This is a genomic window from Vibrio sp. 2CM40D (assembly GCF_023161825.1).
Taxonomy (GTDB): Bacteria; Pseudomonadota; Gammaproteobacteria; order Enterobacterales; family Vibrionaceae; genus Vibrio; species Vibrio alginolyticus.
The window spans coordinates 171,900-229,570 of record NZ_JALNTL010000007.1 but is presented as its reverse complement, the minus strand read 5'-3'; the positions used below and the strand labels follow the sequence as shown (position 1 = coordinate 229,570).

51 protein-coding genes (2 of these 51 cut by a window edge) are annotated in these 57,671 nt (G+C 44.5%); 17 read left to right on the top strand and 34 right to left on the bottom strand.

The annotated features are described in order from the left end of the window. From MTF70_RS17545 to MTF70_RS17525, 5 genes are all read right to left on the bottom strand, one after another. Positions 1 to 304, bottom strand: partial view of an ABC transporter transmembrane domain-containing protein gene (locus MTF70_RS17545; protein ID WP_025766695.1) — the beginning only. 1,472 nt of this gene lie to the left of the window's left edge; 304 of the gene's 1,776 nt are visible here — the first part of the coding sequence; it begins with the start codon at positions 302 to 304; its stop codon lies off the left edge, out of view. A 3-nt stretch (positions 305 to 307) separates the two neighbouring features. Next, entirely contained in the window at positions 308 to 2,047 is a 1,740-nt protein-coding gene (locus MTF70_RS17540) for an ABC transporter transmembrane domain-containing protein (RefSeq protein ID WP_205460940.1), read from the bottom strand. Between the two features lie 271 nt (positions 2,048 to 2,318). Beyond that, the gene (locus tag MTF70_RS17535) at positions 2,319 to 2,810 is read right to left on the bottom strand and encodes a type II secretion system protein (RefSeq protein ID WP_005377704.1); all 492 of its coding nucleotides are present in this window, start codon (positions 2,808 to 2,810) and stop codon (positions 2,319 to 2,321) included. A gap of 204 nt (positions 2,811 to 3,014) precedes the next feature. After that, entirely contained in the window at positions 3,015 to 4,358 is a 1,344-nt protein-coding gene (locus tag MTF70_RS17530; RefSeq protein WP_042522897.1) for a sodium/glutamate symporter, read from the bottom strand. Between the two features lie 426 nt (positions 4,359 to 4,784). Beyond that, positions 4,785 to 5,663 carry a LysR family transcriptional regulator gene (locus tag MTF70_RS17525; RefSeq protein ID WP_248394178.1) on the bottom strand — a complete coding sequence of 293 codons (879 nt, stop codon included), beginning with the start codon at positions 5,661 to 5,663 and terminating at the stop codon, positions 4,785 to 4,787. A 103-nt stretch (positions 5,664 to 5,766) separates the two neighbouring features. Between MTF70_RS17525 and MTF70_RS17520 the strand changes: the two genes are divergently transcribed. Continuing rightward, positions 5,767 to 6,054: an antibiotic biosynthesis monooxygenase gene (locus tag MTF70_RS17520; protein WP_005377698.1), complete on the top strand. Its 288-nt coding sequence runs from the start codon at positions 5,767 to 5,769 to the stop codon at positions 6,052 to 6,054. 11 nt (positions 6,055 to 6,065) lie between these two features. Beyond that, positions 6,066 to 7,043, top strand: coding sequence for a Gfo/Idh/MocA family oxidoreductase (locus tag MTF70_RS17515; protein WP_042522899.1), 978 nt, complete (start codon positions 6,066 to 6,068; stop codon positions 7,041 to 7,043). Positions 7,044 to 7,126: 83 nt separating this feature from the next. On the opposite strand, the gene MTF70_RS17510 is transcribed toward MTF70_RS17515, so the two are convergent. Next, positions 7,127 to 7,813, bottom strand: a complete 687-nt coding sequence (locus MTF70_RS17510) for a DNA-3-methyladenine glycosylase I (protein ID WP_205460942.1) — start codon at positions 7,811 to 7,813, stop codon at positions 7,127 to 7,129. A gap of 86 nt (positions 7,814 to 7,899) precedes the next feature. Between MTF70_RS17510 and MTF70_RS17505 the strand changes: the two genes are divergently transcribed. After that, positions 7,900 to 8,094, top strand: coding sequence for a hypothetical protein (locus tag MTF70_RS17505; protein WP_005377692.1), 195 nt, complete (start codon positions 7,900 to 7,902; stop codon positions 8,092 to 8,094). A gap of 85 nt (positions 8,095 to 8,179) precedes the next feature. On the opposite strand, the gene MTF70_RS17500 is transcribed toward MTF70_RS17505, so the two are convergent. The 3 genes from MTF70_RS17500 to MTF70_RS17490 are packed head-to-tail and all read right to left on the bottom strand — an operon-like array spanning position 8,180 to position 13,636. After that, positions 8,180 to 10,987 (bottom strand): Hsp70 family protein, encoded by a 2,808-nt coding sequence (locus MTF70_RS17500; protein ID WP_248394176.1) that lies wholly within the window; start codon positions 10,985 to 10,987, stop codon positions 8,180 to 8,182. Positions 10,988 to 11,042: 55 nt separating this feature from the next. Further along, entirely contained in the window at positions 11,043 to 13,004 is a 1,962-nt protein-coding gene (locus MTF70_RS17495; RefSeq protein WP_205460943.1) for an Hsp70 family protein, read from the bottom strand. After that, positions 13,004 to 13,636 (bottom strand): DUF2760 domain-containing protein, encoded by a 633-nt coding sequence (locus tag MTF70_RS17490; protein ID WP_033905247.1) that lies wholly within the window; start codon positions 13,634 to 13,636, stop codon positions 13,004 to 13,006. Before MTF70_RS17490 ends, MTF70_RS17495 begins: the two co-directional genes overlap by 1 nt. Positions 13,637 to 13,927: 291 nt before the next feature. Here MTF70_RS17490 and MTF70_RS17485 point away from each other — a divergent pair, with 291 nt between their 5' ends. Both MTF70_RS17485 and MTF70_RS17480 read left to right on the top strand, forming a co-directional pair. Continuing rightward, a complete protein-coding gene (locus MTF70_RS17485) occupies positions 13,928 to 15,469 on the top strand; it encodes a sensor domain-containing diguanylate cyclase (protein ID WP_248394174.1) in 1,542 nt (513 codons plus the stop codon). Between the two features lie 83 nt (positions 15,470 to 15,552). Next, a complete protein-coding gene (locus MTF70_RS17480; RefSeq protein WP_033905248.1) occupies positions 15,553 to 16,083 on the top strand; it encodes a 3'-5' exonuclease in 531 nt (176 codons plus the stop codon). Between the two features lie 241 nt (positions 16,084 to 16,324). Here MTF70_RS17480 and MTF70_RS17475 read toward each other — a convergent pair whose 3' ends face one another. The 3 genes from MTF70_RS17475 to MTF70_RS17465 form a co-directional block, all read right to left on the bottom strand. Beyond that, positions 16,325 to 16,765, bottom strand: coding sequence for a TerB family tellurite resistance protein (locus tag MTF70_RS17475; RefSeq protein WP_017820644.1), 441 nt, complete (start codon positions 16,763 to 16,765; stop codon positions 16,325 to 16,327). A 189-nt stretch (positions 16,766 to 16,954) separates the two neighbouring features. After that, positions 16,955 to 18,895 (bottom strand): alkaline phosphatase D family protein, encoded by a 1,941-nt coding sequence (locus tag MTF70_RS17470; RefSeq protein ID WP_064353898.1) that lies wholly within the window; start codon positions 18,893 to 18,895, stop codon positions 16,955 to 16,957. A gap of 9 nt (positions 18,896 to 18,904) precedes the next feature. After that, a complete protein-coding gene (locus MTF70_RS17465) occupies positions 18,905 to 19,255 on the bottom strand; it encodes a hypothetical protein (protein WP_005377676.1) in 351 nt (116 codons plus the stop codon). 235 nt (positions 19,256 to 19,490) lie between these two features. Here MTF70_RS17465 and MTF70_RS17460 point away from each other — a divergent pair, with 235 nt between their 5' ends. Together MTF70_RS17460 and MTF70_RS17455 are read left to right on the top strand one after the other, a co-directional pair. Continuing rightward, entirely contained in the window at positions 19,491 to 20,795 is a 1,305-nt protein-coding gene (locus MTF70_RS17460) for a MipA/OmpV family protein (protein WP_054865630.1), read from the top strand. Between the two features lie 65 nt (positions 20,796 to 20,860). Continuing rightward, positions 20,861 to 21,247 carry a hypothetical protein gene (locus MTF70_RS17455; protein WP_225455410.1) on the top strand — a complete coding sequence of 129 codons (387 nt, stop codon included), beginning with the start codon at positions 20,861 to 20,863 and terminating at the stop codon, positions 21,245 to 21,247. Positions 21,248 to 21,341: 94 nt separating this feature from the next. Here MTF70_RS17455 and MTF70_RS17450 read toward each other — a convergent pair whose 3' ends face one another. Further along, complete coding sequence (locus MTF70_RS17450) at positions 21,342 to 21,926, bottom strand: FMN-dependent NADH-azoreductase (protein ID WP_005377667.1); 585 nt, start codon at positions 21,924 to 21,926, stop codon at positions 21,342 to 21,344. Between the two features lie 185 nt (positions 21,927 to 22,111). Between MTF70_RS17450 and hrpA the strand changes: the two genes are divergently transcribed. From hrpA to MTF70_RS17425, 5 genes are all read left to right on the top strand, one after another. Next, positions 22,112 to 26,098, top strand: coding sequence for an ATP-dependent RNA helicase HrpA (gene hrpA, locus MTF70_RS17445; RefSeq protein WP_248394164.1), 3,987 nt, complete (start codon positions 22,112 to 22,114; stop codon positions 26,096 to 26,098). 181 nt (positions 26,099 to 26,279) lie between these two features. Next, positions 26,280 to 26,759, top strand: coding sequence for an outer membrane beta-barrel protein (locus MTF70_RS17440; RefSeq protein ID WP_021033871.1), 480 nt, complete (start codon positions 26,280 to 26,282; stop codon positions 26,757 to 26,759). Between the two features lie 199 nt (positions 26,760 to 26,958). Continuing rightward, a complete protein-coding gene (locus MTF70_RS17435) occupies positions 26,959 to 27,474 on the top strand; it encodes an outer membrane beta-barrel protein (RefSeq protein ID WP_042522922.1) in 516 nt (171 codons plus the stop codon). A 362-nt stretch (positions 27,475 to 27,836) separates the two neighbouring features. Next, the gene (locus MTF70_RS17430; RefSeq protein ID WP_005377659.1) at positions 27,837 to 29,417 is read left to right on the top strand and encodes a BCCT family transporter; all 1,581 of its coding nucleotides are present in this window, start codon (positions 27,837 to 27,839) and stop codon (positions 29,415 to 29,417) included. 126 nt (positions 29,418 to 29,543) lie between these two features. Next, positions 29,544 to 29,933, top strand: coding sequence for an ATP-binding protein (locus MTF70_RS17425; protein ID WP_005377656.1), 390 nt, complete (start codon positions 29,544 to 29,546; stop codon positions 29,931 to 29,933). Between the two features lie 19 nt (positions 29,934 to 29,952). On the opposite strand, the gene MTF70_RS17420 is transcribed toward MTF70_RS17425, so the two are convergent. From MTF70_RS17420 to MTF70_RS17345, 16 genes are all read right to left on the bottom strand, one after another. Further along, positions 29,953 to 30,591, bottom strand: coding sequence for a sugar transferase (locus MTF70_RS17420; protein WP_005377654.1), 639 nt, complete (start codon positions 30,589 to 30,591; stop codon positions 29,953 to 29,955). A 10-nt stretch (positions 30,592 to 30,601) separates the two neighbouring features. Then, the gene (locus tag MTF70_RS17415) at positions 30,602 to 31,792 is read right to left on the bottom strand and encodes a glycosyltransferase family 2 protein (protein ID WP_248394162.1); all 1,191 of its coding nucleotides are present in this window, start codon (positions 31,790 to 31,792) and stop codon (positions 30,602 to 30,604) included. Then, entirely contained in the window at positions 31,785 to 32,903 is a 1,119-nt protein-coding gene (locus tag MTF70_RS17410) for a glycosyltransferase (RefSeq protein WP_054865600.1), read from the bottom strand. The genes MTF70_RS17415 and MTF70_RS17410 overlap by 8 nt, the downstream gene beginning before the upstream one ends. 221 nt (positions 32,904 to 33,124) lie before the next feature. After that, positions 33,125 to 34,558: a chain-length determining protein gene (locus tag MTF70_RS17405; RefSeq protein ID WP_005377649.1), complete on the bottom strand. Its 1,434-nt coding sequence runs from the start codon at positions 34,556 to 34,558 to the stop codon at positions 33,125 to 33,127. Beyond that, a complete protein-coding gene (locus MTF70_RS17400) occupies positions 34,555 to 35,679 on the bottom strand; it encodes a glycosyltransferase family 1 protein (protein ID WP_047102245.1) in 1,125 nt (374 codons plus the stop codon). The genes MTF70_RS17405 and MTF70_RS17400 overlap by 4 nt, the downstream gene beginning before the upstream one ends. Before the next feature lie 115 nt (positions 35,680 to 35,794). After that, the gene (locus MTF70_RS17395) at positions 35,795 to 37,159 is read right to left on the bottom strand and encodes an O-antigen ligase family protein (RefSeq protein ID WP_205460945.1); all 1,365 of its coding nucleotides are present in this window, start codon (positions 37,157 to 37,159) and stop codon (positions 35,795 to 35,797) included. After that, positions 37,156 to 38,586 carry a lipopolysaccharide biosynthesis protein gene (locus MTF70_RS17390; RefSeq protein WP_042522930.1) on the bottom strand — a complete coding sequence of 477 codons (1,431 nt, stop codon included), beginning with the start codon at positions 38,584 to 38,586 and terminating at the stop codon, positions 37,156 to 37,158. Before MTF70_RS17390 ends, MTF70_RS17395 begins: the two co-directional genes overlap by 4 nt. Then, the gene (locus tag MTF70_RS17385; RefSeq protein WP_042522932.1) at positions 38,579 to 39,751 is read right to left on the bottom strand and encodes a glycosyltransferase; all 1,173 of its coding nucleotides are present in this window, start codon (positions 39,749 to 39,751) and stop codon (positions 38,579 to 38,581) included. The genes MTF70_RS17390 and MTF70_RS17385 overlap by 8 nt, the downstream gene beginning before the upstream one ends. 11 nt (positions 39,752 to 39,762) lie before the next feature. Continuing rightward, positions 39,763 to 40,947, bottom strand: coding sequence for a glycosyltransferase (locus tag MTF70_RS17380; RefSeq protein WP_042522934.1), 1,185 nt, complete (start codon positions 40,945 to 40,947; stop codon positions 39,763 to 39,765). Positions 40,948 to 41,091: 144 nt separating this feature from the next. Continuing rightward, a complete protein-coding gene (locus tag MTF70_RS17375) occupies positions 41,092 to 42,162 on the bottom strand; it encodes a glycosyltransferase family 4 protein (RefSeq protein WP_042522936.1) in 1,071 nt (356 codons plus the stop codon). Further along, positions 42,137 to 43,663: a sigma-54 dependent transcriptional regulator gene (locus MTF70_RS17370; protein ID WP_042522937.1), complete on the bottom strand. Its 1,527-nt coding sequence runs from the start codon at positions 43,661 to 43,663 to the stop codon at positions 42,137 to 42,139. The genes MTF70_RS17375 and MTF70_RS17370 overlap by 26 nt, the downstream gene beginning before the upstream one ends. A gap of 307 nt (positions 43,664 to 43,970) precedes the next feature. Continuing rightward, positions 43,971 to 44,351, bottom strand: a complete 381-nt coding sequence (locus tag MTF70_RS17365) for an Hpt domain-containing protein (RefSeq protein ID WP_005377636.1) — start codon at positions 44,349 to 44,351, stop codon at positions 43,971 to 43,973. Positions 44,352 to 44,362: 11 nt separating this feature from the next. Then, the gene (locus MTF70_RS17360; protein ID WP_005377635.1) at positions 44,363 to 45,049 is read right to left on the bottom strand and encodes an AAA family ATPase; all 687 of its coding nucleotides are present in this window, start codon (positions 45,047 to 45,049) and stop codon (positions 44,363 to 44,365) included. Next, positions 45,049 to 47,151 (bottom strand): SLBB domain-containing protein, encoded by a 2,103-nt coding sequence (locus MTF70_RS17355; protein ID WP_017820662.1) that lies wholly within the window; start codon positions 47,149 to 47,151, stop codon positions 45,049 to 45,051. The genes MTF70_RS17360 and MTF70_RS17355 overlap by 1 nt, the downstream gene beginning before the upstream one ends. Beyond that, positions 47,148 to 48,014 carry an OmpA family protein gene (locus tag MTF70_RS17350; RefSeq protein WP_017820663.1) on the bottom strand — a complete coding sequence of 289 codons (867 nt, stop codon included), beginning with the start codon at positions 48,012 to 48,014 and terminating at the stop codon, positions 47,148 to 47,150. Before MTF70_RS17350 ends, MTF70_RS17355 begins: the two co-directional genes overlap by 4 nt. Positions 48,015 to 48,040: 26 nt before the next feature. Then, a complete protein-coding gene (locus MTF70_RS17345; protein ID WP_017634929.1) occupies positions 48,041 to 48,361 on the bottom strand; it encodes an STAS domain-containing protein in 321 nt (106 codons plus the stop codon). 422 nt (positions 48,362 to 48,783) lie between these two features. Between MTF70_RS17345 and MTF70_RS17340 the strand changes: the two genes are divergently transcribed. After that, the gene (locus tag MTF70_RS17340) at positions 48,784 to 49,629 is read left to right on the top strand and encodes a DNA ligase (protein ID WP_205460946.1); all 846 of its coding nucleotides are present in this window, start codon (positions 48,784 to 48,786) and stop codon (positions 49,627 to 49,629) included. A 15-nt stretch (positions 49,630 to 49,644) separates the two neighbouring features. Here MTF70_RS17340 and MTF70_RS17335 read toward each other — a convergent pair whose 3' ends face one another. Beyond that, a complete protein-coding gene (locus MTF70_RS17335) occupies positions 49,645 to 50,643 on the bottom strand; it encodes a DUF3080 domain-containing protein (RefSeq protein ID WP_047102254.1) in 999 nt (332 codons plus the stop codon). Positions 50,644 to 50,777: 134 nt separating this feature from the next. Further along, entirely contained in the window at positions 50,778 to 52,148 is a 1,371-nt protein-coding gene (locus MTF70_RS17330; protein WP_151514769.1) for an MATE family efflux transporter, read from the bottom strand. A gap of 392 nt (positions 52,149 to 52,540) precedes the next feature. On the opposite strand from MTF70_RS17330, the gene MTF70_RS17325 reads away from it, so the two are divergent. Further along, complete coding sequence (locus MTF70_RS17325; protein ID WP_205460947.1) at positions 52,541 to 53,152, top strand: riboflavin synthase subunit alpha; 612 nt, start codon at positions 52,541 to 52,543, stop codon at positions 53,150 to 53,152. 75 nt (positions 53,153 to 53,227) lie between these two features. On the opposite strand, the gene MTF70_RS17320 is transcribed toward MTF70_RS17325, so the two are convergent. Beyond that, the gene (locus tag MTF70_RS17320) at positions 53,228 to 53,422 is read right to left on the bottom strand and encodes a CPXCG motif-containing cysteine-rich protein (protein ID WP_017634925.1); all 195 of its coding nucleotides are present in this window, start codon (positions 53,420 to 53,422) and stop codon (positions 53,228 to 53,230) included. Between the two features lie 253 nt (positions 53,423 to 53,675). Next, positions 53,676 to 54,542 (bottom strand): fructosamine kinase family protein, encoded by an 867-nt coding sequence (locus MTF70_RS17315; protein WP_005377623.1) that lies wholly within the window; start codon positions 54,540 to 54,542, stop codon positions 53,676 to 53,678. 224 nt (positions 54,543 to 54,766) lie between these two features. Between MTF70_RS17315 and MTF70_RS17310 the strand changes: the two genes are divergently transcribed. From MTF70_RS17310 to MTF70_RS17300, 3 genes are all read left to right on the top strand, one after another. Beyond that, the gene (locus tag MTF70_RS17310; RefSeq protein ID WP_151514771.1) at positions 54,767 to 55,741 is read left to right on the top strand and encodes a response regulator; all 975 of its coding nucleotides are present in this window, start codon (positions 54,767 to 54,769) and stop codon (positions 55,739 to 55,741) included. After that, on the top strand, positions 55,741 to 56,703 hold the full coding sequence (locus tag MTF70_RS17305; RefSeq protein ID WP_025766666.1) for a GGDEF domain-containing protein: 963 nt from the start codon (positions 55,741 to 55,743) through the stop codon (positions 56,701 to 56,703). The genes MTF70_RS17310 and MTF70_RS17305 overlap by 1 nt, the downstream gene beginning before the upstream one ends. A gap of 190 nt (positions 56,704 to 56,893) precedes the next feature. After that, the gene (locus MTF70_RS17300; RefSeq protein ID WP_005377620.1) at positions 56,894 to 57,238 is read left to right on the top strand and encodes a DUF3802 family protein; all 345 of its coding nucleotides are present in this window, start codon (positions 56,894 to 56,896) and stop codon (positions 57,236 to 57,238) included. 45 nt (positions 57,239 to 57,283) lie between these two features. Here MTF70_RS17300 and MTF70_RS17295 read toward each other — a convergent pair whose 3' ends face one another. Beyond that, positions 57,284 to 57,671 carry the 3' portion of an NlpC/P60 family protein gene (locus tag MTF70_RS17295; protein ID WP_186584267.1) on the bottom strand. The gene runs 107 nt beyond the window's last position, so only the last 388 of its 495 coding nucleotides appear in the window; the start codon falls outside the window, past its right edge; it ends in the stop codon at positions 57,284 to 57,286.

Here is a 57,671-nt window from a genome sequence, read left to right as displayed (position 1 = left end):
AAAATACTTGCTTACGAATCGCTTTGATCGTGTTAGCCGCGACAATGCTAAATTGCAATGACTGAAAATACTGGAATGTTGCCGATACGATCTGAAGAGCGATATAACCTACTGCTAGCGAAATCAGAACATTTTGTGAATAGTCACCTTTAGCGATGTGCTCATCAATGAAATATTGAATCAACCAAGGGCCGCCGGCGCTGGCTAACGCAGCAATAAACAGCAAGGCGAGTCCTTTAATCATTGGCTTTGGTTGAGATAATGGGTAAGACATTAACCGTTTAAACGTGCTGGTCTGGTTCATTCATTATTCCTCCATCGCCTGCTCTAGTTTCTGATACTCGAACATCTCGGCGTACCAGCCTTGATGCGCTAATAAAGCGCTATGTTGCCCACGTTCAGTAATGTGTCCGTGATTCAATACAATGATCTCGTCTGCTGCTTCCAAAGCGGTGAGGCGGTGCGCAATAACGATTAGGGCTTGATCACGGTAGTGTGTTTCCAAATTCTTAAGGATTTGATGTTCGGTCCGTCCATCAACAGCGGAAAGTGCATCGTCCAAAACCAACACTTGGGCATTCAGCAGCATAGCGCGTGCTATCGCAATACGTTGTTTTTGCCCGCCGGAGAGTGTAATGCCTTTTTCACCAACTTCTGTTTGGTAGCCTTCAGGAAACTTTTCAATATCGTCATGTATACAGGCTAACTTTGCTGCTCTATAGACTTCTTCTTTCTCTGCATTAGGGTTGCCTAAGGCAATATTTTCGAAGATAGATTTGGAGAATAGAAACGGACTTTGGTTAACGACAGCAAAACGGTTGCGCCACTGCGGTAGTAGGGCATCCTTGATCTCGACATCCCCGAATTTAATTGAGCCGTTTTCTAAATCATGTTGACGCAAAAGTAGTGTTAACAGGGTCGATTTTCCGCTTCCTACCGGCCCTGCAACTCCCAACATTTTTCCGGGTTCCAGTTCGATGTTTACTTCCGTCAAAGCGGGCGGTAAATCACTAGACCAATGGAAATCGTCGATATCAATTTTTAACGGAAGTGGTTTATTTTCTATTGGCTTATTGCCACTGATAATTTCTGGCTTTTCATCAAAGATCTCTTGTAATCGGTTCCATGCAGCAGAGCCTCTTTCTAAAATGTTAAATAGGAATGCGAATGCCAGCATCGGCCATATCATCAACCCTAAATACATCGTAAATGCGGTCAGATCACCAAGCGTGATCTCACCTTTATCAACAAGGTAAGCACCAGCAGCGACACTAAGAAGGAAAGAAAGACCGATGGTTAACTGAATTGCCGGGTCAAATCTAGCATCGACTCTTGCGACAGCGATGTTCTTTTCGCCAGTATCATCCACAACCTCTTCAAAACGTTGCTGCTCTTGGTTTTCTAATCCGAAAGCACGCAGCATTCGCACGCCATTAAGTGACTCTTGTGTCATGTCTGACATGGTAGAAAAGGCTTCCTGAGCGACACGAAAGCGTTGATGTAGGATACGCACAATAAAGAAGATGATGATGCCAAGAAATGGCATTGGAAGAAGCGCCATTACGGTGAGCTTCCAGCTTACTTGCGTTACCATAATGATTAAAACCGCAATACCAGTGATCAAAGAGTCTGCGGCGGTTAAAACCCCTTCGCCGGCAGTCATAACGATATTACGCACATCATTAGTGCCACGAGCCATCAGATCCCCCGTCTTGTAACGTTCAAAAAAACGAGGTGGCTGTGTCGATAAATGCCTATATAGACGGTTACGTAGAATGGTCCCGAGCTCCCAGCTTGCGCCGAAAAGCCAAATTCGCCATAAGATGCGACACCCATAAATAGTAAAGATCAGTACAGTTAACCCTGAGAGCCATAGAATCAGCGTATTTGTATCTAAAGTGTTGTCTACGACGCCATCAACTATGATGCCAACTGCTTTGGGCGGAACAAGCTGTAGTGCTGATATCACAGCGAAAAGCAGAATGGATCCGACATAGTGCCTCCACTTTTGTTGGAAATACCAACGTAGCTGCCAGAATATTCTCATTACGCCTCCCGCTTTAAATTATTGAATTTGTTATAGAACTATTATTGAGCGAAATGATGAGTTTACAAGCACAAGTTATAAGCGGGTTTAAAAACGATAGATTGTTTCAATTATAACCATGTGTCGGCGCAAATTACTGGTTTTATCTCTATGAGCTAACTGTGCGACGACATTATGTGAAATAGTTGTTAATGGTGGTTTTGGAGCCATGACCTTGCAATAACGATGAAGACACCAAAAGTAAAAGTGTTACTGCCACTCTCTATGGGAATTAGCAATCGTCAGTTTGTATTTTGTATTTCACTTGGCCACCAGGAGTTTCTGGGTAGTAAACTTCGACATAACACATATGTTCTGGACCAACAGGCTTGTTTGCAAAACCAATAAGGAAGTAGGGTTCGTCTGGGCTGTCTACCCCATACCAAGTGTTGATAGTGAGTTGCGGATCAAAGCCTGCTAGCTCTTTTGCTGGAATAACATTTTTGATAAATCCAAAGTAACCAATTAGGTCGTTATGGCCGTCATTATCTAGATCAATGTTATATTGTATGCCGCCATCTACTGTCTCTTGAGATTGAATCACTGCTTTGGTGTAGACAAAGTTATTGGCGGTCATGAGTGCTTCTCTGGCTCCATATAGAACCGCAACTCTGGCATCTTTTTGTAAGCCAAGAAATTTAGGAAATGCAACGACGCTTACAATACCAAGAATGATGATGCACACAATGAGTTCAATAAGAGTAAATCCTTGAGAGCGACGCACAGCCTTTCTCCATGTTTTAGAAACGAATAGGCGGCTATTCTGATATAGAAACTTTCAGGTCAAGTATTAAAAAAGAATGATAGTAAGAGATCGGGATTGCAAATCTCAAATATAAAACAGGTTGCTTATCTTCGAGATGAGGAGTGATTTTGATAAAAACCAAGGAATGAACTCGAGAGGATAAAATCCTCCCGAGTAAAGCGACTAAGATTCGTGTGTCAGAGCACTGCGGTTACGTTTAAAAATGAATCGCCAAATAAATAAGACAATTGCGATGTAACCTAATCCTACACCAAGCGCTTGCCAGTGCATGCCGTTATACATCGCGATTGGCATCAAAGAGATGATGAAGATGTCAGTGATTGAGCCAGGGACATAAGCGATGGCGTAATCATCAAGCACCTTGCTACGCATTTTTGGATCAACAATACGAAGCAACGCAATACCCATGGCAACCGTACCGGTTAACCAACCCCAAGAGAAAATGCCTTTCTCGAACCAATCTTCTCCCATGATACGTGGGGCAACCCAGAAGATTAGCCATAGTGTGAAGGCGATACCGCCGATTGCAAGCACTACCATCGGCATTAAATACTGGGCTAAGACGGTAATCTTGATGGCTGAGATACCAAAGATAATCAAATAATCGGTACTGATGCCCGCAGCGTGTTTGAATGCACCGTCACAAAGATAGCGTGAAGCTTTCGTTTGTTTTGCGACGATTCGCACGAGCATGCCGCCAAGGAAGCCAGTTACGAACGTAGGGATTTGTACCTTATCGTGGAAAGAAGATAAGTAGTTAGCCGCTACATACGAGAAAGCTGTTACCACTACAACCAACGCCGCGTGAATCGCAAAAGAATCAACCGACAGGGAAGACATGGTGTCTTTCATTACCGGTTCTTGATCAACAGGCTTAACAAGGCCCTTGCGTTCGTGTTCGTCCATGCTGTCGAAGGTCGTAAAGCTACGAATCCAACCCATCTTCAATGCGAATTGCAGCATGAGCATGCCGACAGAAATTGAAATGAAAATACCCACGGTTGCGAACGTTAAGCCAAGTGTGAAGCCATCTTCCCAGCCAAGCCCCGTGAAGATTTCACCAACAACAGAGGCTGAACCGTGTCCGCCCATAAAGCCCGCAGACATTGTCACACCAAAGCCGGGATTAATCTCTGGCCAGAAGAAGGTTGTGAGAACTAGACCAAACATTGCCGCAAACAACCACTGAGAAACAGAAGCGATTTGGTTAAACGCCCACAATGAGCCAGCACGCTGTGCGACGGTTTTAGGTGATGGAACATCCGTTGCCAGACCTAACGCAGAAAAAAGTGCCGCAGTTAATAGGCTTGCGTTAGCGGTAAACGTATCGGTCCAAGGCAGTACGTCTAACAGGGCTGGTCCAAAAATTAGACCGAATAATCCTGCGAGAACCGCCGATGGAATGTACATACGCTGTAGTAATGGCGCGTGAACGCGAATGACTTTTGCCAAAATCAATAGTAAGCCAGCGATGGCTAAGTCAGTCAGCATTAGACCTTTAGGCATCTTATCCTCCAGTAAATGCAGTCAAGGGGTAGCGTCCTTGTGACCTACCTTGAATAAAAATCTCCCTCAAGCCAAAAAGCCACATATGTGACTAGAAGCGTTGAGAAATCAATGTCGTTTTCATAAGCAAAGGAATGTGCTTATGCAATTTGAAATGAGTGTAAATGTTGTGATTGCACACGAACAGGAAGAGAAATTAGATTAAATTTCTCGATATTTTTTTGATAGTTCACTCAGGAAAGGCGGCAATCCTAGTCACTTTGTCAGAGCAATGCAATTGGTGTGAATCAATAAATTATGCCTAGTTAATGGGTGTCTCTGACTAACAACATGAAAAATAAAGACAATTAACAAGCAATAATATTTGTCATATCGACAATAAAAGTTAATTAAATGGTTAAATTGTCGCCGCTTTATGGGGTGACGTTATGGATTCACATGAGAAAGAATAAAATCGACCAAGGTACGGTTTTTAAGGGAAAGCTGTTTTGAACGGTAAAGCAGGTGGATCGGTTTTGGCTTGGGAGCATGTTGCTGCAGAATTTCTACCAAGGCACCAGATTGGATTTCCTGCTCAACTAAGATCTTTGGTTGCATAAGAACACCAGAGCTTTTTAACGCGGCGAACTTAAGTACATCGCCATTGTTAGACGTTAATCGGGTGTTGCTGTTTCCAAAGGTATTAGATGGCATGTTCACCACTTGTTGGCTTTCTCCTTGGTGATACTGAAACCCCAAACAATGATGGTGTGCTAAGTCATCAAGTGATTGGATAGGGGCATGTTGCTCAAGGTAAGAGGGTGAGGCGCAGTAAGTCATGTGGTATTCACCCAATTTTCTCGCGACTAACGACGAATCGACCAACTCACCGATTCGAATAATCACGTCAGCTTCGCTTCGATATGGGTCAATCAAATTGTTGTCCAACATTAGCTCAACGTTCAAATCGGGAAATTCAGCTAAGAAGTTAGCCACGATAGGAGCAATGACCTTTTTGCCATACGTGACAGGGCAGTTAACTTTTACAGTTCCGGTTGGACGGTTGATCAGCGTCTGGATCAGGTTCTCTGCGTTGGTGATGTCTTCAATAATGCGGTGGCACTCTTGGTAGTAGAGTCTGCCAGCTTCGGTCAGGGACTGTTTGCGCGTGGTGCGATGAATTAGCTGTGTACCTAAGCTTTGCTCAAGAAAGCTCACGTGCTTGCCAACCATGGTCGGTGAAATATCAAAGTGGTGTGCTGCATTACGAAAGCTGCCGTGTTCGACCACGTAAGCGAAAACCTTCATGCCTGTTAATTTATCCATTACACACCCAGAGTTGATAAAGAAATAACTAAAGCAGAGTTTATCAATCAAATGAGGTTAATTACAGTGGACGTATGATTAAGAATGGAGAAAGAGAGCCATCATGAGCGAGACGATTTTTGTTACCGCCGAACTGAAAATGAATGCCGATAAGCCAAGACAACAAGTGGTTGAAGCCATTGAACAATTTTGCCTTGATATGCAAAGCGAAGCGGGGTGCTTGCAAGCGAATGCGACCTACGATTCTACAGAACCACAACGTGTGATTCTTTGGGAGCGATATGAAAACCGCACCGCGATTGAAGCGCATTTTGCTATGCCGCATACACAAGCGTTTATTGCTGCTGAAGTGGCAGAGTTAGTCCAAGCATTCGAAACCCAAGCTCAATAGGAGAGGCGAACATGAAATGGGGCATTTTAGGCACAAGCTTTATCTCAGGTGTCATGGCTGAAGCAATCCAAGGCGATGACAAGAGTGAACTGTACGCGGTTGCTGGGCGTTCGGAGCAGAACTTAAAGACATTCGCTGAGCAATATGGCATCGAGAATACGTTCACCGATTACGATGCGTTGATTGCTGATGAGCAAGTCGACATTATTTACATCGCACTGCCAAATCACCTTCATCATGACTTTATCGTCAAAGCGGCAGAGCAGGGGAAAGCGATCCTGTGTGAAAAGTCACTGTCGGTAGATATGGAAAAAACCGAGTTGGCACTAAAAGCAGTCGAAACGCACAAGGTATTCTTTGCTGAAGGTTTGATGTACTTGCATCACCCGTTGATCAGCGAGTTGGTTTCTGTGCTTAAATCAGGAGAGATTGGTGAACTTCGCTCGATTCATACTTCTTATATTGCGTCGATTGCGCAGTTTGTGAATCCAGACAGTAAAGGTGCTTTGTATAACTTAGGTTGCTACCCAATGTCATTAGTGCATTTGGTGGTGAAAACCATGTTGGGTGAACAAGCCTTTGGAAACCGCTTTATGACGGCGATTGGCCGAAGAGGCCATGACGGTAATATCTGTGAATCGAGCTTAATGATGCAATTTGGTGAGCAACAAACGGCGATCGTACACACTGCCGAAGATCACGGATTGAAACACCAATTCACCATTCTGGGTAGCAAAGGCTGTATTACGTTAGATTCAAACCCATGGCTACCAACGCAAGAAAACCAGTTTAGTGTGGAAATTTACGAGACGTCGAAGCGCGAGGTGTCTGTATCGGCAGCTGGAGACGCTTTCTTCTATCAAGTGCGCAATATTCGCCAAGCGGTTGAAGCAGGGCGTACATCGTTAGAGAACCCTTGTGCAACATGGGAAGACTCTCACCGTATTATGCAGCTACTGACTGAGTGGGAATCACTGGCTTCAAAGTAAGTCTGTACTTGAACCAATGAACATAAAAACGGCGCACTAAATCCAATATTTGGTGCGCCGTTTTGTTTTGGGTTCAGTCTCTGTTAAATGCGATTATCGCCGGTGCTGAACGCAATGATTTGGCTGATTTCAGACAGGCTTCTGCCACTATCTTGCTGCCATTGAACAAACGCTTTGTTGGTTGCATCGAGCGATTTTTTCGTATCTTTGCCACCTTCAATGATCTTGCAATTACGCAGGTAAGCTTCAACGTCGCTAGACAAGATGAAGGTATCAACGCCCATTTGGCGAAGTGTGTAAGGACCGGTATTGCCCCCTAGGCGATTACCGCGTTTCTTCAAATACGCCCACAGGTCGGTGATTTTCTCTTGCGGCCAATCGGCAACCATTTTGCCAAACGAGCCATATTCGATTTTTGCTTCGTGGATCATACGTGCGTTGGCAGGAATCGACATGACTTTAGTGAGGTGGCGAATGATGCGTTTGTCGGTTGCTTTGGTTTCCCATTGCTCATCTGACAGCATCAACAGCGGCTCAATCTTAAATCCGAAGAACACTTCTTCGAAGTTCGGCCACTTGTTGCGAACTACGCTCCACGAAATCCCACTTTGGAATACTTTCATCGAAAAAGCGGCCAGCCAACGGTCGTCGGGAATCGCTGTCAATTCTTCTTTGCTTAGTGGATGAGACAAAAGTGCTTCAAGTTGATCTTCACCACCTTTACGCTCAGCAGCGCGCTGATAAATCGCGTCAAATTTTTCGATACTCATAAAAGAAGTTAGTCCTAGTTTATGTCGATATTTGCGAAACATACTACGCTTAAGTGGCTGAATCGTAAATTGATGGAGTGTCACAAATGAAGAAGGTCACATTAACGTTTGTCGGGGAAGGTTCGGATCGTATTGCGGAAAAATTCTATGCGTGGATGACGGACGGTGGGTTAGAAGATAGCATGATTGAGAATTTATCTGACCGTGAAATCTCAGTGGTCGGCATCAGTGATATGGATAATGAAACACGTGATGTGGTGATCAATACGGAAATGAATTAACGAGTCGACTTTCGTCAGCAAGCAGAATCAGATAAAACAAAGCCCTTCACGAGAAGGGCTTTGTTGCGTTTATAAGCGTGAGAGCCTAGTTATTTACCAGCGTCAGACCGCTTGGCAGTGCATCACCGAAGATACGCTTCGATTCGCTCTCAGATAGCTCTTTGACTTCTTCAACCAATGATACCCAAGATTCAGGTACCTTGCTTTGCTTCAACTTAGCCAGTACCTGTTCACGGTAGTCGTCAGAGATATCGAATAGGCGGTCGCCCGTCTTACGACAAATCATTACGGCTGCGAAAGCGATCATTGGCTCTTTCTGCCAGTTCTGCTCTAACAGCTTAGGCAACCACTGTTCCGCTTGTTCACGAGGAATGACGTTATGCTGACTGCCATATAAAGGCGTACGTGATGCCAAGCGACCCATTGCCCACCAGTGTGCTTGTTCGAACTGGTTATGGTTGATGGCTTTGCTCAAGAACCACGTAGCCAATAGAACTTTGTCTTCGACTTCTAGATGCTCCAGAGAAGCTGACAAACGTACCATCGACTCGTAACCCATATCTTGTGCCGCTTTGGCGGATTGTGGGTTTTTCATCGCACCAGGATGTAGGTATTTCGCGATGTCCGCCAAGATGGTCTCTTGTTGCTCTTGGCTCAAGCCACCTGCGATACGACGCCAGAACACCCACCAGTCAGTCCAACCTTGATGGTTCTTAAACTGAATGTTTTGTTGGTAGAGACCCCAAACTTGCTCAATGCGCCATGAATCGGTTGGATCGCCAAAGCCCGGACGCAACGCAAAGCCCGCCAAACGAAGCCAGTTTTTCTCGTGTTGTTCAGAACGACGGCGACGCTTACGACCTTGCGCAAAGGTATCAAAAAGTTGACGTAGGGTAGTGAAATCCCACTCGTCACGTTTGCCCAGTTTCTTCTCAAGATCTTTGGCTAAGGTTTTGATCTCTTTGCTTTCTGCGCTTTTCTTATTACCGCTGTAAAGGCGAGCGATCAGCTCCTTACATTCGTTCAGTTTAGGGTGAAGCTTAACTTGTTCACTGTCGTCAGTTTGCTTGTTACGAACTTCGAATTCCAGCTCCCAACGTTTGCTGTCATCTTCTGCGCTGACACATTCCATCTTAAGCGTGCCGACTTCGGTCAACTGACACGCCAGTTGTACTTCCACGCGCTCTTTTTGGTTGGCTTGCAGTTCGGCGCCTTCACCTTCAAGAGTGGTGATATAAGGCGGAAGAGGAGCAAATAAGTCAGGATCAACGTCCACCATCACACCGTTTTGAATGGCAGTGTTATTGGTTAAGGTGTCGTGGGTAGAGGTCAGCAAGTTAAAGCGAACGGGCTCACCTAGGGTAAGCGAGAAACGACGACCACTTAAGCGGATCTCGTGACCTTCTTCTGTGCCTTTTGCAAGTAAACAGAGGGCTTTACCCATTTTGTTTTTTTCTTGTAGATGCAAGAAGTAAGAGCGTGCAGCACCACCACCAATTTTCAGTTGTGCGCCACGACGCGCTTTACCAAACGCAACCGCACCTAGTGCGACCGACCAATCTGGATGTGGGTTATCTAATACCGTAACTGGTGCGCCGCGCCAGTCAGAAAGTAGGGTAGTGACACGTTCAGTCACCAGAGCACTGTTGAACACGCCACCGTTCAGCAATAAGCCAACTGGGATCGCGTTGTGTTTGTCGTCTTCAATGCCAAGAGCGGCGCGAGATACTTGCTGATGCTGAGTTAAGAACTCGGCAACGTGCTTGCTCACCGCTGGGTCAGCAACGTATGGAAGACCAAACTCGACAACCGCGCTGCGGCGTTTGTCTGGCACTTCACTGAAATCAGAAAGCGGGAAGAAACCATCCAATGCGATTTGGTGCACTTCTTGTTTGCTTAGAGCAATACTCTTTGTGCCCCCAAGCAGCTTAGAACCACTGCCTAGCATGGTGATCTTTACTTCTTCAGGTGCACTCGTTGAGAGCAGGTTTTCTTTGGCTTTACGAGTTTGCTGAATAAGCTTGGTTAGGCTTGCAGCAGTGAGTTTTTTGGTTTGACTGAAGCGACTTTCAGCAAGGTGCGCTAACGCTAAGTCGAGGTTATCGCCACCTAGCATTAAGTGCTCACCAACGCCAATACGATCAAGTGCTAAGTCGTCATGAGTGAACTTAGCTTCGATAAGACTTAAGTCTGTTGTACCACCACCCACATCGCAAACAAGGATTAGTGGCAGATCTTTTAATTCGTCAGCCGCGGTTTGCTGGTGGCGTGCGTACCAGTCGTAACACACCGCCTGTGGCTCTTCAAGCAAGACGATTTTTTTCAAGCCAGCAAGCTCGGCGGCTTCAAGTGTCAGTTTACGTGCGGTTTCATCAAATGATGCCGGAACGGTGACAACTACGTCTTGGTCTTCGAGTTTGTTACTTGGATGACGGTAGTTCCATGCTTGACGAATATGATTGAGGTAACTTGCGCTGGCAATAACTGGCGAGACTTTATCCACGTCTTGCGCACCAGCCCAAGGAAGAATGTCTGAACTACGATCCACTGCTTGGTGCGATAGCCAGCTTTTAGCACTGGATACCTGACGTCCTTCCACCTTAGCGCCTAATTCACGAGCCCATTCACCCACGATCACATTACTAATGTCGCCAGATACCGGTTCGTTTTCCCAAGGAAGTGTTAGGTCAGAAGGGGAGATTTGACCAACTGCAGGGTGATAGCGGAAAGAGGGCAGCAATGGTTTACGAACCACTTCACCCGGACCAATCAATTGGTCGATGTCGAATAGGGATACTTCGGATTGTTCAAGGTTGTCGGTGATTTCACAGTACGCCACCACAGTGTTTGTGGTGCCAAGGTCAATACCAACAAGAAAACGAGGAGATGCCATACAAACCTTCGTGTATTTAAAAACGGCACCCGATTGGATGCCGTTTGATTTCTATTTATTCTTCTTCGTTTGAGTTGCTTTTCGCGTCTTCGCGCACATCGAACTCAACATGCCATTTTTGACCGTTATCAGCAGCAATGGCTTCTAAGTAAAGCGTACCAAGCTCAGTGACGCGAGAGGCTAGGGTTACCGGAACCACTTCGCCTTCACGACGACCTTCAGATACAGGGAGCGTTACTTGAATTTCTGGTAGCTCTTCGAGCTCTTCTGGTGCCCAGTAGTCTAGGTGAGTACCTGCTAGGTCATCACGACGAACCGTTGAGCCGAAGAATTGGAAGTTAACCGGCTGACCGATGATCAAACCAAACTCTTGGCTTGGTACGTCAACGCTGGAACCTTCTTCCATACCAAATGGTGCAACGCAAAGTGCTTCCATTGGAGGCGCCATGCCAGGAATCGCAGGCATCGCACTTTCGATACCCACGTAGTACGCCGAAGCAATACCACCACGGATACGAACGCCTTGACCACGACGTACAGAGCCGTAGTAAGCCGCACCGCTAGCAACCGCAAGGTCTAGATCCACACCTGTTAGGCGCTTCGCCATTTCTGCATCTGCTTCAATTAACCATTCGTTGATCGTGTCTTCTAGACGAGTTGCTAGAAGTTTCGATTTCAGAACACCACCGTTGAATAGGATTGCGGTTGGCTTGATGAAGTCAACTGATTGGGCTGCATCCGCACCTGGCATACCAGGCATGTTAGCGAATGGGTTGAAATCTTGAGCTGCTTCGCCGCCATATCCTGAAGCGGAAAGGGCATTAGCTTGCTTAGACAAGAACGCTGCAATGTGACGAGTAATGCCCGCATCTTGTGCGTAAGGCAGACCCATTTGCGTTAGTGCACCACGGCTACGTTGAACAGGGTGGTCCGTAATCGCAACTTGAGGGAAGAAGCCGTCAACCAGTGTTTGTTGTACTTCTTCTTGAGTCAGTTCTGTTTTTAGCGTTGCGCCAAGCAGTTTAGAACCACGGCTTGGTACCACGATTGGCACTGACTGAAGCTCGCTGTCGTTCAATAGCGCTTCTTTAGCGTCACGACATGCGTGCGTCATTGCCTGAACTTGCCATGGCTGTAGCTCTTTGCCTTCTTGCGCTAGCTTCATCTTCAAGCGGTACGCAAGTGCAAGGTCCATGTTGTCACCGCCAAGTAGGATGTGTTCACCTACCGCAATACGGTTCAGAGTTAGGTTGCCGTCGTCTTCAGTTACTTCAACCAAAGAAAGGTCGGTTGTACCACCACCGATATCGACTACAAGCACGATGTCGCCAACTTCAACTTCGTCGCGCCATTTGTCGTTACTGTTATCGATCCAGTTGTAAAGCGCAGCTTGTGGCTCTTCTAGAAGCGTTAGGTGCACAAAACCAACGTTGCGTGCTGCTTCTGCAGTTAGATCGCGAGCAGCAGGATCAAAGGAAGCAGGAACCGTAATAGTCACGTCTTGATCGGCAAGGTTGTGATTTGGATTGGTGTGATTCCAAGCGTCTTTTAGGTGCTCTAGGTAAAGCTCTGTCGCACGAAGAGGGGATACTTTTTCCACTTCTTCTGGGCTACCTGCTGGTAGGAAGGCATCACGACGGTTCACACCTGCGTGGCAAAGCCAAGATTTCGCACTTGCCACAAGGCGAATTGGTGTTTTTGAACCTAGGTTACGTGCAATTGCACCAACCAGCGCTTTTGGCTCGCTCGACCACGGAAGAACGCGTGATTGCGGGTTCATTTCGTGCTCGTGTGGTTGGTAAAGGAAAGAGCCTAACTGGCTACGAGTCTCTACCGTACCCGGCGCAGTCAACTGCGGGATTGGCATCACTTCAACGCGAGCGTCTTCGTTGTGTGTATCAACAAAAGACATAACACAGTGTGTTGTACCTAAGTCGATACCAACACTGAATTTAGGCGTCTGTTGAGTTTCAACAGACGCTTCTTGAGAATGGTTTTCTTGGTTCATGTGTTCCATTACAGCTCAACCTCAGCTGGAGCGATCACAGATGCATCGTAGTTCTCAGCAAGTTTAGGCAACGTCATTGATGTTGCTTTCCAGCCTTTGTGAACTAGCGTGCCGTTGAATGGCGCGCTGCCTGTTACGTTGCCAGTTAGGCGGATTTGTTGTGGGTTGAAGCCTTCTTCAACCGTAATGCGAGTTTCTTCGTCTTCGTTACGAACGTGCGCTAGCGTCACGTAGTCGTTCAGTACTTTCTGACCGCCAGTGTGGATTACGCGAGCAGCTGCGCCTACTTCTTCATCAGAGAATGACGTTAGGTCTTCTTTTAGGAAGTCAATCAGACGAGCTTCTTGTTGCATGATAGAAAGCAGCTGCATTGCAGAGTCCGTTGATGCGGTTGCAAGTTTTGATTCAACTTCTACAACACGCTCTACGACTTTCTCTACTTCCACTACTTTTTCTACTTCAACGATCTTCTCAACTGGTTTCTCAACCTCGACGATTTTCTCGACTGGTTTTTCTACCACTTTCTCGACCACTTTTGATTTGCGCGACACTGCAACTAGAAGAAGCAAAACGCTCGATGCGGTTAGGCCTGCGTGAAGCATATCGAACGTTTGAGGAATTAGGTTCAAATCAATGTTCATGACGTTTTTTCTCTTTCTATTGATTTATTGGTGCTCAGTATTGGCTCATATTTGTTCACTAAAACGATCGTCTTTGCGATCTTGCACCAAGTTTAGACATTAAAATGATGACGGATGGTAGCATATTCAAGGCTTAAGGCTGTAATAATTCGTGACTATACCGTACGAACAGAGTGAAAAATCGACGATCAGACTCCCCAATATAGGTTGTTGCTTGATGTTTGTGCATTGCTAACGCAGTATTTCAATAGATCCCGAAGTTTAACTTACGGAAGTATCAAAAATTACGATATGACACAAAGCACCGCTCATAAGAGCTTTATAAAACGACATTCAGACTCTATTTTAGCTTTTTTGGCGACTTTATGTGTCACTGTTGGTGTAGTTGGTGCTGCTTATACAATGCAGCAACGGTATACACAGACGACGTTTGATACTTTAGCCGACCGACAAGCAGAATCACTTAAAGCAAACGTCGAGAATGATCTAAAGTTCATTGGTGCGGGCGCAAACTTTTTCCATTCGATTGAGCGAAGCTATTGGCCATCGTTTCCGATGTATGCGGAACAAGTGATTAACAGCTCGCGAAGTCTCATTGGACTTCAATGGATGCAAAAGGTCGAATTCGAAGATCTTGATGAACATATTTTAAAGACCCGTCAAAAATTTCCAAACTTCCAACCGTTTACCGTTCCTAAAGATGGTCCCAAAACCTACGGGTACATTTTTGAACACAATGAGCCAATTTTTATCGCGTCGGATATCTACCCAAGAACACCGGAAAACCTTTCTCTATTGGGTTTCTATTTTTCGCGCAAACGCTTCGATTTAATCTTGGATGATATTTCCGAAAATGGGCGAGCGAATGTCTCGGATAAAGTTCGCTTACTGCAAGATGGTTATGACAAGTCCATACCTAAGACTGGGTTGCTGGTGTTCCATCCAGTGTTCGACTTCGAGAACAAATATTTATTAGGAGTAGTGACCGGTGTTATCCGAAGTACGGTTTACTTTGAGGATTTGATTACGAAAACCGCGACGGAGCTCGATATGTCGGTGCGCGTAGAAGATTTGGGATTCGACGCAGCAGATGACCCTGTTCTCTTTCAAAGTGCTAGCTGGGATAACATTCGAGGAACCGTTATAAGCCGAACCATTCAACTGCCTAACCGTGAATGGCGTATTGACTTTAAACTTTCTGACGCAGTCTCAGCTTGGGAGCGTTCTATTTTAGCGGGCACGACGCTAGCCGGATTGGTAATCGCCTTTTTGATCAGTTGGATTGTGAATTTACAGTCTCGAGAAAAAGAGCGCTTAGCGGTCATGTTGGAGCTCAAAACCGTTGAATTAAAAAGAATGGCAGAGCGAGACCCTCTAACTCAACTACTGAATCGCCGAGCATTCAACGATCACTTGCTTAATCAGATAAACAAAGGTGTTAACTTCGCCTTGGTTGGTTTTGATATCGACCACTTCAAAGTGATTAATGACAAACACGGCCATTTAGGTGGAGATGAAGCGTTGCAACATGTCACTAAGCTGGTCAGTGCTAATTTAAAACCGGGAGATAAGTTTTACCGCGCTGGTGGTGACGAGTTTTGTATTATTTCTAAAGTCATTGATAGAGCAGTGCTAGAAGCTTACCTAGAAAAGTTACGGAGTGTTGTGGCAAGTACGGCTTTTGATTATGGTGATGCGTCAATCATCTGTACGTTGAGTATCGGTGCGGTTATCCATAAAGAAGAAGATCCTGAGAGCTTGTATCACAAAATGGACAGTCAACTCTATTTGAGTAAAAAAAACGGCCGTAATAATGTGTCGATCGGCGATTAAATGGGCGCACAAATTCGAGTTTTACGCCTTGTTACGATAGAATCGCACGCTTTAAATTTTTATGTTAGGAACCAAGGCAAACTATGAACCATAACCGTATTGTATGCTTCGATTTAGAAATGTGTTGCTGGAATGAAAATGGCGTCGGCAGCACGGGTGAAATTATCGAAGTGGGGTTAGCTGAAATAGATTTGTCTAAAGGTGAGATAGTCAAGCGTGCTCAATACTACGTGAAACCAGAACACGATGAAGTGTCTCTGTTTTGCGCTGAGTTAACGGGCATCACACCACGTAAGATTGAAAAACAAGGACGCCCACTAGAAGAAGTGCTTAAATCCATGGTTAAGAACTTCGGTGGTCGCAACAAAATCTTTGCATCTTGGGGGCGAGATGACCTCATTCTTCTAGAAGAGTGTAAGCAAAAAGGTATTGAAGCACCGTTCACAGAGTTCATCAACTTAGCGACACTCTACCGTATTCAAAATCGTCTTAAAGATAGACGTATAGGCCATCGAGCCGCTCAAGAAGCAAAAGGAATAGACTGGGAAGGGCGTCAACACTCTGGCTATGTAGATGCATACAACTTAGCTAAGCTTGCTTTGACCATGTTTTAGTTATTCGAACCTAGCTAGCTTGTAATTAAATAATCATCCAACCATTGTTGTTTTGTCATGCAGTCTGTTTAGTGTGGAAAGAGCTAAACACATACCTTGACCAGTATTTTAATAACAATGTCGTTGGCTTATTGAAAAACGCGCAGAGTGCGCGTTTTTTTATGGCTACAGAAGCGATATCTGTTGTCATTCTAGGGGTAGCTTAGAGTTAGCCAGCGACTTATATACTCATCTCGTCACTTTACTGAGACTGTAACTTCGCTCGAATGAACTCGCTGTGATCAACATAGAGTAGCTCTGCTGTTTTACGGATCACCGCGTCTTCTAGCGGGTCAATTTCGCCGTCTGCGTAAGCGACTTCCCACATGCTTTTGATTAAGTTGTAACGAGTTTCTTGAGTCAGTTCTCTTAGTTGAGAGGTAAAGTCGTACAGCGAAGCGGAATCTTTTATTTTCTGTTGCGCTTGCTCTAACAAAGTATTTGATTCTTCTTCATTTAACGAAAGCAGTTTCATCAATAAAGAGCGCTTTGTTTCTTGTTCTCTATCATCGACACTATGGTCTGCGCCAGAAACTTCACAAAGCAAACACGCGATAGCCATGTTAGGGGAAAGTGTGTTGGTTTGGCTTAAATCAGAGCCATCAATGAGTTGTTTAAATAATGATGTGAGAGAATTAAACATAATGAACACCGAGCTATTGTTTATTTGGTTAACATGGTAATAAATACGGAAGATCTCAAGGTGCGATACCAAATTTAGCACGCCGTTGACATTTAAGAACGGCCACTTTCTCCCCAAAAAAACTAAACTCCTGAGTTAGTTCAAGGTGACTTGCCTCTTACAAAGGGCAAGTCATTTTGGGATTGATACTCAGCTTTCAGCACGTGTCGGTGGAAAATGAACTTCGTCACCATCACTCGTCAGAATACTAATTTGACTTGGTTTGCCTTCATCATCAAGGCGTAGCTCACCAATGGCACTATGGTTAACCAAGCGATAAAAGTTGTGCGTACTTGGTGCGCGTTTGTAAATCTTGAGTCGTTTACGTTTTGTGAACCAGTTTAAAGGTGAGCGAGGGCTGTATAGCAGTCTATCTAGGCCATCACAAATATTGAGCAGTTGTGTAGGGAACTGATTTTTAATTCCACTACAGGTGATTTGATAGATATTCGGACTGTTTTTTCGATAGCGGAGCTTAATATCGTATGCAAAAGAGTAGTGTACGTCGCCAGAGAGAATAACAAAGTTAGTTGGTGTCTTTGTGTGTGTGAAAATACTAATAAGAGTATTCGCACTTCCGGGGTGAGCCATCCAGTTTTCAGCATCAACCATCAATGGTTTACCAAGCATGGTCACCACACGTTGTAGTGCTTCGATAAATTTCACACCAAACATTGGCGCGGCAGAAACAATAACAACTTTGTCTTGGTGCACGAGTTCTTGGTGGAACTCAATCATCGCTTCCCAGTCCATTAAGCCAGAAGGTTTGTTCATTTTAGACTCAGAACGCCAGCGTCTGGTTCGTGTATCTAGCACGACAACTTTTGGTGTCGTAGGAATGGTGTAGTGCCAATTCTCAAAGCGATACAAATATTGAATAAATGCATCTTGGGTTTGCGAGGTTCGCTCATCGATAAAGCGTTGAGCGAGGCTCATAAATTCATCATTGAATTTTTCTGGCGCATTTCCCCAACCTTGGCAAACCCAGTAAGCAATCAAGCTATTACCGATAATGCGTTTTGCAAACGTGTTGCTGTATGCGGCTTGTTCCCAGCCTATGGTGAGATTCCAATCGTCGGTGACATCGTGATCATCAAAAATCATATAGGTTGGAATGTGAGCGAGTAAGCGTTGAACCTTGTCCAGACCTGCGACGAATTTATCAATTTGTTTTTTTTCTTCGCGCCATTGCTGCTGCCATTTGGGTTCAAGAACTTCTCCGCCGACAGTAAATTCGTTTTCTAATAAACGATCCGTTCGAACAAGCTTCCACAAGGTCGGAGACCAAACCAATAAGTACATTGCAAAGCACTCAGCAAAGCTTATTAGGTGATTCTCACACTCTTTGGCGCTGAATATTGGTGTCCCTCGGTGTGGAAAAAACTTACTTAGTAAACTGTCATCACTCACATAATGAGGCAACAATTTATCTCGACCATAATAGCAAGCAGGGTGTTGGTAGAGCTCATTGGTATTTTTTATCGGAGCTTGATCGAATTCTTCGCCTGGCAAACCCAATAAAGCTATGACTTGCTCAATGGCATCGAGAGTGGGGCCTGCAACATGGTCTGCATAGATTTGATCACCACTCATGATGAGCATATCCGGTCTTTCTTCAATGGATTGAGACGCGATTTTATGATCCGCAGCGACCAATGTATCATCACTGAAGTGATGGGGATTACGGCAAGAGCCATGTAGGAGATAATCCGCTTTTTCACTAACGAGGAACTCAATACCCAAGTTTGGCGTATTATCTCGCTCATAAGTCAGGTGAGGGAGCAGTTCCGTCACTAATCCATATTGCGTTTTTATTTGATAGCGTAACGCTTGATGGGTTGGAAACTCGCCTTCTAATTTAAGTAAGCAACACCACGCATTGAGGCCGATTTGAAGCTGTTCTTTTTGTTCACTTAAAGGGGCTTGATAAAGGATGGAGGCATTTTCATCCGTAATTTGCACCATACCCTCCAAGCGTTGGGTGGTGACTAGCCAAATATTGATTTCAGTTGCGGTCACTTTACGTAGGATCGGACCTGCAACGACAAGAGGAAGTGAAGAAATTTCAGTCGTGTTCATCAATGCTGGCAAAACGGCTCCTTATGTGTCAGCTTCTTCTTCTAATATTTCGATAACTTGCGAGCTACTAAGTTCATGTCCCATAAGGAACAAACCAAGCATCGCATCGGCTTTTGACGCGTTATCACTGTCTTCATCCAAAATTTGCTGAAGCCGAGTTCTAATTAAGTCGATTTCGTGTTCGACGAAGCCACGCCCTTCTTCGTCACCTTGACCATCTTCTGGTGCATTATCAAAGTGCAAAAACAACATGTCACCATCGAGTTGAGTCCCTATCAACCTCTCTGGCAGCCATGCTTCTCCCATCACAATGTCTGGGTCTGTGTCTGCGGGTAAATGATTCAAGGTAGAGATGAGTTCTGATGCTTTCACTTTTTACTTCATTATGTTTGATTTAGAACTAAGCTAGAGTTTAAGCGCTTGTTGTAATGGTAAAATATTCGCAAACAAGCTCACCTAGTCATGCAATATTAATATGATCATGGGACTCAAACTGTCACGAGGATGACAACATTTGCCATTGTAACGGCTATCATCAGCAGAACATAAGCTTTTAATGGCAAATCATTGATGTTTGCCTGCTTCTCAACCAACATTTTTCGAACTCATGAAGAGATTAATTCTAACAACACTCGCTTTACCTTTAGCTGCGGCAGTTTCTTCTGCGCATGGTGCAGACGAACAAACGTGGGGGATTGCTGCGATGTATCGCACAGCATCGATTCCGTTTTACACCGCCGATAATGACTCTACGGTGAGTACATTTGTACCAATGATGTTCTTTGAAAACGAACATGTGTATATCAATGGCATTGAAGGTGGCGCTTTTTTGTATAACGAGAGTGATTCCGACTGGCGCGCGAGCGCACTCATGCGATTGAGATTTGTCGATATTCCCATGTCGCTACAAAATGCTAATGAAGGGGACAGAGTCGATTTCGGTGGGCAAGTGCGTTATAGCATTAACGACACTTGGCGCGCAGAAGTAGAGTTGATGACGGACGACGAACTCCAGTTTCACTCTAATTACCGCCTTGCTGCCAATTATGTATTTGGTGATTGGGAATTAGAGCCATCGATTACGATTCGATACAAAGACGCTGATTTCAATAGTGAATATTATTCCTTTAAGGATATTACTGGCGAGAGAATTGGAGCTGGGCTTGACACCAATCTTGGTATTAAAGCGCGTTACCATGTAACTTCAAATTTGTATTTATTGGGTGAGACGAGTGTTACTCGCTTAGATGATAACGCCTACAACAGTCAGCTTGTAGAAGATCGGTATCAGGGAGAAGTGTTTGTTGGTTTTGGCTTTTTCAACGATAAAAGCCAAGCTCCGAAACCAACACTGAGCAATAAAGCATATCTACGTATTGCGCATGGTTGGGCGACGCCTTCGAACATCGGTGAAATATTTAGCTTTGAGAGAGAAAGAGACCCATACGACAATCAACTTACTTCATTGTTTTATGGGCATCCATTAACGGATGAGCTGTTTGGTTTTCCTCTTGATATTTATTTAACGCCAGGGTTGGTTCATCACTGGTCGTCCAGTGTTCAGTCTGCGAGCACAGAATACGTCATGGCGATTAAGGCTTATTATACGGTTAATTGGCCTACGACTTGGCGATTTGGTGTAGCGGAAGGTATGTCATACATTGATAGCATTACCTATATTGAAGGCACAGAAATGGAAGACAAGGGTTATACACCAAGCAAGTTGCTCAACTACCTAGATTTCTCGTTTGATGTCAATGTAGGCGATCTCTTCAACCAAAAGAGCTGGAACAATATGTGGGTGGGCTATTCATTGCATCACCGCTCGGCGATTTTTGAAAGCGCTTCCCAGTTTGGGCGAATTAAAGGTGGGAGCAACTACAATACTATTTATTTCCAGTTCGAGTTTTAGCGCATCGCGAGATGCATATAGGTCGGATTTGCAACTGACTTATTTATCGCCCATTATGAGTAAAGATGAATAATACTATGCTGCTTTCAACGAGAAATTTCGTATATCGTGCCAGAGTTAAGGCTGTTTGTGATGCATCTGATGAATCGGATGGCATGAGCACCATGAGTATCGACTCCTCATTCAATATTCAAATTGAAACGATAAATTGTACTAACTATGAATTTGCTAAACGCTTTTTTGCCATTCACGGAGAAGGGCATTTGGAGGGAGATGAATGGTTGGTGTTGTACGTCAACTCTCTTGACGTTAAGGCGGGAGACAATATAGAAATCCGTAGCGATGTCGCGTTTAATGCGATGATCGAGAATATGATAAGCGAAGCTGAGCGGTCTTTAGAAAAAGTCTACCTCGATGCAATACGCAACTTGGAGAAAGTGAATCGTCTTTGACGATGTAAGAGACCCTATAAATACGATCAAGGCATCAGGATCCAAAAAGGGATTAGCGCGAACCAATCCCTTTTGTATTCTGGTTTATTCTAACTTACGCCATTGTTGCAAGTTGGCTTTGCGCTTCTGAAATGCCTTTTGCAGCTGCATCTTCACCCATGTTTAGCGCTTCTGCGTAAACAAATTCTACATCAGTGATTCCTACAAAACCCAGTACAGTGCGTAGGTATGGCGTAACGTTGTCAGTTGGTGAATCTTTATGAATACCACCACGAGTCGTTACTACAATCGCCTTTTTACCTTCAATCAAACCTTGAACGCCGTTTTCTGTGTATTTGAATGTCACGCCTGCACGAGCAATCAAATCAATCCAGTTTTTAAGCTGAGTCGGGATGGTGAAGTTGTACATTGGAGCGGCAATAACCAAAGTGTCTGCGGCCTTTACTTCTTCAATAAGGGTGTCAGACAAGTCGACTACCGCTTGCTGTTCTTGTGAAAGATCTTCCGTAGCGCGCAGTGCAGTCGCAACGGCGAAGTCCAAAACAGGTAGCGGGTTTGCAGCCAAGTCACGAACAGTAAGCTTGTCTTGGTCTACATTTTTGATGAAGTCTTCAACCAATTTGTTTGATTGAGAGTAATCGCCAAGGATGCTTGATTTTAGAGCTAGTACACGAGACATAATGGTTATTCCTTAAATAAGTGCTTTCGACTATGGGAGCCATTATAAGCAACGTGAGTGAGTTCAAAAGCCTAGCGATTCGCTGAACATGTTCGAAAAAATTGAATGAGCTTTCGGTTATCTTGTTACAGATCTTGTGTGATACAATCCGCGCAGTTTTTGTAATGAAAAGAATAGGAAACGCTTTGACTTCGTCACAGCCCCCAAAAAAGAATCTAGCTGAAGAGCAAGCGACACCGTCAAATGGTGCGCAAAAAGCGACAGCGAAACAAGCTCAAACACCTCAGGCTCAAGTGAATAGTGCTGCATCTCTGCGTAAAGCGCTGAATCAGTGCATGATGCGCGACCGTTTCCGCTTGAGTAAACGTATTTCTGGTGCAAGCAAAATTAAGAAGGACGCAGCGCGTAATGCTGTGTTCGACGAAATCGCATTAGACATCGCCAAATCCATGATGGTTGTGGAGCAACGTAGTAGCTACAAACCAACGATTGAATACCCTGAAATTCTTCCAGTCAGCCAAAAACGCGACGATATTGCGAAAGCGATCGAAGAAAACCAAGTGGTTATCGTCGCGGGTGAAACCGGTTCAGGTAAAACCACTCAGCTACCCAAAATCTGTGCTGAGCTTGGTCGCGGTAAATTTGGTCTGATTGGTCATACTCAGCCTCGTCGTCTTGCAGCGCGTTCGGTTGCTAACCGTATTGCCGAAGAGATGGAAACCAAGCTTGGTGAGTTTGTTGGTTACAAGGTTCGATTCAACGATCAGATCTCTGAAAATACCCAAATCAAATTGATGACGGACGGTATCTTGCTAGCTGAAATTCAGCATGACCGTTTCTTGAATCAATACGACACCATCATTATCGATGAAGCGCACGAGCGCAGCCTCAACATCGATTTCATCTTGGGTTACTTGAAAGAGTTGCTGCCACGTCGTCCTGATTTGAAAGTGATCATCACGTCGGCAACCATCGACCCAGAACGCTTCTCAAAACACTTCAACAATGCACCAATCATTGAAGTATCGGGTCGTACTTACCCAGTAGAAACACGTTACCGCCCACTAAGCGGTGATGACGACAATGATCGTGACCAGCTTGAAGGCATCTTCGAAGCGGTAGATGAACTGTGCGATGAAGGTTTAGGTGACATCCTGATTTTCATGAACGGTGAACGTGAAATCCGTGATACCGCAGATGCATTGTCCAAACGTAATCTGAAGAGCACGGAAATTGTGCCGCTTTACGCGCGTTTGTCGGCAGGTGAGCAGAATAAGATTTTCCAACCTCACACTGGTCGCCGAATTGTACTGGCAACCAACGTGGCAGAAACCTCGCTAACTGTTCCGGGTATTAAGTACGTTATTGACCCGGGTACAGCGCGTATTAGCCGATACAGTTACCGTACCAAGGTTCAGCGTCTTCCAATCGAGCCAGTTTCTCAGGCGAGTGCGAACCAGCGAAAAGGTCGTTGTGGTCGTGTGGAAGAGGGTATTTGTATTCGTCTGTACTCAGAGGAAGATTTTGAGTCACGCCCAGAGTTTACTGATCCTGAAATCCTGCGTACCAACCTAGCGTCGGTTATCTTGCAAATGACGGCACTTGGTTTGGGTGATATTCAAGCGTTTCCGTTTGTGGAAGCACCGGATAAACGTAACATCCAAGACGGCGTGCGTTTGCTGGAAGAGCTTGGTGCGATTAACTCTGAGGTAAAAGACCCGAAAAAGCGCCTGACTTCCATTGGTCGCCAATTAGCGCGTTTGCCAATCGATCCGCGCTTGGCGCGTATGGTATTGGAAGCGCCAAAATATGGTGCGCTTAAAGAAGTGATGATCATTGCAGCGGCCTTGTCGATTCAAGATCCACGCGAACGTCCTTCAGATAAACAACAATCTTCAGACGATAAACATCGTCGCTTCTTCCATGAAGAGTCGGACTTCCTGACATTTGTGAATTTGTGGGAATACATCCAAAAGCAGCAAAAAGCCTTGTCTAGCAATCAGTTCCGCAAACAGTGTAAGCAAGACTATTTGAACTACTTGCGCGTTCGCGAGTGGCAAGACGTGTACTTCCAAATTCATCAGTCGATGCGTGAGATGGAGTTCAAGCTTAACGATGAGCCCGCTTCTTACCATGGCGTACACAGTGCCATTTTGGTTGGTTTGCTGTCGCACATCGGCATGAAAGACCAAGAAAAGAATGAATATCAAGGCGCGCGTAACGCTCGCTTTCATATCTTCCCAGCATCGGGATTATTCAAGAAACAACCTAAATGGATTATGTCAGCCGAGCTGGTGGAAACCTCGAAACTTTGGGGCCGCATTATTGCCAAGATTCAGCCAGAATGGATTGAGCCGTTAGCTAAACACCTTATTAAGCGCAGTTACAGCGAACCGCATTGGTCGAAGAAACGTGCTGCGGTGATGGCGCACGAAAAAGTGATGCTTTACGGCGTACCAATCGTACCGAAACGCTTGGTCAACTACGGCAGTATCGATTCGATCGTAAGTCGCGAAATCTTCATTCGTAGTGCATTGGTTGAGGGTGAATGGGAAACCAAACACGCGTTCTTTAAGCAAAACCGTAAGCTTCTGCAAGAAGTGGAAGAGCTTGAGCATAAATCTCGTCGTCGAGACATCTTAGTGGATGATGATGAGCTGTTTGATTTCTATGACCAACGCGTTGGCACCGAAGTGGTGTCTGGTAAGCATTTCGATACGTGGTGGAAAAAGGCATCTAAAGAAAATCCGGAACTGCTGAACTTTGAAAAAGAGATGCTGTTCAAGGGTGATGCTAGCCATGTGACCGATTTGGATTACCCGAACTTCTGGCATCAAAATGGTTTGAAGCTCAAATTGAGTTACCAATTTGAACCAGGCGATGATAGTGACGGTGTCACAGTGCATTTGCCGTTGCCGATTTTAAACCAAGTTGAACCAGCGGGCTTTGACTGGCAGATCCCAGGTTTACGCCATGAGCTTGTGGTTAGCTTGATTAAATCGTTGCCAAAGACAATTCGTAAGAACTTTGTGCCTGCGCCGAACTATGCCGATGCATTCTTAGCGCGCGTTACGCCAATGGAAGCGCCGCTGTTAGATTCATTGGAGAAAGAGTTGCGACGCATGACGGGCGTAGAAGTGCTGCGTGAAGACTGGAACTTGGAACAAGTACCTGAGCACTTGAAAGTCACGTTTCGTGCGGTTGATCACCGAAATCGTAAACTGAAGGAAAACAAAGACCTTCATGAACTGAAAGAAAGTTTGAAAGACAAAGTTCAAGAAACGCTTTCCAAAGTTGCGGATGACGATATCGAACAGCAAGGTCTGCATACGTGGAGTTTTGGAGAATTGCCGAAAGTGTATCAACAAAAACGTGGCGGCTACGATGTAAAAGCGTATCCGGCGCTTGTTGATACCAAAGACAGCGTTGAAATCAAACTCTACGAAACGGAGTACGAGCAGATAACGGCAATGCGTGCTGGTCAGCGTCGCCTAATTTTATTGAACGTACCGTCGCCAATTAAATATTTGCACGCCAACTTACCGAACAAATCGAAGCTGGGTCTGTACTTTAATCCATACGGCAAAGTGCTTGATCTGATAGATGACTGCATTGCCTGTGGTGTCGATAAGCTTATTGAAGAGCAGGGTGGTTTAGTTTGGGAGCCAGAGAAGTTCGAAGCGTTGAAAGAACACGTTCGTGCTGAATTGGGTGACACCGTTGTAGAGATTGCTCAACAGGTTGAGACTATTCTGACCACGGCGTTTAGCATCAATAAGAAGGTAAAAGGCAAGATCGACTTCACAATGGCGTTTGCTCTGTCCGATATCAAAGCACAAATTGAAGGCTTGATCTTCAAAGGCTTTGCAACGGAATGTGGCTGGAAACGCTTGCCGGATATTCTTCGCTACATGCGCGCGATAGAGCGTCGTATGGAGAAGTTGCCAATCGATCCAAACAAAGATCGTTTACATATGCTGAAGATTGAATCTGTGACTCAAGACTATAAAGAGTTGCTGAACAAGATCCCGAAAGGTGTGGCCATTCCTGAAAATGTAAAAGAAGTGCGTTGGATGATTGAAGAGCTTCGCGTGAGTTACTTTGCTCAACAATTAGGCACTCCTTATCCTGTTTCTGATAAACGAGTCAAAAACGCGATTGATGCTTGCTAATCAACCAGTAAAATAGTGTCAGATTTGTAATTATCGCTTAAGAAGTTGCTGGTACACTAATTGCTAGTAACTCAATAAGCATTATTTTTAGTTCTGGGAGGCAATAGTTCGCCTCCCTTTATTTGTAGTACCAACGACTGAGTTATGCAGACGTGGGAATAATAAAGAGTAAAGGTAGATGATGAAAAAAACTCTATTAGCAGTGGCGCTACTTGGCGCATCTTCTGCGGCAATGGCGGATTCTTGGATTTACGGTGGTGCAACAGTAGGTCAGTCTGACTACAAAGGTGAGACGGACACATCATACTCTGTTCACGTTGGTACAGGCATTCTACCTATCATTGGTGTTGAAGCTGGTGTAACACAACACGGTGAGTTCAACGTAAATGGTCAAGACACTAAGCTAACTTCTTACTACGCAGCACTTAAGCCAAGTATCGACTTCGGTCCGCTACACGTGTACGCAAAAGGTGGTTTCCATCAGTGGGACAAAAAAGTGAAAGGCGGCAAAGACGATGACGATTTGGACCTAATGTACGGTGTGGGTGCTGAGTACTTCATTTTTGGCCCGATGTCTGTTGGTGCTAGCTACATGAACTACACTGCTGGTAAAGACGATATCAGCACGTTCTCTGTTAACGCAACACTACATTTCCTATAAGCGTCAAGCTTTCTAACACCATATGAAACACACCGGCTTTATGTCGGTGTTTTTTTGTCTGGAAGTCACAAAACAAAAGTTGAACATAAATTATTCACTTTTAGAGTCTTAAAATGCCTATGCTTTCCAATATATAGTGGCGATTAAATGCGCATATTTGCGTAATGTTTCGCTTAGGAATCGATCAGGAAGGGATAGTATGAAAAAAACACTCTCGTTATTCGCTCTAACGTTGTGCTCAACGTCAGCAATGGCTGACTCTTGGATTTACGCTGGTGGCCAAATTGGTCAGTCCGATATCGACAGCGAAAATGATACAACCTACGGTATTCATGTCGGTACTGGTATTTTGCCGTTCATTGGCATTGAAGCAGGCTACTTTAATCACGGCAAAGTGGATTTATCTTTGAGTGGCAGCAGGGGTAGTGCTGATTTTGATTCATTCTATTTAGCGGCGAAACCTAGTATCGACTTCGGCCCGTTACACGTTTACGCAAAAGGCGGCATCAATGCATTCAACGTTGATTATGACGGCGGACTGAGAAACTTAGACAAAGATGATGGCGTCTCTTACATGTATAGTGTTGGTGCCGAATACTTCTTGCTTGACAATGTGTCTGTGGGCGCGAGTTATCAAGCGTTTGGCGTGGATATTGAAGGCGATAGCGATACCGTTAGCAGCGTAACAGGGAACATCACCTTCCATTTCTTATAACGCTCGCTGGATGAAAGGTTTGCTGATTTGGTTTCGTCGTTAATTGTGAAACCAAATCAGCGCAGGTCTTCTCTATTTGCGCAGTGACTGGCTATGAACTTAAGTATTTCTTGTGTCTTTTCTAGTCTACAACCTACGACAAAATCAATCGTTAGACCTCATAATTTTTGTGTTGATATTATTTCCCCTTCATCTGTCTTGAATTGAGCTTAAAATGCAATAAATCACGACTTTTTGCAAAAATATGTGATTGCTGCTAAAATTCGTCCCGCTTTAAAACTTTAGAGTTCAAATTAATGGAGGGCGGTATTGGAGTTCTTCTCACCTGAGGGGCGTTTCAAATTCACGTTAAATTTGTATTTATGGATAATGCATTTAAAAAATATAGTATTGATACAACCGATTATCAGGTTGGACAGGATAACGTTCAAAAGTGGGGATTCGATATACATAACCCGGTTTTTGGCATTAGTGCGGGGCTCGTTGTTTTCTGTCTGATTTCACTTCTTCTTGTTGAGCCAACCACTGCTCGAGACGTATTAAACGGTCTAAAAAACGGAATTATCGAACAGTTTGATGCGTTCTTTATGTGGTCGACAAACTTCTTCTTATTGTTCGCCGTTGCTCTTCTTTTTTCTCCGCTAGGTAAAATCCGCTTAGGAGGCAAAGAAGCAACGCCGGATCACTCAACCGTTTCTTGGTTGTCGATGCTTTTCGCCGCGGGTATGGGTATTGGTCTTCTGTTCTGGAGTGTGGCTGAGCCGACCGCGTATTTCACTGATTGGTGGGGAATGCCACTTAACGCAGTACCATACACCGAAGAAGCAAAATCCCTCGCGATGGGTGCCACTATGTTCCACTGGGGTGTACATGGTTGGAGTATTTACGCACTCGTTGCACTAGCATTAGCGTTTTTTGCCTTTAACAAAGGTTTACCACTTTCATTGCGCGCGGCGTTCTATCCAATTTTTGGTGACCGTGCATGGGGCTGGTTAGGTCACGTTATTGATATCCTTGCCGTTTTGTCGACGCTATTTGGTCTTGCAACGTCGCTAGGTCTGGGTGCTCAGCAGGCGACCAGTGGTATTAATCATGTCTTTGGTCTAGAAGGCGGCATTGGTACACAAATGATTGTGATCACCTTCGTTACCTTTATCGCGGTGCTATCAGTGATTCGTGGTATTGATGGTGGTGTTAAGCTACTGAGTAACGTCAATATGGTGGTTGCGTTTGCGCTGCTTATTTTCATTACCTTCATCACGTTTGATACGGCGTGGAGCTCGCTACGCGACACAACAATGGCTTACATTGAAAATATTATTCCATTGAGTAACCCTCACGGTCGTGAAGATGAAACTTGGATGCACGGCTGGACGGTATTCTACTGGGCTTGGTGGGTATCTTGGTCACCGTTTGTTGGTATGTTTATCGCGCGTGTGTCTAAAGGTCGTACGGTTCGAGAATTCTTATTCGCAGTCATCGTTATTCCTACAGTTGTTACTTTGATTTGGATGTCTGTGTTTGGTGGTATCGCGCTTGACCAAGTGGTGAATAAAGTTGGTGAGCTAGGTGCAAATGGCCTAACTGATATTTCATTGACTCTGTTCCATGTTTACGATGCGCTTCCGTATAGCTCAGTGATTTCAATGCTTTCTATCGTGCTGATTCTGGTATTCTTTATTACATCGTCAGACTCTGGCTCACTGGTTATCGATAGTATTACCGCCGGTGGTAAGATTGATGCACCAGTACCGCAACGCATTTTCTGGGCGTGTATTGAAGGTGCAATTGCAGCCGTAATGCTTTGGGTTGGTGGTAAAGAAGCCCTGCAAGCATTGCAATCAGGTGTTGTTGCAACAGGATTACCGTTTACTTTTGTTCTGCTGTTGATGTGCGTAAGTTTGGTGAAAGGGTTAAGAACAGAACTGCCAGCTTACAAATAAATACAACACGATCCATGATTGAGTTTAAATGCCGAGCCTAATGTGCTCGGCATTTTTTATTTCTACTTTTCTTTTCCAATAATTTCGTTACAGTTTAGGCTTATTCCCACCTCATTAAACTGCATTATGTCACTGGCTAAACTCATTCTTATTCGTGGACTTCCGGGTTCAGGTAAAACAACCTTAGCAAAACAACTAGCGATAGAGCTTGGTGCTAAGCATTTTGAAGCTGACATGTATTTTGAAAATGATGAAGGTGATTATCACTTTGAACCAGTTCAATTACCTCAAGCGCATGAGTGGTGTTTTCAGCAAACTAGAAAGTGGTTGAACAAAGGGAGAGTCGTGATTGTGAGCAATACGTTTGTTCGACATTGGGAGATGAAGCGTTACATGGACTACTGCATGAAGAAGCGCATCGAGGTGGAAATTAAAGTGTGCCACGGAGCGTATCAAAGCATTCATGATGTACCACCAGCGACGATAGAAAAGATGCGACGCCAGTGGCAAGAATGACCGTTACCAGAACCGGAAGTTATTGACCTCGTCCGTCAATCATCACAACGAATGTTTTGCTCATGATTGAAAGGTCCATTGAAATCCAAGAGTAAAACGAACCTAAGCTTAGTGCGTAACTGTGGTCAAACCCAACTTTGCGTCTTACATCTTCAATGCATGCATCATAGCCTTGGTTAACCTGAGCTAAGCCTGTGATACCTGGTAACACGCCATATGTGCGCTCTACAAAATAGGGGATTTCATCTTCCAATTTCTGGTAGAAAGCTGGGCGTTCTGGGCGCGGCCCAATCATCGACATTTCACCTCTCAACACATTAAACAGTTGAGGTAGTTCATCTAAACGCGTTTTGCGTAAAAAGCGTCCTACTGGCGTGATGCGGGGATCATTTTCAGTTGCCCATACTGCGCCAGAGCGTTGCTCTGCATCAATATACATGGTGCGAAACTTCATGATTTGAAAAAGATCCATTTTTTCTGGTGTGCAGCGTCCTACTCGCAATTGGCGATAAATCACAGGGCCTTTCGATGTGGTTTTGATCGCTAGCGCGATAAATGGGAATAGTGGTGCAGTGACGACCAAAATAAGCATTGCAACCAGTACATCAAACGTTCTTTTCGCGTGGCATACATTTGAATCGTAGCGTGAGTTTTTCATGATGCTTTCCTTATTGGTTGACGCGTTTCCAACGTCCATTTTCCATTCCGAGTAAATACTTCATACCGCCGATAAAGTTGGCGAGATGACCAATGACGATGTAGCTAATCAGCTTAAAAGGTTTAATTGTGTTAAGTGCTGGCATCAAGTAAGTGATAAGCGCGATGCTATAAATACCAACTTGTGCGGACAGCATTACTTGAAACAGCGGATTGTGTGCCAGTAGTAGTGAGCAAATAAAGCAAACAATCATCAAATAGGGTGTTGCTAAGCGCAGAACCTTTCCCGATAGAAATGCAAAGGCAGTGCCACGATAACGAGGTAGCAGTAATTTCTTTAATTGCATGAGCTGCTGCATGTTACCCGCTGAAATTCTTAGGCGCCGCTTGAAATCTGCGTTGTCTGAGCTCTGTTCTAGTTCAAGAGCCAGCATGTTTGGCTCGTAAATAGCGCTATAGCCTCGCAAAACGATTCTCATAGGGAGAATAAAGTCGTCATTAATGGTGCTAACTTCCAGTGGTTCAAATAAGTGAGTTCTGAAAGTGTAAAACGCACCGTGGGAACCAATCGTTGAACCTAACAAAGATTCTTGGTGCTTTACTCGAGACTGGTATTGCCAATACGCCGCTTCACCTTGGTTATCAGTGCTCATTATTTGATATGTTGCGTTAACCACTCCAACGTTCTCATTTTGATAATGCTGACTAGCTAGCAATAGAGAATCGCAAGAAATCAATGCCGACGTGTCACTCAGTGCGGTAATGTCCGAGCTAACATGACGCATTTCTTCGTTGAGTAGGGCAACTTTACCGCGATTGACTTGGTGATCATTAATAATGAACAGAGTATCAGAGCAGATTGCTTCTTGAATTGTCGCTTGAGCAATCTCGGCTGTGTTATCTGTGCAGCCATCACATGCGATCACTACTCTTAATTTATCCCTCGGGTAGTCTAGGCTCGCAAGGTTACGGATCTTCTCTGCTATCCATTGTTCTTCATTGTAGGCGGGCACGATGACAGTAATAGAGGGTAGCTGGCTGTCTGTTTTGGAGGCTTTGTAAGCTCGCTCTACAAATGGTGCTTTGGTTTCGTCTTGCTGTTTTAAAGGAAGCCACTTAAGGAGCAGTGGGTACCCAACGTGATGATAGACAATCAAAAACGCGGATAAACAAAACCCTATAATCCAAAGTAAATCATTCATAGCTAGCCTCCTTGGCCAAACGTGAGTAGCGACTCACCATGTCTATGATATCAAAGTGTTTGAGAATAAAAGTTCGAGGAGAGCGGTGTGATGATTCCAGTTGCTGTGATAACGCTTCGGCCAACGAAAACACGCGATTTGCTTCAACCAGTGTGCTGTTGTTCGGACAGAGCGTCTCTTTCACGCCGCCAACATCCGTCGCGACGCAAGGAATGTCACATGCTTGAGCCTCGAGGGTTGAGAGAGGAAATCCCTCTTGAAGTGATGGTAAGCAAAACAAGTCTAGGCTTTGGTAAAAGCTGGGCATATCGTCGACCAAGCCTAAAAAGGTTACTCGATCTTCAAGTTTTAACGTTCTAACTTGTGCTTCCAATTGAGCTCGCTGAGAACCATCTCCAGCAATGGCTAGGTGTGTGTTTGGCGTAAGATGAGAGAATGCTTCGATAAGCACTTTATGGCCTTTAACTGCTTCTAGACGCCCGGCAACGCCAATCACGATTTTGTCGGTTGGAAGTTCAAACAAGTGTCTTGTTGCCGTTTGGTCACCGCTTTTAAACTTCTGACAGTCAATCCCGTTATGGATAGTACAAACTTTGCGATACTTTAACTTAGTCTGTATTTGATGGGCGACAAAGTTAGCATCGGCAACTACTTGCGGGCGAATCATTTTTAGCAGTAGGGACTGCAGTCGAGCTGATTTTTTGTTATTAAGGTGCCATGCGTCGTGCTCGGTATGAATCACTACAGGTACGTGCGCTAAACGTGCAGCAATACCACCATACAGAAGTGGGCCGATATGATGGGTGTGGACCACGTCAGGCTTAAGTCCTTTGAGCATGGAAGTCAGCGTACTGATGGTTTTTCCGCTGAATCCAGGTTTCTTATTAAGAAAGTGCAGTTGGCCTTGGTAGGGCAATAGTTTTTGCCAGCCTTGTAGTGCATGTTCTTTGCTTCCTTCTAAGCTCACGACAAAAACGAAATGGTTTGGCTGCGCAAAACGAAGCATTTCTAGTACGAGCGTTTCTAAACCACCAGGAGCTAAGTGTTGCACGACGTGTAATATCACTTTTTTGCTGTGCTTAGTGTTATTGTGTTTTTGTCTGAATTCCATTTTCAAACCCTCGTTGAGTTCTTTGTTTATTTAGGAGTTGCAGACTGCGTGCCAAAAAATTAATCATTTAAAAACAATAAGTTAATATTGATGCTTGTGAGACTTTATGTTTATTCTCAATTTGAGATTCATATTAGTGGACATGCTATGAGGCTGTATAAGGCAGTAGTAAAAGAAAAGCACTCGCAGACCGAGTGCTTGTAAATGAGTTCTTATGGCGGTTAGTTTCCGTACACTACGTTAGGTAAAGTGGTGATGACAGGAACACCAAGGTGTTTTTCTAATGCTCTTTTAGAGCGGATAGAGTTATCGGCTAACTCAAGTATCGTCGCTAATCCAATGCCTAAACCAGCGCCACCAATAAATCCTAAAATGACAAATACAAAACTAGGTAAGTTAGTTGGAATCGTTGGCGTGAACGGTTCATCAATGATTTTTACGCGCTTATTCTCTTCAAACTCTCCCAAAGAGCCTGTTAGTTGGGCCATCTCATAGCGTTCGACGAGTTCGTCATACATTTCTCTCTTCACTGCGACGTCACGAGCTAAGCGGTTGATTTCTGTTGCCGTGCTCCCAAATTGGTGCGCATTTCGCTCTAATTCTTGGATCATGTCTCGCAAGCTGTTGGTTTCTTCCGTAAGTGCTTCAAAACGTCCGCGCATCATTTGTAATTGATGTAGTTGGGAGACAAGTAGAGGCTGTGCTTCGCCAAGACTGTTTACTGTGGTATTGCTCGCGATATCCCATAGTTGAGCACTGTTTAGTTCTGGTTGTTTAGAGTTCAAGAGTACCGAGCGTTCCTGCTCCAACCGGTTTAATTCTCGCAACTTACCTTGCACTAAACTATGCGCCTCTGTGTATTTAGCGCGAAGCAGGGTAAGTTCACTACGAATGTCGATGATTTGCTCTTCCAGTTTACCGATAACCGGGTTCGTTTTGGATAGTTGTTGATCCAAACTGCCTAGACTTCGTGAAACACCAGCAAGCTCCGCCTCCTTTTCGGCTAGCGTTTGTTTGAGGCTAGCAAGGCGAGTAAGGCTTTGAGCTTGCATTTCGGGCGTCGCGTCTGAGTAAGTATTTTTATATTCTGCAAAGGCTTGTTCAGCCTTGTCTAGTTCTTCCCTGCGTTTGTTGATATGGATAGTCAAAAAATGGCTCGAATCTTTAATCGAAGAACGCTCAGGAGCCAAAAGCTGTTCGACAAAATGCTCTCTGACAGACAGCAGCATCGACTCCATTCCTTCTGATTTACCACTTTGCAATTGAATTTGAATGAAGTCTTTACCGAGTGGCTGAACAGACAGGCGCGACGCAAGATCTTTTATGATGAACTCTTGCTCTTTTGCACTCATCTCGTCATTGATCAGCGATTGTTCTTTTGCGACAGAATACAAAACGTGTCGGCTTTTTAGCAGAGTACTGAGTGCGCTCAATCGGTCTTTAAGCATTGTTGAGACGGCAAGGTCTTGAAGGAACGGGTTCATTTTCGCTGTCTCTTGAATAAGCATGCTGGTGTGAGCAACATAAGTCGTCGGAACCAGCTTACTTACGATGAAACCCAGCACCGGCAAGACAAGCATAGGGATAACGATCATGTAACGACGTCGCCAAGCGCCATGTAGTAATACACTAAGGTTTTCTCTTAAATCGTTCATAGCGCCCTCACTAATTTATCAACTTGGTTGGCTCTTGCTTCCCAGCTTTGCTGTTGAACGTATTGCTTTGAGTTTGCCGGGGGTGGGATCAGGTGATCGAGACTGGCGCATACATCTTCGACATTTTGAACTATGTGGAGCATATGCTTGTACGGCATTAATGCGGGAAAGGGTGTGCTGATAACAGAGGTTCCTGTTGCCAAGTACTCAAGAAGTTTAAGCGGATTACACGCTTTGATTTGAGCGTTATCAACAAAGGGCAACCAACTTGCATCCCAGTGTTGAGAGTAACGTGGCAGAGTGTGATGCGCTCTCGGGCCCAGGTAGTATATGTTGCTTCTTTGTGGAAGTGGATTGTCACTGAACTCGTTGGGGCCGATGAACACGAGATCCCAGTCAGGCGCTTGGTCTGCGACTTGGGCAATTAAGTCGTAGTCTAACCATTCAGACAAACTGCCATAAAAGCCCAGCACTTTGCGACCATTATTAGGAAAATCTTCAGCCTTAGGTGCTGGCTCAGAGAACAAACTAAAGTCGACACCGTGAGGTAAAGTGACGGTTTTATGTGATGGAAACTTGGTGGAGAGCGTATCGCTTGCCGTAAAGATAACGTTGGCCGCATTAACAAGAGTACGTTCGTGCTTTGTTACCGTGTCGTGGTCAACACCAGCTAAAGCGCTAAAGTCATCGCCACAATAGTAAATCAGTCCACGTGGGTTCATTTCTGCACAAACATCGGCAGCAGTCGGGAGCGACGTCCAAAATACGGGCTTATCAAAACCAAGAGCTTGTAATTGTTTGTTGAGTTGGTGTTTCATCATCTTAGCGGCCACTTTTCTTGCTAATGCAGAACTAGGGGCAGGAATCGTGAGCAAGTTGATGATGTGAATGTTTGGGTTTGTTTCAGAGTCCAATGTTGGCTTGTGTGAGCCTACGTTATGAAATACACGAGTGAGTTTGTTTAACGCACGTTGTATGTCTTTAGAATCCAGCTTAGGTTGACGAAGGCCAATGGAGTTCACCCAAAGGATTCGATGGTTCGCTGCTAGTCGCTTGACAATATGCTGAGTGGAAGAGGGTAACCCACCAAAATCTTCTCCAAATACTACGATGTCCGTCATGTGGCTCTCCTTGAGTCTTAGTTACTTGATTACTAATTAAGTGAGTAATCACAATGCGTGCCAAGGAATTAGCCATTTTAAAACAGTGAGTTATGGGTTTTGTTTATGTTTGAAACTAGTATTTCTCATTTTGACAGTCACTTTGAACAATTCGGCTAACGACAACTGTTAATGCCGCTAGAATGTAAATTGGCCAGGTGAAACCTTGAGTCAGAAAAGTGCCTGATACGATGGTACCGATAAGCCCACTTAACACGGCGTTTGCTCCTACAGAGAGGGTGTAATCTGATTTTGGTGTCAACAATGAGATGGAATGCAAAGAGGTGCGGATCAATGACACAATTAAAGTAATGAACACCGCGAGCCCGACAAAACCCGTTTCTGCTAACACGCCAAACCAAGTACTATGGACCGCGTGGTTGATACCATCCCAGTGTGGGCTGTAGAAATAGTAATTAAAGTAAAAGTTATCTAGACCTACGCCAGTCAACGGATGATGCAGCGCCATTTTAAATGCCGCTTCCCACGCATAAAGTCGCCCCATCGCAGAGGCATCTATACCATCCTCAGCGGCTCCCCCCGATTCTCGTCCTGAAATACCAGCGAATGCGTAGAGTACGATCGCTGCGATAGCGCCTAATACCAAGACTAATGTTTTGCTTTTGATGTGTTTAAAAGCAAAGTAGGCAAATACAGACAGTGAACCTAGTAACCCCCCGCGGCTCTGCGTCTCAATGATCGCAAAGAACAAAACCAAACAGGTGATAAGGGCAAAGAGCCTGAGATGCTTGGGGGAATGCTTCTCCATCAATTGACTAACGGTAAAGGCAAGGGGAAACATCAGCACTAGTGCCAAATCGTTAGGATCGCCAAGTACTGAACCTATGGAGCGTCCTATCGACACGCGCGTCCCTTCGACTAAATCAATGCCATTCGCAGCGTTTTGTAATGCCACTAAGCCAATCAATAATCCGGCGAAAATAATTGCTTTTGACATCTGAGCGAGCTGTGAAGGTTTAGTAATAAGCCAGGTGATGGCCAACGTCATAATGATGATTTTCCAATAGGTATTTTTGAACACCGTTATTGCGATATCACGACTGGAAGCGAATATTATTCCGATGATCACCAGACCCCAAAATATACACAGCCACTTTAATGAAGGGTGCCAAAAAGCTGTAATCTGGCGGCTTATAAGAAGGTGAAAGGCGAGTGCGGCGAGTGCCCCCAGTGATAACAGTAATGGGATCTTGAAGTTATAGATAACAGGAAAGGCTTCGTGAATACGAAAGAATGAAAAAATAACGAACAGTGTGACAAGCCAAAACGTTTGATTGAGAACAAACAGTAACGCGAGTGGTGCGAAACACAACGCAACAATCAAAATGGGATGAGGCATAACAATCCAAAGCAGGCCGATACAGACTGTAATCGTCAGTGCTGCGATGGACTGTTTTGTTCTCACCTTGGTTTCATTCATAACGAGTATCTCTTCACCTGTCCACGCCTTTTCACTATGTATCGAGTGAGAGCATTTAGCGTCTCTTTACTCATGTAGCGAGTGGCTATCCCTGCCAGCAAACTGCATGTCAAAATGCAAATTGCGATGGCGATGCCTATTGATTGTGAAGAGTGAAGCAGGAACAGTGCCACACCGGATATAATCTGTAATAAAACCATCAGACTTAGGTGGAAAGGCAACGCCATACATTGTTGGCCTACTACATAAGTCAGGCCCAGCTTACACAGTTGTGCGTAATAAAGCGCAATGAACACCCCATAAATACCCAGAGAAGATAAGCCAAACAGCAAAGCAATCGCAACGCACGCAGAGACGACATTTATACCCAGTAGCCAGCGAGTACGACGCTTGTACAAAATGGAAATATTAATGAGTTCGCTCCATTCTTTTAACATGGCGATAGGCAGCAAGAATAAGCTGAATAGTACCGCCTCATGATAGGTTTCTGGCAGTAAGTAGGTGATCATCACCATTGCTAATGTGCCGACCACTACACTCAAACCTGTAATGTAAATCATACCTAAGTGTGTGATGCGCACTGCTTCAGTGTTCTTGCGCCCTTCTAAGTAATTAAATCGACGTGGCATCCACCACATGCCAAATGGCTGCACTAAAATACACATGCCCACTGCAAATTTTACCGCTATCGCGTAAATCCCTAACGTCGCAAGAGAAGTGTTGGCACCAATGAACCAGCGCTCAGCGCCATTGAGGCAGAACGCAACCAATCCAGCCATCATCATTGGTAGGCAGTAGTTTAGGTATTGTTTTGCCAATGTCAGCTTAGGAAGGGTGACATTGTAACGGTTAACGATGTGCAGCCAAACAAATTGAGTAATAGCAGCCAACAAGCCCCCCCACAAAACAGAAATAACATGGGGATGAACAGACAGCGCCGCGACGATAAAAATGACCTGAAAAATGGTGGTAGTGACCATGACGTTAAGCAGTGTTCTTGCTTTGTCGTCTTGTGTTCTTAACCAGGCAGTGCCGATTGCAATACTGCCCTCTAGAACGATGGCAAACATAACAATAGCAAATTCGACTCGCGTAAAAGGCGCGGGAATGGGGGCGATTAAAATGATAGTGAGCAAGCTAAGAGCGACGACGCCAGCGATGAGTAAAGCAAGTGAGTACAGCTGGTTTAGTAGGCTTGTGCGCGTATTTTGATCCTTTTCAACGCCGACGAATCGATAAAGCGCTTCATGCAAAGCGAAACTGACAAACAAGGTCGTAACAACACCAAAGGTTGTTAGAAGCTCAAGCTTGCCCATTTGCTCTGGTGAGAGAAAGTGGGGCAATACAGGCAGCATGATTAGGCTGATGCTTTTATTGATCACTAAGGCGATAGCAAATAGCGTCATGTTGGTCATTGCTTTAGACATGATCATATCCTTTGATGTCTCGCGGTGTCTTGAGTGTGCAATCATTGTTGGTAGCAATTTCGGCAGCAAGGTGCTGGGCGATTGGCAAATAACAACGTTCGGCTGTGTATAGTTGAGAAACATTGAGTGCTTCGATACCCATCGTTACTTTCATCCACGGCGATTCATTCAAAAGGCGAATTGCGTTGTGTAGCGAAGCCACATTGTTAGGCGTGTATTTAATACAATTTCGGCCGTGAGTTAACACGCGGTCCCAATAACTATCATCATGTGGAATGACGACACACATACCTGCAGCGAGAGCCTCCAAAATAGATAACCCAAAAGGTTCGTTGATACTGGTGGAAACAAACACACCACACTGTGAACGCAATTCATCTAAGTTGTTTGGGCACTCATGCCATTCAACACCTTGTGTGTTGAAGTCCGGTGTTGAATATTCCACACCTGCCACGTTAGGTTTGATGTAACACACGGTGGATTTGATCTTTTTCGACTCATCAAGTGTTAAAGCATCAAGCAAAAGATCGATGTTCTTCCATTTTAGTAAGCTAGCTGCCCAGAAAACGCGGCTTGAAATCGGATTCGCTTGTTTTGGCCAGCGATCTTTCGATAATCCATTAACAAACGTAGATGTATTCAAACCACACCAATAGCGTTCGGTGGCTGGCTTCTCTGTTTTGAGGTAGGCCTGTAATGCTTCTACCATTGATTCGCGGGTGTTTGCCAAGTAGTAAATTGCCGATGCTTTTACTAAGCAGTAGCCAGCAGATCTCGATCGTCCAATAGGGCCATGAACCATCTGTACCACAGGCTTTTTGCTAATTAATCGTAGTAAGTACAAAGGCATATCATTACTTGGGCAAGATAGGCCCAAAAAGCTATCTATCTTTGGAAGCTTCATGCACGCGTAGAGAAGTTGGAGAAAGTAGTAAGCGTTCATCAACCAGTAGGTCAGGCCATGAGTCGAGTTAAATGGTGACGGTTTTATTTTTATAACTTGCACATGCGGTGTACCACTAAGCAGTGACGCCCAATGCTCTGGATTTGTAGTGAGTAGATAACCAATCACGTTCAGCTTATCGCACTGCTTAAGGAGCTCTGCATTCGCGATTTTGGATCCACCTTGCATTGGGATGGCGTCGAACATCAATACACGTTTCATGACCGGGCTCCTCAATTGATGCTCAACCAGCGTGAAAGAGGCTTCATGCAGTGAGTCATTGGCATTGGTGTAATGGCGTTGTTATTAAGTTCACCTTCGTAAATACGTTCAATAGCGTTGATAGATGCAGTCGTCGTTAAGTGCTGGCTAGCATGTAGGTAAGCGTTTTCCGCCAGCTTGTTTCTTAATGCCGCGTCTTGCATGACTTGTTGAATCGCGTTTAACAGGCTCGCCATTCCACTGTTCTGGTACAGCAATGCAGAGTGATTATGCTCGAACAACTCAGGAATGCCTCCCGTTTTAGGAGCCACGATAGGCAGTTGAGCTAAAGCCGCTTCCCCGAGCACGAGACCAAAGGCCTCTTCATAGGCGCCGCTAATAAAAGCGTCTGCATTACCACACATCCACGCTCCAGCATTGTGTTGCTCTCCGACAAAGTGCACTCGTTCTTGGATACCAAGATCTGCGGCAAGCTGTTGCAATGCTTCTCTTTCTTCGCCGTCACCAACAATAACAAGGTGAGGGTTGTGGTGGTGGTAGTTGTGCATGCGCATTGCCCGAATAAGGCGGTCAAACCCTTTGCGCTTAATCAGCGAACCCACCGACAGAAAGGTAAAGGCCTGTGATGGGATTCCGAGGCGATCTTTAATGTCGATGGGTGTATCCACGCCTTGAAGTGACACGCCGTTGTGTACGACATGAAGTTGGTTTTGCGGGTAGCCGTCCTGAAGAATTTCGCGTCCAACATCTTTGCTAACGCAAATCAATTTTGGAGAGAGGTGAAGTCCGAGAGAGAAGCGATCGCGCAATGTATAATGGCAATGAAGTTGCGTGACAAGTGGTATATGATTCATGCGAGCAGCCAAACACATCCATTGACAAGGGCCGCCGCTATTGACGTGTACCAAGTCGATGCTGTGCTTTTCGATCAAAGCTGAGCCTTGTTTGATAAGGCTATTCCACCCGCTAATATCCCAGCGTGGAGCGCTCCAACCACCAACCAAATTGAAGGATGAATGTTCCGCTTCAATTCCGAGCGATTGGCACTTATCGATTAGTGGTTGGCAGTTTGACCATACGAATGGCTCAAACTTATTGCGGTCGATTCCAGAAATGAGATCCAGAAGCACTACTTCACTGCCGCGAATCCAATTATCACCATAATGAACATATAGAATGCGTTTTGGCGTAGTCATAAGTCACCTCTGTCTCATCATTAATCTGCGTTAACTGCTGAGCTGCAATAGAGATGCCAAAATATGCCATTAGTTTATGTGATTGAATCTTATATGATATTTATGTTTGGAACTCATCATTCTCATATTGAGAACCAATATGGATTAGTGATCCGTTTCAATTTGATATTTTTGTAGCAATACGGGAATCACACTTTGCGCTGAGAAATCATCAATGATGGTTTGTCGAGCATTCTGGCGAATGAGTGATTGTTGCGCTTCACCAATCGATATCCAGTCATGAAGACATTTAGCAAGAGAGGGAATGTCTTCGACGATAAAACCATTTTTACCCGTTTGGATAATATCTGGAAGACGACCTACACGTAAGCTCATCACGGCAATGCCTCTCGACATGGCTTCCAGCGCCGCCATTGGAAGACCCTCATAACGAGAAGAGATGATAAGTACGCTGATATTTTCCCAAACACCTTCCATATCGGTTTGATGGCCGAAGAAAGTCACGTTTGGAGGGGCAGTTTGATTAAGCGACTCTTTTTCTGGGCCATCACCGTACACACTAAACTGTAATGTTGGACAGAGCCTCGCTACCTCAATAAATTGATCGGCGCCTTTTTCCTGACTCAATCGGCCGACAAAAGCGATCTCCTGATAGTTGAGTTGACTGTTGGGAATCGAAACAAAGTTATTCAGCAGTTCTGAAGAACAAAAAACTTTGCGCTGAATACTTGGACTGACAGCAAAGCAATGGTCAGATAGGCTGCCTGAGCTTCTATCAAGCCAATCGTATAGCCATAGTTTCCCTGAGGACGATTCACCAGCATGATAAGTTGAAATCAAACGAGGAAACGTACGGGTGAGCAGTTTGGCGCAGCGCGACAAAATCGACGCTTTATAACCATGGGAGTGAACCACTGAGGGTTGGTGATTGGCGACGGCGCTTGTTAGGTGTTTAATTTTTAAAGCTTTATTGGGCTCGCCAGACAAATAGTTTAAGTAACTCACAGGGATCGCGGCTTCTTTTGCCTTCTGTACAATCTGAGCAGCTGGTGAATACTCAGTGGTTAGCACAACTCGAGCTTTGTGTCCAAAGGCGATTAATCCCCGAGCTAGCTCGATAACGTGACTTTCAATGCCGCCGAATAGACGGCTATCAAGCAAGATCCAAATTTCACCAATGGCAGGTTTATCAAGATTGTTCGAGATTAATTTCATCCGCTTCCCACGCTTGTTTTTTTCGGTAAACCGTAGATGGGCTTAACTCCAGCATGACAGCGGCGTTGAGGACGTTGCCATCACAGTACGCAATTGCGTTTTGAATTGCTTCACGCTCTACTTGCCACATAGGGCGAATGGTTCCATCAGAGTTAAAGTACGGTGAGGTAGCAGCAGAGGACGGTGTACCAGGCAGCTCCGCTGCGGTAATCGACGGTTCGACCGCAGAAGGTGAAGGTTCCTCAGTATAAACAGGTGGTGGTGTGATTGGTGCAATGTTTGCTGACTCTTGAGCAACATGCGCAGGTGTCGTTGTTTTCGTAACTTTAGACTTTTTAGTGAGTTGAGCGGGTAGGTGGCTCACCGTGACTTTTTCGTCGTTATTGAGCACCACAATGTTACGTATGATGTTTTGTAGTTGCCTTACATTACCCGGCCATTCGTAATGCTTGATGATATGTTGAGCTTCACTGTCGATTGTTGAGAATTTCTTTTTGTCCTGTTTGGCGTAAGTGGTCAAGAAGTGCTTGGCAAGCGTGACGATGTCACTTCCTCGTTCACGTAATGGGGGCATATCGATAGGTATAACGTGCACACGGTAGTATAAGTCTTCACGAAAACGACCTTCTTCTACTTCTGTTAATGGATTTCGGTTAGTGGCACAAATGATTCTCACATCCACTTTCATTTCTCGAGTGCCACCAAGAGGGGTGTAAGTGCCCGTTTGTAGAAAGCGGAGCAACTTCTTTTGCATCTCAAGTTCCATTTCACACAGCTCATCAAGAAAAAGCGTGCCACCATGTGCCAGCGTCGCCGCACCTTTTCGATCTGTTGTTGCTCCAGTAAAGGCCCCTTTAACGTGACCAAAAATCTCACTTTCCATCAAATCTCGTGGAATAGCCCCACAGTTAATTGCAATAAAAGGCTTGTCTTTACGGTCACTCTGGCGGTGGACGGCTTCAGCACAAACTTCTTTACCTGTGCCGCTTTCTCCCACAATAAACACACTGGCAGAAGTTGGCGCAACAGCATCAATGGTCTTGTATACCGCCTGCATCGGGAGGCTTGAACCGATGAATCCGTGATAGTTGTGGCGATCAAACTTGGATTGAATATTTTCCACCAAATCTTCCAATTTGGCGCGTTTAAGGTGCAATGCAACTGACGTTTTTAGGCGATCAGCGTTTATGGGCTTTTCTAAGAAATCTTCCGCACCTTTTTGAATTAGATTAACGGCTAAGTCGACGCTGCCGTGCGCCGTAGCAATAATAACGGACGTAGGAATGTCATTCTGGTTGATCCAATCCAGCACGTCTTCGCCAGACATGTCGGGCAGTTTCAAATCGAGAATGATGAGCTGAGGTTTGCTTCTTTCAATAAATTGAATCGCTTCGCGACCTGTCTCGACATGAAAAATGTCATAAGGTTCGTCTTTCACATACTGCTTATAAAGTATGGCTAGTGAAGTAGAGTCCTCTACCAGTAACACCCTTGGTCTCATAGTCCCATCCCAACGTAGTTTGTTTCATTTTTTATGATTTTTGTCAGCACTACTATTTGGCATTATGAGTGGTTTATAGCTCTCTAGTGCTGAAAATTCTCAATTTGAGAAAAGCGTTATTTAAGTATTAGCACAAGGTAGGAAATTTGCGAAAAATCCATACTTTTTAATTGATTAAGTATACCCAAATAATTTCAAGGTGTGTGGCTTGGCGAGGGTGACTGAATTTGGAGCCTAAATTTCTGAGATGATGTCGGCATCGCGCTTTATCAAACGCGATGCTTCGCTAGGGAGTAAGACACTGATACTACTCAAACCCTTGAGCTTTTCGCTTTTCTAACGCATCAAACGATTCATTGGCGAGTTGAGGAAGTGTTTCACAAAGCTCCAATGCTTTTGGTATTTTTCCTTCGACACAGTACTTCTCAATCATTCTTGCTTGTCTTGAAAGCGTTCGATTGCCTAGAGCGAGAGCAGAACTGCCCAGTGTGTGAACCTCGAACTCTAATGTTTGAAGGTCTTTTGTGCTTAATGCTTGCTCTATTTTCTCCATGCGATCGCGTGACTCTTCGACATAGTGATCAATCAAGGTAGGGATGATTTCGGCGCACGTATCTTTGATCATTTGCTGAAGAATATGCTCATCCACTAATTCTTGCTCGATAGTCAATGTGTTATTTATCGTCATAATAGCGCTCCCTATAACATAAACAGTTCGCTTTTTTTAATTTGCTGAGACAGTTTTTCTTTCCACTTTTTTGGTAAGAAACGCAGCTTGGAAACTTGGCGGATTAACTCATCTTTCAGGCTTGGAGTGTGCTTCATGTTCAGTACAGAACCAATCAAGTTCGCATCGCTAGCATCGAGTAGCTTTTTGGCTTGCTCGAGCTGGGTTGCAGTCGTAGAGCCATAATGCGCTACTAACAAAGTAGCATCACATACGCCAGCAATCACTTGAGGCGCAATATTGCTTCGGTTGACACTGAGAAGTGGTGATGTATCTATCACGACGCGCTCGTACTGCGTTAACCATTGTGCAATGTTTTGTTTCAGCGTTGTTGGGTCTCGGTACGCTAACTGAGTACTGGCGAGAGATGGAGCTGGGAGGCCGACTAAAGTTTGGTGTGTATTCTCTCGTGTGATCAAATGGCCAACCTTCTCGTCATCATCAAATTCGTGAACAGTGTGATAAGCGGGTTTGAATAAGTTAAGGTCTACATACAAAGTATTGTGGCCTGCTAAAACCAAGCGCTCTGCAAGAGATGAAGCCACGGAAGTGACACCATCTTCAGATTTACAACCCACAACACAAATCGTTTTGTGGCCTTTCTGTTCACTCTGAAGATAAATTTGCTCAATCTCAGCGTGAGTTGCAGGAATAGTCATTACAACGCTCCTATTAACACGATGGTTGTGGTGATTTGTAAAATATCTCTTAGTCCGGCCCTCGCTTTTTCAACAAAGCTTTCGTCTTTATGGGGAATGTAAATTGTGTCGCCTGCGCGAATGACTGGCAGCTCATAAATGTTGGCTGTTTTACTAAAGTTCACCAAATCAAATGTTCGGGCTTGGCCTTGGCAGCAAGACATATTGACCACACTGATCTTTTCAAGGTAGGCATTATCAGTTGGTCCTCCTGCTTCCGCTAAGAGATCAAGCACAGTCATGTTGTCATTGAATACGTACCGCCCTGGGTCTCTTACTTCACCTAATACGCGTACCGTGGACTCTTTTGAACGATCTAACCAGTTTTTGTTTTTTTCTGGAATGTAAATGGTATCACCGGGACGAACGTGGGGCAGAATTGACTCATCGCCTGTTTCAAAGTACATCGATAAATTCAATTTACTCACTTTGGCATAACCTAGGCCTCGGTGTGTGACACGGATGTTGTGAATATCTGCATCCATTGTCGGTCCATCGGCGGCAGACAAAATATCCAGAAAATGCATATCTTCGGTGAAACGATAGCGCCCAGGTGCATTGATTTGCCCGAAAACGTATATCGATGCGTCAGAGCTTTGGCTTACCCATTGCGACTTATTATCGGATGGGTCGTCAGGCAATGCATGTACCCTTACGACTGTACCAGCGGAAACTTGAGGTAGGCTTGATGTTGGTGAGCCATCCAGAATGTATTGGTCTAAGTCAAATTGTGTCATTTGACCGTTATTGGCGACTTCAATTTTGGTGGTATCAGCTCGTCGAGTTGGGCCACCAACGTGTGCAAGCAGATCAATCAAATCCATTTCGTCTGACCACTCGATGCGTCCAGGGCGAACAACTTCTCCCATCACTGCGACCGCTCGACTAGGTGCTACTTTTAACCAAGACTTCTCATTGAAATCGGTTTTCTCCGGCACGAAAATCGCGTCTCCTGGTCCAACATTTGGTGGTCTGGCTGAAGATAGTCCTTCTGTATGCGCGGTAAGATCGAATTTGATGACTTTGCCATCGGCTTTTATAACGCGAATTTGGCGAGATTCTGCGTAGCGAGTGGGCCCGCCAGCGTTTGCGAGGATATCCATGAAGCTAGCGCCTTGCTTGCCTTCGTATGCCCCAGGATGGGCGACTTCACCCATCACGTAAACCACATTTGCACCTGCTTTGATTTCTTCTTCCTGTTTTGGGACAAAGATGGTGGCACCTGGCAGGATCTCCGGCAGTAGGCTTTGGTCTCCAGTATCAAGGTACTTTTTCAGGTTAAACATGGTTGGGTTATTGTTTGTTATCACGCGAATTTGCTCAACACTGGCATATCGTGTCACGCCGCCAGCTCGCATTACGACATCAACTAGCGTGGTATTTGGCTTGTATGAGAACGAGCCAGGTGCGTTGACTTCACCAAAGACTTTGATTGCACGAGCGGAATCTGCGCTGTCACCTGAATTCGCGAGTTTTGCTGCATCAAACTCTTGCTCAATATTCCCTACGAGTGGGGAAGCGGGGACAAATAAGACATCCAGTGATTCTAGTTTTGGCAGCTGGCTATTGTCACCCGTATCAAGGAAGCGTTTGTAGTCAAATTCAATGTTTTTATTTCCACGTTTCACGATCATTTTATCAAGCTGAGCCCCTGCGCGCAGGCCGCCAGCTTCGTACACAAACATTTGAATGTTGGACCCAGAAGGTAAGGTATATTCACCGGGTTTGACCACGTAGCCTTGAACGGACACTAACAACTGTTGCTGTTTAATAAAAACTCGAGCGTTGTTAACGTCACGATACACGGTCTTTAGCCTGTCGATAATCACGTCTTGGAGTTGTTGTTCATTGTAGCCGGCCACTAATACAGGGCCGACTTCTGGTAAATTAATTCGTCCACGACGATCGACCTGAAACCCTTGGTTTAACGACGCCTCTCCGGGTAAGTTAATCTGTATTAAATCACCGACCTTAACAGTATTGCTCTCATCCGCTATGGAAGAAGGTACCCACGCAACCAGACACAACAACATTAAGAGGATAAATGGTTTCATCGTGTTCATAGCGCGCCTCCTGCCGTTGAGTTGCGGTTTATTGAGGTATCGCTATCTGAATTAGGGCTAATAACCTCGATGCTTACCCGACGATTAGTTAAACGCACGGCGGATGTTTCACCTTCATAGAGTGGCAGGTTATCTCCGACAGATTTGGTAGTGACTCTCTCTGAAGTGATACCAAATACGGTTAGGTAACGCTTTACTTGTTCCGCACGCGCTTGAGCAAGTTTCTGGTTGTAATCGGGTGTTCCAGTTGCATCCGCATGCCCCGTTACTACAAGAGATAGGTTGGGGTGGTCACGTAAAATGTAGGCTGCTTCTGCCAAATGTCCCATGTACTTCGGGTTGATTTCTGCTGAATCGACAGCAAACTGGTTGTCGATATTAAGTAGTGCATAGATATCCGAGACTATGTTTAGGTCGCTACGTAGTGCTTCAATATCATCGGGCGGTGTGCAAGTTGTTTGGCTCAGTACGTAGTCGAGTTGTTGTTCGAGCTGGTTTAAGCGTCGACGCTGAATCACAAGGTCGTTGGCAGCGTCGAGTAAAAGCCCACCTTCTAACTCGCGCGCAATTCTATTTTGTTTTTCAAGGGCCTGAACAACTGCCGCAGGAAAACACCAGCGCGCGCCCTCTTGGATTAGTGCGTCTAGATGTAACTTGGTCAATTGCCAATCAAACCTTAACCCATGTTCTGGACCTAAAGGCTCGTCAGGCATTACTGGGGAAAACTGATAATTCTCGATCGAGATATCTTGATAGCTTTCCGCCAAGCCACCTTTCCCGTGTTCTGGGTAGTCAAACGACGAACAACCAAACATGCCGACCACAAGACCACTTACTGCATATCGTCGTAAAAGATTTACCATGCCAACCTCCGTTTAAACCGGTATTTTTAGTGTCCTTTTGAGTTAACGGGAATGGCATGGTTGATACGAAGCAAGCTCATGATTTCTAAAGGTTGGCCTGATACGTTTTCAATACTCATACTTCTTTCACGTTCAACTAGACGCTTATATAAGTAAACAATGGCACCAATCCCTGAAGAATCAAGAAATTGGACGTGCTGTAGGTTAATTTCGACTTCTTTGTGATGATTGTTGTGAATTACTTCATCAATGTGATGTTGTGCTTGTCGACAGCCGCTTGCGTCTAAGTCACCAAAAAACTCAATGGCTAACTTGTCTTGATTGATTTCTAGTTTGCGTAATTCCATGACTCTGTCTCCGTTTGTTTTTCTAATTGGATATAGAGCAGGTAACGTGCCAATTTTAAACTATTTAAAAATCAAAAGTTTAAGCGCTGTTGATGATATTGTTCAATTTGAGAAAGGACTGATTCTCAAATTGAGAATCAAAAATGCACAGAGAAATGGTTTGCTTATAAGAGGTGTTGAACCTAAAGAAGTCATTAGAGCGGGGGATCTCGTCATGATTAGATTCCAACTCGATTGACGAACCATCCGCCTTAAGTGAATAACGTGTAACGACTAAATGCAAAACCTGTCTAAAGTTTATGATTATCTTTGCAAATTATTACTAATGTTGATTGTTATGAGTCGAAGAACAACTAGTAATAAATAGGTCATCGAGAGGACTTACGTTTCAATAAAGACGATTTTTTGTACAAGGTCTTCTTATGCCATTAAAAATGACATTAATTGCGCTGGCTGTTATGGCAGCGTCTTCACAGCTTCAAGCGGATACTTCTCTCGCACCACCAGTTTCTCTTGCACAAAGCTATCAGGATGGCATTGATGTGTCTGAATATTGGTATAGCGAAAAACTTGATGGTGTTCGCGCTTATTGGACTGGGCAACATCTCGTGACGAGAAATGGTAATCGAATCTACGCCCCAGATTGGTATACAGGACCTTTGCCTGATTATCCGTTGGACGGTGAACTTTGGGCTGGGAGAGGTAACTTCCATCTTGTTCAGCAAACGGTATTAGATAAAACTCCTGTAGAGTCTGCTTGGCGACATATCGACTTTATGATCTTTGATATGCCATATTCCGCTGGTGATTATCGGAAGCGTTATTACAACATCAAAGATTTAGTGCTTGAAGTCGACCAGCCTCATATCAAATATGTCGAGCACCGAGCCATTCAAAATGAAGCTCATCTGTTTACACAGTTGGATAAAATTTCAATATCCGACGGTGAAGGGGTGATGTTGCGGAAGGTATCAAGCCGCTATCAGGCTGGACGCGGTAGTGATTTGCTTAAACTAAAACGATACGCAGATGATGAAGCGTTAGTTGTGGGTTATAAGCCAGGAACAGGGCGCTTATTAGGTATGATGGGAGCAATGTTAGTTCGCTTACCAAATGGCATTGAGTTTTACATCGGTAGCGGATTTACCGATGAAGTGCGTCGCCAGCCTCCGAAAATTGGTTCAACCATTACATTTAGATATAACGGTTTTACACATACTGGTAAACCGCGTTTTGCTCGATTCTTGCGTGAAAGGTTGAAGGAATAGAACGCTCTGCACTTACTAGTTGCCAACGGTTACGCCACATCGTTTGAAGAGACCCTGCCAAAACTGAACGTGGTTTAGGGTTTCTTGCCTAAATGTCCTATGTGCCTCAATGATGCCATACTGGTGACCATGGAGTTGCATACGGTTCTCCACCAAAGTGGCACCATCATTAAGTTGTTGATAGGTACTGTCTAAATAAGCCAAATAAGGTTGCACTTCTTCAACGTAAATGGATTGAAAGACATTTCTTAAGTAGCGGAACTGAGTGGTGTCTCTGTTCGGCCCGCACAATACATTGCTCTGGTTCTGCTCAAGTAGCTGAGTTGTCGCTTTTAACCAAAGGGATGTATTTACCATTGAATAGTAAAGTCGTCCGAGTAAACGAGATTTCTCTAACTCTTCTTGATATTGCGTAACTTCCACATCGGGTAGACGTGAGACCGCGCGGTGGGGTAAATCATACATTTCGCTGAAAATACGATAGACATCGTTAATGCGTGCAATATCATTCGTCGTATTTTGAGATAGCCAATCAGAGGCAGTTAGTTGCTTTTGCATGGCGTCACTTACGAGTAGTAAGTTGTCGAGATGAATGTCTAAATGTTGCCACTTGGTTGCGTAAAGCTCTGCCAATGTCGCGCGTTCTTCATCGCTAAGTGGAAATTCGGATAAACATCGATTCATGACTCTTAAAAGGGCAGTTTGATAATCAAAATCATGAAAGGCATCCTGCACCTTTCCAAGTTGTGAGTTTTTCTCGGCAAGTAAATTAAAGAGTCCGCACTGTCGTAATTGATAGCTCTCTAGCAGGCCAATAGATAGCCTTGGCAATGGCTCGAACAAAACGCGTTTCGCAGGAATCGTTACCGTAGACTGTAGTGTTATTGGAATAGCAGGAACGTCCAATACATTGGCTACACGTTGATGATACTTATCAAACATGGCGTTCTCTGGATTGAACCAGTTATCACAACCATTAAGAATCAAGATTAAGAACAATAAAATAGACCGCACAAATATCCTTTTTTCTAACTTCGTATCCGTTGTCTAGAGAGCAAAATCAACCGCTTTGTAATCTTGTTATAAGTATACTCAACCGTGTGATTATTCGATCAAAAAAGCCAGCGGATGCTGGCTTTTTTTACTTTTTATTGAACTGAAAAGTTCAATTGCACTTCTGGCTCTTGGCGATGCATCCAACGCATTCTGACGCCTAACATAAAGGCCGCAGAAGATAGGCCGATGATAAAACCAAGCCAGAAGCCTTGTGCTCCCATTGGCTCAACAATCCAGTCTGTACGGCCAAGGACGTAACCAATTGGCAAGCCAAGAATCCAATAAGCAATAAAAGTACGGTTGAAGATGGCTCGCATGTCTTTATAGCCGCGTAATGCACCAGCTGCGATCACTTGAACCGCATCCGTACATTGATAAACAGCGGCAAACACGAGCAGGTGCATCGCTAGAGTGATTACCTCTGGGTTGCTAGTATAAAGCTCGGCGATCCACTCGCGAGACAAGACGGTTAAAATCGCTGTGAGAACGGACAAAGCTAGACCAACTATAATGCCGACTCGTGACGCTACGCGCGCGCCATCTACGTTTTCTTCACCAAGTCGATGGCCGACACGAATGCTTACTGCTGCACCAATACTCATTGGTAGCATAAATACCAACGAGGAGAAGTTAATCGCGACTTGATGCGCTGCCACAATGATAGGACCCAGTGGTGAAACGAGCAGCGCAACGACAGCAAACAGTGTCACTTCAAAAAACAGCGCTGCTGCAACAGGAAAGCCGAGTTTGAATAGACGAACTTGCGCTTTCCATTGTGGGCGGTGCCATTCTCCAAATAGATTGATGCTTTTCAATCGCTCTGATGTCATCACATACAGCAATAGCATGGCAAACATGACCCAGTAAACAATCGTGGTTGCTACACCACAGCCAACACCGCCTAATTCAGGTGCACCAAACTTGCCGTACACGAAAATCCAGTTTAGAGGAATGTTGAGCAGCAAACCGATAAAGCCAATCACCATTGCCGGCTTCGTCAATGACATACCATCCGTAAAGCTTCTAAGCGTTTGGAAAAGTAAAAAAGCGGGTACTGCTAATATAACGGCATGAATGTATCCCACCGTTTTTTCTGCCATCAGTGCTTCAACATCCATCAGCCCGAGAATAAACTGGGTTTGAAGCAGGACTGCAATTATCGGCACACTGATCAGCAATGCCAAAACGACGCCTTGCTGAATTTCAAACGGGATTTTCACTCGACGACCAGAGCCATTTAACTGTGCGACAACAGGGACCAATGCCATTAATAAACCCACCCCAAACAAAATGGATGGTAGCCAAATACTTGAAGCGACAGAAACCGCAGCCATGTCGGTGGCGCTAACGCCGCCAGCCATTACGGTATCAACAAACCCCATACCAGTTTGAGCGACAGATGCGATCAATACCGGGGTCGCCAATTTGATAAGACTTGATGCTTCTTCTTTATAGCGATGCACGAAAAATACTCCAGAGCGGAACAATAAGTTGAAAGAATGAGAGTACTCGAGGGCAAAAGATGTGGTGAACGGATCTGATGGTTGATTTTAGTCACGATAAGGTGAAAAAATGCCTCGGAGAAACTCCGCGCAAATGATAAACAATTGTATGTTTATATTCCATAGCTAGGTAGTGAATAGTCGATAACACTGACTGGACGCTCTCTACGCTAAGGATACGCTTTTACTGAGAACAGCAGCGAATCATGGTAATGTTGAAACATGCATGAGAACAAACCAGTGTTCATTGAGCCATGGCTTTATCGTCTGCGGTCTTTATTTCCGGCCCGTAGCGCAGTGTTTAGGGCTTAGTCTTCGACTACAGTTGGTATTAAATCAATAGGTAAAAAGAAATGTTTACAGGAATAGTTCAGGGTACGGCGAAGGTCGTTAAAATTGATAAAAAAGAACGCTTTCAAACGCACGTTGTCGAGTTAAGCGATGAACTTTGTAAAGGGTTAGAAATTGGTGCATCCGTTGCACACAACGGATGTTGTCTAACTGTGACTAAGATCGAAGGCAACCTTATCAGTTTTGATTTAATGCAAGCGACATTGGCTCTTACTAATTTAGGTCGGCTGGTGGAAGGGGATAGCGTAAACATTGAGCGCGCGGCTAAGTTTGGTGACGAAATAGGCGGGCATAGCATGTCTGGTCATATTAGTTTAACGGCAGATATTGTCGATATCATCGATACGCCCAATAACCGCACGATTTGGTTCCAACTGCCGCAAGAATCAATGAAATATGTATTAGCGAAAGGTTACATCGGTTTAGATGGTTGCTCGCTAACTATTGGTGAAGTTGAAACGTGTCGTTTTTCAGTACATCTAATTCCAGAAACCTTGCAGCGAACGCTTTTCGGAGTGAGACAAGTAGGGGAGCGCGTTAATATTGAGTTTGATCCTCAGACTCAAGCAATTGTTGATACTGTTGAGCGCGTTCTTGCAGCAAAACAGCTTTAGAATGAGAAAAAGGAGCCTAGTGCTCCTTTTTCATTTAAGCGTTTTTATATTTCTGATGTTCACATGCTCGAGCTGCTATTCGTAATTGTCATCGATAAATAGTTCGACCTTATCTTGTAACTCATCCACTCGCATATTTAGGTGGATAGCGTGGCAACAAGCTGGGCAATCATCATAAAACTCTTGGTCACCATTACTTGCATCCAATGTAATGCCGATAGAGTGTCCGCAATGCGGGCACTTTACATACCTTTCGGTATAATTTTTCATACAACAACTCCTAATCTCGCAGGGCTTTTAAACACACTATTCATCAAGGAAGCACAGCCCTTTACTTACTTTGCCTACAAGGAAAATAGGCACAATCCAAAGTTAAGTCTCCTTTGATATTAGGTCGAGTTGTTGCTAATTGAGTCGAAATAAGTACAAAACTTGACCCCAAACTCAACCTTGAGCTTAGGGTGATTTTCTGTAGTGATGTGCCTCGAGATTTTACATCTTGAAATATGCAGTGGCTTCCAAATTAATAAGAAATGATTTTATTAATAACCAGTTGAGCCTGTTCCAAGTAATGGCCGCCAAACAAATTACAATGGTTGAGAACATGGTAAAGGTTATAGATATCTTTACGTTCCTCATAGCTTGAAGAAAGTGGCATAACCGATTCGTAGCCTTGATAAAATTCTGGTTGAAATCCACCAAAAAGCTCTGTCATCGCAATATCACACTCCCTGTCCCCCCAATAGCACGCAGGATCGTAACAGATAGGACCGAATGCAGTGAGTGCCGCATTTCCATTCCATAAATCGCCATGCAACAAAGAAGGTTCCGGAGCATGGTTTGCTAGCCGCTGTTTTACGACATCGATAAAGTCATCGATATCAACCAAGGTGACGCCTTTTTCTTTAAGGAGCTGTAATTGCCAACCTATGCGTTGCTCAGCAAAGAATACACACCATTTCTTGTGCCATTTGTTGGGCTGTAGAGTCGAACCGAGATAGTTGTCGGTATCAAAACCAAACTCTTTTTGCTCGCCCCACTGGTGTAGGTGAGCTAATTGTTGCCCAAATTTAAAGCTGTTGGGACCATCTTCTAATGGTTTCGTTGGAAGGTAGTTAAGAATTAGGAATGAGGCATTTTTGGTTTTACCAACCAATACCACCTCAGGTACAAATAGGGTGGATGTTTCACGCAAAAGATGCAGGCTTTCAGCTTCTACCTCAAACTTAGACAAAAACTCGCGATCGTTAATTTTCACAAAATAACGTTGCTCACCATCATTGATCATGTAGCTTTCACTGATATCCCCACCAGACAGCCTTACTTTTTCCGTGATCTGGTAATCGAACAATAAAGTATCAGAAAGCTGTTGCGATATTGCTTGCCACATACAAAACCTCGCGAATCTATTTGACCACCAATAGTTTAGGATAAATAGCAGGGAGTTGGCGTTATGTTGAGCATACTTAGTAAAGAAACCTTCCTCTTAGTGTAGTCAATTTGTATAAATGTGAATCAAATCGCTTATAAGCCTCTGATTTGTTGGCTTAGCATATGGAGATGAACGTTTACAACAGGTATTATGATTTTTTTGACGTTAGTTCCATTGGTGGCATGAAAATACTGATATGTGATGACTCAGCTGTTGCAAGAAAGCTTATTGCGCGTTCTATCGTACAAGATACATCATTGCATCTTATTGAAGCGCAAGATGGTTATGAGGCGCTTAATATTCTTGCTGAGCAAAATATCGATATTTTGTTTCTCGATTTAACGATGCCCATAATGGATGGTTTTGAGGTCCTCGAATCATTACCTGTTAGTCAGTACGCGACCAAAATCGTCATTATTTCTGGAGATGTTCAACAAGAGGCAAAACAGCGCTGTCTCGATCTTGGTGCTCAAGCTTTTATCGCTAAGCCTCTGACAGAAGAGCAGGTGCTCCCACTATACGAACAATTAGGGCTGCATTATGCGTTCAAACCTAGTCATTCGGTTGATTCTAAAAGCCAGGGTTGCGAAGAGCTTTCCTTACTAGCCAAATTCCGTGAAATTGCGAACATTGCCCTTGGTAAAGGGGCTGCGATTATGGCCGACCATTTACATGAGTTCATCCAACTTCCTGTTCCTCATGTTGGACCTTTGTCCTACGGCGAGCTTCATATGACACTGGTTGATGTGGTTGGGCGTGACAGTTCCGTTGCGGTAGCGCAGAGGTTTGTCGGTGGTGGTATTCACGGAGAGGCACTGGTGTGTTTACGTGGTAGGGATATCAATCAGATTGGGGAAAAATTAGGTTATCTCCTTGAGTTTACGCCTCATAATGAAATCATCTTGAATATTTCTAACCTACTGGTTTCGTCATTTCTCACATCGTTGGGCGATCAACTCGACAAGCAATTCTCACTTCGTCAGCCAGGCATTGTGGATACCTTAACACCTTATTGTGAAGAGCAAGGCGAGTTGGGTGAGCTCTTTACTATCGAATACACCTACATGGCAGAAGCGCTCGATTTCGAGTGCGAGGTACTGTTTTTAATTGATAAGCCATCCGTAGAAATAATCTATGAAATCATGGAGCTAATCTAATGTCCGATATCACGCTGGACATAGCAGACTTTCATTGGGTCACACAAATTCTCGATACGATGGATTCAGGGCTTATTGTTTTGGATCAAGAGTATAAAGTGTGTGTGTGGAACAGTTTTATGCAGTCATACAGTGGCGTTCTATCACAAGAAATTCTTGGTGAATGTTTATTTGAGCATTTTGAAGAGCTGCCAAGAACTTGGCTAGAAACCAAGATAAAAGCTGCCGCCGATCTGGAAACTCGTTCTTTTTCTAGCTGGGAAAACCGACCGTACCTTTTTAAGTTCAACAACTTTTCTCCGGTTTCAAACAGCAGTGATTTTATGTATCAAGATATCGTGATCACGCCGTTAATTGGGCTTTCAGGAGAGGTCAGCCACATAGCGATTCAAGTCAATGATGTTTCTGAAACTGCGAGAAATCGCATTCATTTGAAAGAAACAAATCAACATTTGTCGGAAATCAGTCGCAAAGATGGTTTAACAGGTTTATTTAATCGCGCTTATTGGGAGCAATCATTGAAAGATGAGTTTGCTCACTTAAAAGTTATCGACGGACCATGCTCATTAGTAATATTCGATATCGACCACTTTAAGAAGGTGAATGATACTTATGGTCACCCGACAGGGGACGAAGTCATTCGTCGAACCTCTGCCTTGTTGAGAAAAACAGCAAGGAGCAGTGACATCTGCGGTCGTTTTGGTGGTGAAGAGTTTACCGTACTACTTCCTCACACAAACCAGGAGCAAGCTTGCTATTTCGCAGAGCGTTTGCGCAAAAGAATTGAGCAAGAGATCGTGAAAGTGGAAGATTTTTTGATTAATTACACGATAAGTATTGGTGTTTGCGAGTATAAGCCTTATTTTGAAACTCACACTCAATGGTTAAAGAGTGCCGATGCTGCGCTGTATCGTGCAAAAGAAAATGGTCGTAACCAAACCTGTTTGCATGAAAATGACTGAAATATAAAAAGGTTTGAAGAAACCCTGTATCCGAATTCAGTGAAGCAAAGCTCAATTGTTTGAAAATCATCCAGTTGGTTCGTGAATGTTTGTTAATATGAAATAAGTTAATGAAATTTTCTCGGCATGTCTTACTATTGAAACTATTCTGCTTTCAGCTTCGAAGGCTTGCAATAAACGGAGAAAAACAGTGGTTTTAGAAACCGATGGATATCTCGCTCTTATCGAGCACTTGTCTCTAAATCTAGATATTTTTACGACCGAAATTGGCGACACTGGATCCGAAAGCATCGAAGATGTTGTCACCGATATGGTGGCTTCAAACATCATGGCGATTTTTGAGCAAAATCCAGAACTTCACTCGAGCGTACGCTTCAAATTATTGAAAGAGGCTGATGCAGTTGTTGAAGATCTTGGTGAGATATTGGCTGGGGTATGGCATAAAAAAGCGACCAATGAACAGATCACGTTCCTTGATGAATACATCGCTCTGGTCAAAAATCTGTTCGATAATGCTGTTGCGACTTACGACTGATATTGTTTTAACTTACAGCAATGTCCGGTTAAAGAGTGAGAGGAGTTACATTGTAACTCTTCTTATTTGCCAAAACTTAGATGCCCAGTATGGGTTGTCGATTCTTGAAATAATCACACCTCTAGACGTCGATGCATGCATGAACTGCTTGTTACCCAAGTAAATTCCGACATGATAAGTTGTACGTCTTGTTTTAAAAAACACTAGATCCCCTTGCTTGGCATCCGTCCAACTTAACTCCACACCTTGCTTTGATTGCTGCTTCGTTGTCCTTGGTAACGAGAGCTGATAAGCCTCAATAAACGCTTTTTGTACAAATGCTGAGCAATCAATTCCAGATTTCTGTGTCCCGCCTAAGCGATAAGGCGTGCCGTGCCACTCTGAGTAAAAGTCGAACAAGTCAGGGTTGTCCGACAATAGCTGATTTGTAGGT

Excerpts from the sequence above, each read along its gene's own strand:
- MTF70_RS17540 (WP_205460940.1), bottom strand. The coding sequence starts at position 2,047 with ATGAGAATATTCTGGCAGCTACGTTGGTATTTCCAACAAAAGTGGAGG.
- MTF70_RS17530 (WP_042522897.1), bottom strand. The coding sequence starts at position 4,358 with ATGCCTAAAGGTCTAATGCTGACTGACTTAGCCATCGCTGGCTTACTA.
- MTF70_RS17525 (WP_248394178.1), bottom strand. The coding sequence starts at position 5,663 with ATGGATAAATTAACAGGCATGAAGGTTTTCGCTTACGTGGTCGAACAC.
- MTF70_RS17520 (WP_005377698.1), top strand. The coding sequence starts at position 5,767 with ATGAGCGAGACGATTTTTGTTACCGCCGAACTGAAAATGAATGCCGAT.
- MTF70_RS17515 (WP_042522899.1), top strand. The coding sequence starts at position 6,066 with ATGAAATGGGGCATTTTAGGCACAAGCTTTATCTCAGGTGTCATGGCT.
- MTF70_RS17510 (WP_205460942.1), bottom strand. The coding sequence starts at position 7,813 with ATGAGTATCGAAAAATTTGACGCGATTTATCAGCGCGCTGCTGAGCGT.
- MTF70_RS17505 (WP_005377692.1), top strand. The coding sequence starts at position 7,900 with ATGAAGAAGGTCACATTAACGTTTGTCGGGGAAGGTTCGGATCGTATT.
- MTF70_RS17500 (WP_248394176.1), bottom strand. The coding sequence starts at position 10,987 with ATGGCATCTCCTCGTTTTCTTGTTGGTATTGACCTTGGCACCACAAAC.
- MTF70_RS17495 (WP_205460943.1), bottom strand. The coding sequence starts at position 13,004 with ATGGAACACATGAACCAAGAAAACCATTCTCAAGAAGCGTCTGTTGAA.
- MTF70_RS17490 (WP_033905247.1), bottom strand. The coding sequence starts at position 13,636 with ATGAACATTGATTTGAACCTAATTCCTCAAACGTTCGATATGCTTCAC.
- MTF70_RS17485 (WP_248394174.1), top strand. The coding sequence starts at position 13,928 with ATGACACAAAGCACCGCTCATAAGAGCTTTATAAAACGACATTCAGAC.
- MTF70_RS17480 (WP_033905248.1), top strand. The coding sequence starts at position 15,553 with ATGAACCATAACCGTATTGTATGCTTCGATTTAGAAATGTGTTGCTGG.
- MTF70_RS17475 (WP_017820644.1), bottom strand. The coding sequence starts at position 16,765 with ATGTTTAATTCTCTCACATCATTATTTAAACAACTCATTGATGGCTCT.
- MTF70_RS17460 (WP_054865630.1), top strand. The coding sequence starts at position 19,491 with ATGAAGAGATTAATTCTAACAACACTCGCTTTACCTTTAGCTGCGGCA.
- MTF70_RS17455 (WP_225455410.1), top strand. The coding sequence starts at position 20,861 with ATGAATAATACTATGCTGCTTTCAACGAGAAATTTCGTATATCGTGCC.
- MTF70_RS17450 (WP_005377667.1), bottom strand. The coding sequence starts at position 21,926 with ATGTCTCGTGTACTAGCTCTAAAATCAAGCATCCTTGGCGATTACTCT.
- MTF70_RS17440 (WP_021033871.1), top strand. The coding sequence starts at position 26,280 with ATGAAAAAAACTCTATTAGCAGTGGCGCTACTTGGCGCATCTTCTGCG.
- MTF70_RS17435 (WP_042522922.1), top strand. The coding sequence starts at position 26,959 with ATGAAAAAAACACTCTCGTTATTCGCTCTAACGTTGTGCTCAACGTCA.
- MTF70_RS17430 (WP_005377659.1), top strand. The coding sequence starts at position 27,837 with ATGGATAATGCATTTAAAAAATATAGTATTGATACAACCGATTATCAG.
- MTF70_RS17425 (WP_005377656.1), top strand. The coding sequence starts at position 29,544 with ATGTCACTGGCTAAACTCATTCTTATTCGTGGACTTCCGGGTTCAGGT.
- MTF70_RS17420 (WP_005377654.1), bottom strand. The coding sequence starts at position 30,591 with ATGAAAAACTCACGCTACGATTCAAATGTATGCCACGCGAAAAGAACG.
- MTF70_RS17415 (WP_248394162.1), bottom strand. The coding sequence starts at position 31,792 with ATGAATGATTTACTTTGGATTATAGGGTTTTGTTTATCCGCGTTTTTG.
- MTF70_RS17410 (WP_054865600.1), bottom strand. The coding sequence starts at position 32,903 with ATGGAATTCAGACAAAAACACAATAACACTAAGCACAGCAAAAAAGTG.
- MTF70_RS17405 (WP_005377649.1), bottom strand. The coding sequence starts at position 34,558 with ATGAACGATTTAAGAGAAAACCTTAGTGTATTACTACATGGCGCTTGG.
- MTF70_RS17400 (WP_047102245.1), bottom strand. The coding sequence starts at position 35,679 with ATGACGGACATCGTAGTATTTGGAGAAGATTTTGGTGGGTTACCCTCT.
- MTF70_RS17395 (WP_205460945.1), bottom strand. The coding sequence starts at position 37,159 with ATGAATGAAACCAAGGTGAGAACAAAACAGTCCATCGCAGCACTGACG.
- MTF70_RS17390 (WP_042522930.1), bottom strand. The coding sequence starts at position 38,586 with ATGTCTAAAGCAATGACCAACATGACGCTATTTGCTATCGCCTTAGTG.
- MTF70_RS17385 (WP_042522932.1), bottom strand. The coding sequence starts at position 39,751 with ATGAAACGTGTATTGATGTTCGACGCCATCCCAATGCAAGGTGGATCC.
- MTF70_RS17380 (WP_042522934.1), bottom strand. The coding sequence starts at position 40,947 with ATGACTACGCCAAAACGCATTCTATATGTTCATTATGGTGATAATTGG.
- MTF70_RS17375 (WP_042522936.1), bottom strand. The coding sequence starts at position 42,162 with ATGAAATTAATCTCGAACAATCTTGATAAACCTGCCATTGGTGAAATT.
- MTF70_RS17370 (WP_042522937.1), bottom strand. The coding sequence starts at position 43,663 with ATGAGACCAAGGGTGTTACTGGTAGAGGACTCTACTTCACTAGCCATA.
- MTF70_RS17365 (WP_005377636.1), bottom strand. The coding sequence starts at position 44,351 with ATGACGATAAATAACACATTGACTATCGAGCAAGAATTAGTGGATGAG.
- MTF70_RS17360 (WP_005377635.1), bottom strand. The coding sequence starts at position 45,049 with ATGACTATTCCTGCAACTCACGCTGAGATTGAGCAAATTTATCTTCAG.
- MTF70_RS17355 (WP_017820662.1), bottom strand. The coding sequence starts at position 47,151 with ATGAACACGATGAAACCATTTATCCTCTTAATGTTGTTGTGTCTGGTT.
- MTF70_RS17350 (WP_017820663.1), bottom strand. The coding sequence starts at position 48,014 with ATGGTAAATCTTTTACGACGATATGCAGTAAGTGGTCTTGTGGTCGGC.
- MTF70_RS17345 (WP_017634929.1), bottom strand. The coding sequence starts at position 48,361 with ATGGAATTACGCAAACTAGAAATCAATCAAGACAAGTTAGCCATTGAG.
- MTF70_RS17340 (WP_205460946.1), top strand. The coding sequence starts at position 48,784 with ATGCCATTAAAAATGACATTAATTGCGCTGGCTGTTATGGCAGCGTCT.
- MTF70_RS17325 (WP_205460947.1), top strand. The coding sequence starts at position 52,541 with ATGTTTACAGGAATAGTTCAGGGTACGGCGAAGGTCGTTAAAATTGAT.
- MTF70_RS17320 (WP_017634925.1), bottom strand. The coding sequence starts at position 53,422 with ATGAAAAATTATACCGAAAGGTATGTAAAGTGCCCGCATTGCGGACAC.
- MTF70_RS17315 (WP_005377623.1), bottom strand. The coding sequence starts at position 54,542 with ATGTGGCAAGCAATATCGCAACAGCTTTCTGATACTTTATTGTTCGAT.
- MTF70_RS17310 (WP_151514771.1), top strand. The coding sequence starts at position 54,767 with ATGAAAATACTGATATGTGATGACTCAGCTGTTGCAAGAAAGCTTATT.
- MTF70_RS17305 (WP_025766666.1), top strand. The coding sequence starts at position 55,741 with ATGTCCGATATCACGCTGGACATAGCAGACTTTCATTGGGTCACACAA.